The organism is Lysobacter niastensis (assembly GCF_015453285.1).
GTDB classification, from domain to species: Bacteria; Pseudomonadota; Gammaproteobacteria; order Xanthomonadales; family Xanthomonadaceae; genus Lysobacter_J; species Lysobacter_J niastensis.
The window spans coordinates 1-57,671 of record NZ_JADLZT010000002.1; the positions used below are offsets into that span (position 1 = coordinate 1).

Consider the following 57,671-nt stretch of genomic DNA (forward strand, 5'->3'; position numbering starts at 1 on the left):
CGGATAACGCGTTCCCTGGCGGTGCCGGAACCGGCACCGCCAGGGAACGCGTTATCCGTTGGCGCGCATCGCGCCGAACCGGCCGCCGTTGAAGTCGGCGACGGCCTGCGAGATCTCGGCCTGAGTGTTCATCACGAACGGGCCGTAACCGACCACAGGCTCGTCGATCGGCTCGCCGCTGAGCAGCAGGAAGGTCGCATCGCTGGACGCTTCCACCGCAACATCGCGGCCCTCACGGTCCAGCATCACCATCTGCGCCGGACCAACGGTGTCCGCACCGTTCACCCGGATCGAGCCTCGCAGGACGACCAGGGCCAGGGTGCGGCCTTCGGCGATCTCGAACGCGGCCGTGCCACCGGCGGTCATGCGCACATCCCAGACGTCCACCGGCGTGAACGTGCGCGCCGGACCGCGATGGCCGGCGTACTCGCCGGCGATCACGCGTACCCGGCCGGCGTCGTTCGCCAGCGGCACCGACGGAATCTGTGCATCGAGCAGCGTCTGGTAGCCAGGCTCGGCCATCTTGTCTCGCGCAGGCAGATTCACCCACAGCTGCACCATCTCCAGCGTGCCGCCGCTGCGGGTGAAGGCGTGCGAATGGAACTCCTCGTGGAGGATGCCGGACGCCGCCGTCATCCACTGCACGTCACCGGGACCGATGCTGCCACCGCTGCCAGTGGAGTCGCGGTGTTCGAGTTCGCCTTCGTAGACGATGGTGACGGTCTCGAAGCCGCGATGCGGATGCTGGCCGACGCCGCGCGGCTGGCTGGCCGGCTCGAAGCGCATCGGCCCTGCGTAGTCGAGCAGCAGGAACGGGCTGAGGTGCCGGCCGTGCGAGGTGTAGGAGAACATCGAGCGGGCCGGGAAACCATCGCCCACCCAATGCGGCTTGGGGGCACTGTAAACGCCGAGGATCTTCTTCATCGTCCAACTCCGCAGGCGCCCGGGCCGGGCCGCCTTTCATGGCTGGACACGTTATTTGCAGGACGATGGCTCCGGTAGACGGCGAAACTTATCCTCACAGTCCTATCTGGTGAACGCTGGCGGGCACGCACGATGCAGGACCTGAACGACCTCGGCTACTTCGTCCAGGTGGTCGAGCATGGCGGCTTCGCCCCCGCCGGCCGGGCACTGGGCATGCCCAAGTCCAAGCTGAGCCGCCGCATCGCCCTGCTCGAGGAGCGACTGGGCGTGCGGCTGATCCAGCGCTCCACGCGCCACTTCTCGGTTACCGACATCGGCCAGACGTACTACACGCATTGCAAAGCGATGCTGGTTGAAGCCGAGGCCGCGCAGGAAGCCATCGACGTCACCCGTTCGGAACCACGCGGTGTGGTGCGCATGTCCTGCCCGGTCGCGCTGCTGGACACGCGCGTCGGAGCGATGCTGGCCGACTTCATGGTCGAGCATCCGCGCGTGGAAGTGCACCTGGAATCGACCAACCGCCGCGTCGATGTCGTCGGCGAGGGCATCGACATCGCCATCCGCGTACGCCCCCCGCCGCTGGAAGACAGCGACCTGGTGATGCGCGTGCTGGCTGACCGCGGTCAGTGCCTGGTCGCGAGCCCATCGTTGCTTGCGCAGCACGGCGCCCCCGAAGTCCCGGCGGACCTGGCGCGCATGCCGAGCATGGACCTGGGCGTCCCGCAGAACGACCATGTATGGCATCTGCTAGGCCCTGGCGGCGCGCAGGCCAGCGTGCACCACACCCCGCGTCTGATCACGCGCGGCATGCTGATGCTGCGCACCGCCGCGGTCGCCGGCGTCGGCGTGGTGCAGTTGCCCACGATGGTCGTGACCGAACAGCTTGCGCGTGGCGAACTCGTCCACGTCGTCCCGCAGTGGGCGCCGCGGCGCGAGATCATCCACGCCGTGTTCGCTTCGCGCCGCGGTCAGTTGCCATCGGTGCGGACCCTGATTGAGTTCCTGGCAACGAAGTTCGCACTCATGCAAGAAGACTGATCCGCCTGTAGCAGATGCTCCTGCTGCGGTCGTGGGAAGGCGCGATCTGCGTGGTGCCAAAGTCCGCTATCAAACGGACACTCGGATCGGTGCCGCATCAACAGTGCCAGGACGAAGCCGGAACCGGTGATCGGTCCTCGGCAATCGCTGCGCACCTAGAGCGCTGCCGCGTGCGCCAATCCTGTCACCACGCCCAGCGACGCGTTGCCCTTGACCAGCTCCGCATCCGGGAACATCTCCCTGACGAGCCGCGGTACATAGGGCGAGCGCGACATGCCGCCGGTGAGATAGACCGTCTCCGGCGGCTGCGTCAGTTCGGCCCTGGTGCTCTCCATGAGTGTGCGCACATGGCGGAGGAACGGTGACGCCGCATCGCCGAGGCGTGCGGAGTCGAGGGGCCCGAGCAAGCCTGCCTCGATGAAGTCGAGCTCCAGCGTCACGGACTCGGCTTGGCTCAACTGGATCTTGGCGCGCTCAACGGCACGATTCAGGCGAACGGTGTGTCCCGGCGCCCTCAGCGCCTCCAGACGCTGGCCGTAGGGCGCTTCGACATGCGCGAACGAGGCCTCGCGGAACCGGGCCTGACGTTGCAGGTCCTGCACGGCGGATGCTTCGTAGAAACGGTGCACCGGCGTGTTGGTGACGCCTTTACCGAACAGCGGCATGACCGAGCGCATGCTCAGCTCGATGTCCACGTCGGTTCCGCCCACCGGCTCGCCCCATGAACCATGCACGACCGGTGCGTTTCCCGCACCGCCGACATCGGCAAGGGCGATGTCCGTCGTTCCACCGCCGATGTCGAGGATCAGCGTCCGGAGGGGGCGTTCGTTGCGCTGGTGATAACCGTATGCGGCCGCTGCCGGTTCTTCGAGGAACTCCACCTCGTCGAAGCCGGCGGCATACGCCGCGTCGGTCAGGATTTCGAGCGCCTGTACGCCGCCTGCCTCTTTCATCGAGCTTCGGAATCGCACGGGGCGACCCAGAAGGGCCGCCCTTACGTCGCGACCGAGTTGCGCGCTAGCCGTGAGCCGGATGTGCCGGAGCAACTGTGTGGCGATACCCAACAGTGTGTCGCGCGCATGCGCCTCCAGCCGGTAGCCCAGCATGGACTTCGGAGACACCACCAACTGGCCCGCGCTCCCCTCGATGAAGGCATCGACGGCCTCTTCGCCATACAGCGCATGCTGCAGGTCCACTCGCTCGAGCATGGCCTTGCGCATCTCCTGCGCCGCCCAGCGCCTACGCACGAGCGCGCGCGCGTCGCGTTCCAGCTCCGGCTCGCTTCGAATGCGCGGCGCGGGAATCATGCCAAGTTCGCGCGACCGCTGGGGCTCGGAGCGCTGCATCGCCTGCTCGCGGCGTGCGCGAAGGTCCGCATGCAGCCGGGTCTGGTCGCGGCGGAACTCTCCCGTCAACCTCCGGATCTCGTCGTGCAGGTCGTCGGTGAGTACGAAGTCGGACAGGTCCGGCAGCCGCTGCGGGAAGAAAACAGTGGTACGGAACTGCAGGTCATCGCCAAACCGGATCAGCTGCAATTCGCCATCGATGACAGCACCGGCGGCCGAATAGCTCGTGCCGAAGTCGATTCCGATGCGCATGCACTTCCCGAAAACCAATGGCGAGGCATGCCATTTTGCCGCGAACAGGGCCGCTTGGTGGCCGTTGGATCAATGGAGCCTGCGGTGTAGGTGCCGCACGCCAATCTGATTACCCCGATTAATGGTTTCGTGACAAGTTCGTCACGCCAGGCCGCGCCTTCGCCGGTCGTCGGTGGACCTCGCTGCTTCGACGGTAATGGCCGCTATCGACCCAAAGCGGACATGGCGCGGTGCAGTAGTGATGCCGGGAGAGACTATGTCGACCGCCTGGACGCATTGGAGGGGCTGAAGATCAGTCAGTGCCAAACGGCTCGCTTATTAAGACTACTGTTCACATTGGGTAATCGGTGACTTCGGATAAAGTTGTGATGGTCATCAAATGCTGCGAGTTCTCGTGGTGACTGATGGATTCAAGCTGCAACTCCCATCTAGTTGCCACACGTTCACAAGCCATCTACGTATTCCAACGTCAGCTGAATGCGGGTTCATGACTCCGGCACGAAGGCCGCTATATTTCCGATACCCCAGACGAAGGAGAAGAAAAATGTTCCTGACCAAGCAACATCTGGTGATAGCGCGCACGCTCGGCGTGGCGATCGTCGCCCTGAGTCTTGGCGCCTGCGCCACCTATGATGACGAGTTTGCAGGGATCAATTCACGCCTCGATCAACTCGACACGAAGGTGCAGAACGCCGCCCAGAGCGCCGAATCCGCCAATCAGGGTGCGCAGCAGGCCAACCAACGGCTTGATTCATTGGAAGGCCGCGTCCAGCAGCTCGAAGCGGCGCCGAGCCGCAAGCCGCGCGGTTAATCGCTCTCGCACAATTCGCGACGAACGGCTGAACCGGGACCCGGTGGCCTTTGCTGGCCACCGGTCTCCTTCACACCACCAGTCTTTGTTCTAAGGAATCGTCCCATCCGTACGTACACACACCCTGCGATCAGGGCCGTTCATTGTGCGCTGGCGCTGGCGCTGGCGTTCGCGAGCTTCGGCGTGGCCAGCGCCGAGGATGCCGCCGCGCAACCGGTCGCCGCCGTCGACCAGCTTCCGTCAGACCAGGAAGTGTCCAGCACGGTGATTGAGCTCGCTGGCTGGGTTGTCGCAACCAGGGACAGCGAAGGCTATCCGTTTGCGGTCATCGACAAGGCCGCCGCACAGATCCTGGTGTTCGGCGGTGACGGCCGCCTTCGCGGCGCGGCGCCTGGGCTCTTTGGCTCGGCGGTCGGCGATCATGCGGCCCCCGGCATCGCTGGTCTCGCGCTTCGCGAAATTCCGGGCCGGGATCGCACGACGCCTGCTGGCCGCTTTGTGGGCGGTTTCGGTCCTTCAGTCGACGCTGGGCGCGTGCTGTGGGTTGACTACGATTCCGCGGTCTCCATGCACCCTACCGCTACTGGCGTCCCGGCCGAGAGACGCCCCGAACGCCTCGCATCGCCTTCGCCGGACGACAACCGCATCACTCATGGCTGCATCAACGTCTCGCCCGAATTTTACGAGCAGATCATCCGTCCGACGTTCGAGCGGGGCGGGGTGTTTTACGTCTTGCCGGACACGGCGCCGCTAGCGGAGACCTTCCCGGAGTTCGTACAAAGTCGCGCGACTACGCAACGCAACGATAGAAGAGGCGCACGGGCCGCCCACCAGTAAAGGGCGCGCAGCGTGTTGCCTTTGGTGTGCGGGGCAGCGCAGCGAATGACGCGGCTCGCTCCTCCTGGTCGCAGCCGCTTCGCTGCTCGGCTCGATTCAGACGCTTGGCACCACAAGGCAGATCTTCCGGATAGCCCGCTTCCGACCTGATGATCCTTCATTGGAATCATCCAGCGCGGCTGATTCGCTTACTTTGGCAAGTAGTCGTTCGCCTCGACCAGATCGACATCAGGCGCCTCGATGACGCACTGGCGCAACAGATAGGCGTGCCCCTCACCGAAGAACACGACCGCGCGACCACCCGCGGGCAGGGACTGCAGCAGCCTGGCGCAGATCGTGAGATTGCGCGCATACCAGGCACCGGCAAGGCGCGCGCCTGGCTGCGTACCCCCTTCGCCATAACGCAGCATGTCCACATAGAACCCATGGTTCTCAAGTGCCCGCGATGGCGTGTTCATGTAGCGAAGGACCGATCCGAGACTGCCCGTGCGCACCCGTTCGCTAAGCGCCTGCACTTCCTTCCCCGCGCCGGCCAGTGCCGCGTCCAGTCGCGGCGCCATGCCATGGCTGTTTGCGTAAACCTTGACCGGCTCGAATGGAAAGTCGCCTTCGACGTCGATGCCGTGGACGCGCTCCAACTCACGCAGCGCTGCCAGCCGGAATCCCAACTGCACGACCTCGTTACGGGAGGGCGGAAGCGTGCCGGCTCGGAAGCTCGCGTAACGTTCGTCCGTCAGTGCCTCCGGCCATTCCACCATGACCACGGTCGGCGCGAACCGGGCGAGCGACTTGGCGATGCCGGCCAGTTCTGATTGACGCCTGTCAGTAAGCACGTCATCGACCTGGACGTTGAAGACGTCTCGTCCCGGATTGTCCAGGTGGAACGTACCGACGATCATGACTTTCGTCGCCGCCGGCTTCGAGGCCGCCTGCGCTGCCGCGTCGCCGCCGGCGATCAGCGCGCCAAGCAGTACAAAAACTGCTCTTGCGAACATGGGAGAACTCCTGCAGGTCAACGCTGCGTCATTGGACCGACTGCTTCTGGTCGCAGCGGATTGGCCATTTCGAGACGCCGGTCAAGCCGGCCTCTTCTCCGCCACCTTCGCATCGAAACGGCCGCGATCGATGACGTAGCGCTCGTGGCGGCCCCGCGAGATCACTTCGACGCCGTCATGCGCCTCGACGTCGAACGTCAGCTTGCGGCCTTCCACCGCCACCAGCTCGACGGTCGCGGTGACGGTCAGCCCCGGCGGCGTGGCGGCCAAGTGGCTGACGTCGATGTGGGTCCCAACGGTCTGTTCGCGCGGCCAGTCCAGGTGCGGATGGATTGCGAGGATGCACGCCCATTCCAGGAAGCCGACCAGGAAGCCGGTGGCGAACACCTCCGGCATCGCGGTGAACTCGTCCGACTCCGGATACAACGCCGGCACCGTCTTCGCCGCGGACACGACGAAGGTGTGCGTGTAGCGGACTCCGGCTTGCAGGGAATCCTTCATGGCAATTCCTTCAGAACGAAGCGGTACGCAACGCTGAGATGCCGCGACGATCGGCGATCGCCACGATCGCCACGAGAACGCCGATAGCTGCAGTGACCGATCCGTCGAGCGCCGCCATCGGGTGGACGGTGGCGACGGTGTTGAAGCCGGCATGGAACAGTGCGGGGATGACCGCGGTGCGGCCGCCGCGCAGGTACAGCCAGCAGATCAGGTAGTTGGCCAGCACGATCTGCAGCGAGAACTTCAGCACGAACGGCAGGCCTTCGACGAAGCCCGGCAGGTAGGGGCTGTTGTAGAGCTTGGGGTAGTGCCACACGCACCAGATCAGCCCCAATGCCGTGGCGCCCGTCCAGAAGCCGCGCCCAAGCATCTTCGGCAACGCATAGGCACGCCAGCCGAGCTCCTCGCCGAATGCGAACACCAGCCACACCACGTAGAACACCAGCGCCTGTGGGCCGAAATGCAGCTTCGGCATGGGTGCACCCGTTAACTGGCTCCACGCCCACGGTGACAGCAGCAGTGCGAATGGCAGCAGCAGCGCCGTCACAAAGGCCCATGCCGGCGCGCGCAGATGCAACGCCTGTCGCAGGAACGCCGCGATGCCGCCTTCGCGCCGCGACAGCGCAATGGCTACGGCGCCCGGCACCACGCCAATCAGCCAGCCCAGCGCCACCGGCAGGCCGAGCGGCGCCTTGGCCTGCACCTGCCAGGCGATCGGCACGGTGATCGCCCAGGCGATGGCGAACGTCCACGTCCAGAACGGCGTCAGGCTGCGTTGCGGTGTCGCGGGCATCGTCATCGTCGCCATCACGCCACCCGCTTGCGGTCGTTCGGCGTCGCGTGTGCGAAGGCACCGTCACCGTAGGAGCGCACCACCTCGGAGATGACGATGTGGTAGCCCTCGTACCAGCGCGAGTACTGTCGCTTGGCTTCCTGATGCGCGGGATGCACGGAGAAGGCCTTGAGCGCGTCGAGGCTCTTCCAGAAGTAGGTGGCATTGCGGCGCTTGCCGCCGGCCGACTGCCAGGACTCGGCGCCGATGAAGTCGGGCATCGAGCGCGCGACTTCGTCGATCAGTTGGTTGAGGCGATGGAACTCGAGGTCGTACTCGCCGGGCTCGTAGATGAAGGCAACGGAATACATGGAAGGACGATTCCCGAGGTCAGGACAGGATTGCGGCGGCCGCTCCGGCCTCGTCGGTGATGGCGAGCACGACGTTGCCGATGGCACTGCCGGACTCGACCGCCTCGTGGGCCTGCGCGATCTGATCCAGCGGCAGCCGCAGCGCGATGGCGTGCTTGAGCGCACCGGCCTCCAGCCAGCGGTGGAGGTGGTGGATGGCGATGGCGCGATCGGTACCGGACAGGTGGTAGACGATGAAGAACGACAAGCGCACGTTCTTCAGGATCGCCGGCACGAACGGCACGCGAATCTCCGGCGCGGCACTGCCGTAGACGACGATGCGGCCTTCCGGCGCCAGCATCGCGAAGTCCTGCTCGGCGTTCGCGGCGAAGTCGACTTCGATGATGCAGTCGACGCCGTGCCCCTGCGTTTCCTGGCTGACACGACCGACCAGGTCTTCCGTCTTGTAATCGATCGCGACATCGGCGCCGGCGTCGATCGCGCGCGCGGCCTTGTCGGCCGAGCTGACCGTGGCGATCACCTGGCTGGCGCCGGCCAGCTTCGCCATCTGCACGGCATAGTGCCCGACCGCGCCGGCACCGCCAGCCACGAGCACGCGCTTGCCGGCGACGCCACCGTCGACGCTGACGGCATGGCACGCGGTCAGCGCAGGAATGCCGAAGCACGCCGCGGCATCGAGCGCGACGCCTTCCGGCACCGCGACCGCCTGTGCAGCAGGCACCACGATCCATTCGGCTGCGGTGCCGTCGGCACGTCCCCACGCGGCGTTCCAGATCCACACGCGCTCGCCGATGCGCCTGGCGGGAACGCCCTCGCCTACTGCATCGATAATGCCGGCGCCGTCGCTGTGCGGCACGATCTGCGGGAACGGCAGCACGTTGGAGCGCGTTCCGGCGCGGGCCTTCACGTCGGACGGATTGACGCCCGACCAGACGACGCGGACGCGCACTTCACCGGCTTGCGGTTCCGGGCGCGGCCGCTCGGCGATGGACAGGACGTCGCGCGCGGGACCGGTGCGGGAATAGACAGCAGCTTTCATGGGAACACTCTTGGGGGAGAGGCGGAACAATCAGGACAGTGCATGCAGCGCGGCGCTGCGCGCATGCAGGCGGGTAGTGTCGAACAGTGGGACCGGCGAATCGCTTTCGCCGACCAGCAAGCCGATCTCGGTGCAGCCGAGGATGACCGCCTCGGCACCGCGCTCCACCAGCCGCGCTATCACGCCGCGGTAGATCTCGCGCGAAGGCTCCGCGATGACGCCCTGGCACAGCTCGTCGTAGATGATGCGATGCACGTCGTCGCGGTCGTCCTGCGGCGGCACCAGCACCTCGATGCCGTGGGTGGACTCCAGCCGGCTGCGGTAGAAGTCCTGCTCCATCGTGAAGCGCGTGCCGAGCAGTCCGACGCGACGGAAGCCCGCCTGCGTGATCGCCTCGGCGGTCGGGTCGGCGATGTGGAGCAGCGGGATGTTCACCGCCGCCTCGATTGCACCGGCGACCTTGTGCATGGTGTTGGTGCACACCACCAGGAAATCGGCACCGGCGGCGGCCAGCGACGCCGCGGCATCAGCGAGCATGTCGCCCGCCTCGTCCCAGCGGCCCGCGTGCTGCAGGCGCTCGATGTCGTGGAAGTCGACGCTGTACAGGATCAGCCGCGCCGAATGCAGGCCGCCAAGGCGCTCCTTCACCGCCAGGTTGATGTCGCGGTAATACGGCACCGTGGATTCCCAGCTCATGCCGCCGATCAGGCCAATGGTTTTCATGGGCGTCTTCATCGGGACTCCTGCCTCAGCGCCGCAGCGTGGGACCGGCGCGCAGCGCGGCGCGGTTAAGCGAATCCAGCTTCGCGACATTCGCCGGGGTCAGCGCCGCGCGCTTCGACAACGACGCGAGGTCGGCGTAGGGACCATGCGCACGCCGGTCCTCGACGATGCGCTGTGCGGTGGCCGCATCCAGACCCAGCGCCTGCAGCTGTTCGGGCTCGACCGTGTTGACATCGAACGCAAGGCCGCCGCCCTGGCTCTGGCCGGGCTTGGTCGGCGCGTCGCTGTAGAGCCAGATCGGTGCCGACAACGCACGGCCGAGCGTGGCGGGCGTGGTGGTTTCGGTCAGCTTGGCCATCGCCGCGCGCGCGGGCTTGAGGCCGCCGACGAATCCTTCCATGTCGCCGACGCTGCCGACCGCCGCCAGCGCTTCGCTCTGCCGCGCCATGGCGGGATCGACGGTGGCGCCATAGGTGGTTTCGATGAAGACGCGCTTGGCCTGCTCACCTTCCTGCGGGTATCGCATCGCGTACGACTGGATCAGCTCGACCAGCACCGGCGAGTCGTTCGTCAGGCCGCGCTTGTCCAGCGCCTTCAGTGCGTCGAACAGCTTGCCGTAGCGCTGCAGCAGCGCCTGCGTGGTGCCTTCGCCCGGCGCCAGCCAGCGATAGCAGACGGTGGAGATGACGCCTTCCGACGCCATCATCTGGTCGCCTGACTTCAGGTGACCCGGATCGAACAGCGGGCTGTGGTCGCGCGCGAGGATTGGATCCGCCTCGCCCGGCAGCGGCAGCTGGCGCTGCACGAAACTGTTGCGGCGCGTGCCCTCCAGCCGCCAGGTGCGGTCGGCGTGACTGGCCCAGTACGGCAGGAACGGCTTGCCGGTCAGTCCGTCGTCTTCCGCGCGCAACTGCTCGTTGCGGGTGAAACGCCGCGCCAGCGCCTGGAAGTGCATGGCGAAGCCTTCGTCGAACGCGGTGACGCGATCGGTCACTGCCAAGGCAGCATGCGGCGTACGCGAGTAACCTGCCGGCAGCGACGGCAACAGGCGACGCAGCAGCACGTGGCCCTGCTCGTGCGCGAAGATCTCCTCGAAGCCGCCGTTGGCGACGGTGTCCTCGTCGGTGACGAGGTCGACGTAATGATCGGCGACGTAGCGCGCCTGCCCGCCTTCCTGCAGCCAGAAGCCGAAGCGCGGGAAGCCACCGTCCTCCAGCGACAGGAACAGCCACGTCGGACGCATCGGTTTGCCGGAGGCGCGCTGCGCGGCCTCGTCCAGCGCCAGCACCGACGCCGTGAAGCCTTCGCGTGCTTCGTGCTGCAGTTGGTCGAACAGCTTGCCTTCGTTCACGCGCGTGACCACCGGCACCATCGCGCCGCCGTTCGGCGCCGCGCGCTCCTGCGGCTTGCCGTCGACGATGACGGGCGCGAGCACGCCCAGTTCCGCCGCGGCGCCTGCCAAGGGCAGGACCGCCGCAATCGACAGGGTCAGGGTAGCCAGAATTGATTTCATGCGTGCATCCAGGACAGGCGTGGTTGATGTGTGGTCGCGTCAGACCCAGACGTCGTTCTTCGCGGTCAGCTCGCCGCCGGCTTCGCCGGTGTTCACGACGCCACGGGGCTCCACCAGCATCACCCTGCACTCGTCCGCGGCCGAGGGCCGATGCTCCTTGCCCTTGGGCACGACGAACATCTCGCCGGATGCGAGTTCGACATGGCCGTCGCGGAAGTCGATCCGCATGCGGCCGTCGATGACGATGAACACCTCGTCGGTGTCGTCGTGGCAATGCCAGACGAAGTCGCCCTGGAACTTCACCAGCTTGAACTGGTAGTCGTTCATCTCGGCGACGACGCGCGGCGACCAATGTTCGTCGAAGCGGGAGAACTTTTCATCGAAACGGATGGGGAAATAATTCATCGTCGGGGTTCCGGTCATGGATACGCGTGCACGATCGCAACGCCGCCCGTTTCTCTGGCGGCCGGAGCGAGCGCACCGCGTGGTGCTGGGGACGAGCCGGTAGCGGCTTCGCGCAGGATCCGGCGGACCTCAAAGATCGCTTCCGGCGTCTGTTGCACACCATGGCCTGAAGTCACGATGAGTTCCGACATGGCGCCTTCCAGGTGCGAACTTGAATAGGGAACGAGCCCGTCGCTCGATGCTTCCAACGGCACCGACGGATCCTTGCGGCCGATGATGGAGTGATACGCGACGCCGTGCGCGATCTGCAGTGTTGCAGTGGTGCGCAGATAGCGGCCCTGGTCGCTCAGCGCTTCGACGCTGTCCATCTGCCGTTCGCGCAGCGCCTGCGCCTGCTGCGGTGCATCGCCCTGGATCGCATCGGCCACCGAGGCTATGGTCTGCAGCGCGGCTTTCGGCAGGCCGATCAGCCGCGACCCGGCGCGACCCAGCCAGCTGCTGGCTTTCGGCGAACCGCGGTGGGGGGCGGCCATCAGGATGATGCGATCGACCTCGGGCATCGGCGTCAGGGTCAGGTAAGGATCCAGCAGTGCCAGCCGCTGGCGCTGCGCTGCATCGACCGGGCCGTCCAGGAGCGCACGCCACAGGGCGTCGCCGGAATCGACGACCAGCAGCCGCGCGATCACGCCGCCCATGCTGTGACCGACCAGGGTGAGGTGATCGCTGGCCGTCGCCTCGCCCGGCGTTGCCACGGACGCCAATGCCGCGCGCAGCGCCCCGCGGATGCTGCGCAGGTTCTCTGCGATCGGCAGGTTGGTCGGGTAGAACACCTGCCAGAGCTGATAGCGGCGCCGTAGTTCCGCGTCGCCGAGGATGTCGTTGGCCACGTCCGCCCAGGTTTCCGGGCTGCTGCCCAGGCCATGCAGCAGCACGACGATGCGGCGATCGGGATCGAACGGCTGCATCGCGTACACACGCGGACCATCGAGCTGCGTCTCGCCCTGCACCAGTGCCCGGTCGCCCTGTCGCTTCAGGCGCGAGCGTGCGAGCCACAGCGCATAGGGGGCGGTGAAGTCGGCGGCGAGCGGCTCGTCGTGCGCTCCGATGCGTACTGTTTCGCTTGCGTACGGGTCGAGCACGTCGATGATCGCAGCACTCCCACGAATGACCTGACCCGGCGTGTCGCCCTCGAAGCGGACGACGGCGGTGGCCGGGACGTAGCGAGGCGTCAGAAGCGGCGTCGCCGCGTCGTCACCCGCCACGTCAGCGACCGCGACCAGCGCGGCGCCGAGTCCGTCGCGGCGATGCGCATGACGCAGGCCCTCGGTGCGCAGTCTCGTCGCATCGATCCATTCGGCGGGCCGTTGCCCGTCCGGCATGCGGATATCGATGCGTCCCTCGCGCACGCGCGGAGCGGTCTCGCCCGGATCGGAACCGTTCGCCAGGAAGGTCAGCGCCACGCATCCGGCGGCCTCGTTGTAGATATCGCGCAACCGCGCTGCATTGCGCGACGGCCGCGCGGCCGGCAGGCCCGTGGCGTAGGTGTAGCGCGCCGCCTCGACGCAGTGGGCGAGGGGTGGGACGGCGGCATGAGTCGCGGAGGTCGGTCCTGCCGCCGACAGGTGCAGCTCGGCCATCGCCAGCAGCCATGCCTCATCGTCCGGCGCCGCGATTGCCTGCATGTGCTGCAGGCAAGGCTCGGCATGTTGCAGGCAGTTCCCCGGGTCCAGGCCGGCCGATTGCAACGCGGACTGGACTGCATCGCTGTAACCGCTGTCGAGTACGGTGCCGTGCAGCGCCGCCTTCGTACCGCGGACTTCGGCATCGCGGACCTTGACCACGCTGCAGGCGACGGTGGTGCACGCCGCGACCAAGACAAGCAGCATGCGGGCTGCGTGCGTCAGCCACGCACGCGACGCGAAGGAATGGATCAGGAGCTTGTTCATCGCAATGTCCGGCGGATCCGGGCCCGCGACGCGGGCCCGGGGACCACATCGTCAACCCGCCATGGCAGACACTGCGGCCGGCTGGTTGGCGAAGCGCGGGAACAACGCCAGTGCGTTGTCTCGATCGATCGCCTGGCGCGTCGCGTCGTCGAGGACGCGGCTCGACATCAGCATCGAGTGTTCGCCGCTCACCACCTTCTCCGGCACCATCGGGTAGTCACTGCCGAACAGCACCTGGCTGGTGGGCACGAACTGCCGCAGCGCCGCCATCACCGTCTCGGACGTCGAGAGCGCAGTGTCGTAGTACAGCTTCTGCAGGTAGTGCATCGTGCCCAGCGGAATGTTGTCGCTGACACCGGCGATCTGCTCGCTGAACTTCAGGCGTTGCGCGATGTACGGGATCGTGCCGCCGGCATGCGAGACGATGTAGCGGATCGACGGATACCGGTGCAATGTGCCGCTCAGCATCAGGTTGGTCACTGCGCGGGTGGTGTCGAGCACGAACTCGACCATGCCCCACGGGATGGTGAGCTTGGGCACGATGGCGCCCGGCGGCGCGGTGCATGGATGGATCAACACGATCGCCTTGCGGCGTTCCAGCTCCTGGAACACCTCCTCGAAGGCCGGGTCGCCCGGGTACTGGTCGCCGAAGCTGGAGAACATGATCACACCGTCGAGCTTCAGCACGTCGAGCGCGTATTCGATTTCTTTCAACGTCGCCTTGGTGTCCGGCAATGGCAGCGTCGCGAACGCACCGAAGCGCACGGGGTCCTGCTGCACCATGCTGGCGGCGAACTCGTTGCCGTGCCGTGCCCATCGCGCGGCGAAAACCGTGTCGCCCCAATAGACCTGCGGCACGACGGAGGCGACGGCCTGGGCGATGCCGTTGCGATCCATCACCTCGCGTGCGATGTCGAGGTTCCAGTCGGGGATGGGCGGTCCGCCGGTCCAGTGGATGCCGAGCCGGTGCAGTTCGGCGAGGTACTCGGGCGGAATGAAGTGGTGATGGACGTCGATGCGTTGCGGACGATAAGACATGTCGGTGCTCCGGGGGATGCGGGGTTGATGAGTTACCAGCTGAAAGCGACGCCGACGGCGGGACCGTCGAAGCCGAGGTCTTCGATCTGACGGCTGCTTCCGAAGTCGTAGTCGAGGTGGCGCCAGACCAGGAAGGTTTCGCCCCAGCCGGCGCGATAGCCGATGCCGGTGGAGGCCTGCCAGGTGAGGTCGGATTCGCCGGTACCTACGTCGACGTACCAGGGAATGAACCACTGGTCGCGCGAACCGAAGCGGTGCTGGCCCTTGGCACCGATGACGCCGTCCCAGCCGTCGCGGCTGACCTTGACGCGGCCCTGCCCCTGCGGCGGCGGCAGCGGGCCCATCGGTGTTTCGAAGCGCCACTCCAGTTCGGTGGAGGCATCGAGCAGACGCGCGCCGCCGAACACGTCGACGGTGTCCGACGGCGTCGAGACAAAGCGGTAGTTCGCGGCAATGGTGAACGCCACGGCTTCGACATCGAGCGAGGCGTCGGCGGTCACGCCCGGCGGCAGCGGCACCGTGCCCTGGCCGATCGCCGGCGAGTTGGAGATCGAATCGCCGACGTCCATGTAGATCACGTCGGCAAACATGCCCCACTTGCCTTTCTGCGCTTCGAAACCGCCCATTGCGGCGATCTCGAGGTTGCTGATCAGGTCGTCGGCATCGACATCGATCTCGGCGCCGCCCGGCACCGGTGCACGCACCTGGCCGCTGATCTCGGGGAAGAAGCCGTACAGGTTGACGCGGTAGTGCCACTCATCGGCGTCGCCTGCGGCCGCGATGCCGGGCGCAATCAGGCAGGCGGCGAGCAGCGTGGTCGCCGCCGCGCGTCTGCTATGGATCGATCGGGTTTGGGGGAAGGTCACTGCTGGAACTCCATCGGGACTCGATCCCTATGGAGCACATCGCGTGCCAACTTTTTCCTTCACGCGATGGTGTGCGCAAACGCTTGATGCAGCATGCGTTTGCGCATCGGCCCGGCCAGGAGCGCGTCATCATCGCCGCGAAGGTGGTGGCTGGAAATCGCCAATGTTGGCGGTGTTCGCGCAGGGCAGCCGACGCGCGCGGATTCAGGCCTTCGTGTTCAGTCCGTACTTGTCGATGCGCGAACGCAGCTGCGCGCGCGTCAGCCCCAGGATGCGGGCGGCCTTGGACTTGTTGTCGCCGCAGCGCGCCAGCGCCTGCGCGATCATCTCGCGCTCGGTGTCGGGCAACGATTGCGGCGCCATCGGCTCCGCCTGCCCGGCCGGGATAGCCGACATCGTCAGCGGCAGGTGCTCGATGGTGATCAGCCCGCCTTCGCTGAGGATCACCGCACGCTCGATCACGTTGCGCAGCTCGCGCACGTTGCCGGGCCAGGCATAGCCACCCAGCCTCTGCTTCGCTTCCGCCGTGATGCCGGCCGCGGGCCGGCCGACGTGGCGACCCACTTCCTCGAGGAAGGCATCGACCATCAACGGAATGTCGTCGGCGCGCTCGCGCAGCGGCGGCAGTTCGATATCGAATACGGCCAGCCGGTAATAGAGATCCTCGCGAAAGGTGCCGCGCGCGATCGCCTGGCGCAGGTCGCGGTTGCTGGCGGCCAGAACGCGCACGTCGGCCCTCAGCGTGCGCGCACCGCCAAGGCGCTGGTACTCGCGCTCCTGCAGCACGCGCAGGAACTTGGCCTGCACTCCCGGGCTCATCTCGGTCACTTCGTCGAGGAACAGCACGCCTCCTGCGGCCTGCTCGATGCGACCTGGCCGCGTCGCCTGCGCGCCCGTGAACGCGCCTCGCTCGTGGCCGAACAACTCCGATTCCAGCAACTGTTCGGGAAGCGCCGCGCAGTTCAACGCAACGAACGGTCCGTCCTTGCGCGGCGAACCGCGATGGATGAAACGCGCGACCACTTCCTTGCCGCTGCCGGATTCGCCGGTCAACAGCACGGTGGTATCGGTCGCCGCAACCTTGGCAGCCTGCGCGAGCACGTCGCGCCAGCGGCGGGAGATGCCGAGAACCTGGTGCGGGCTCAGCGACTGCAGTTCCTGCGCCAGCGCCTGCACGCGCTGTTCGAGCCGTTCGGCGCGCTCATGTGCAGCGACCGTGCGGCGGGTTTCCTCGGCCAGCGTCGCGGCCAAGCGCTCGTGCGCGAGCGCCAGCGCCGCCATCTCGGCGATCACCACCAGCGCACCGCCATGCGCTTTGGTGAAGCATTCCGGCGTGCGTGAAGCCAGCGGGATCGAGCCCAGCCGTTCGCCGGAATGTCCCAGCGGAACGCGCAACACCGACCGGTAGCCCCATTCGATGGCGATACGGTCGACCGGATAGGCGGCGTCGAGCTGGTTCGGCACGTCGCCGAGCAGCACCATGAACTCGTCGGCATTGGGCCAGAACGCCGGGGAGAAACCGGCGCGGGGATACACCTGGCCTTCGAGCGCCTTGACCGCGGGCTCGCCGGCCGCGGCGACCGCGCGCACCTGGCCGCCTTCCTCCAGCCGCACGATGCCCATTGCGTCGAACGGCACGATGGTGTGGCAGGCATCGGCGACGCGATCCCAGACATCGCGCACTTCCAGCGATTCGGCGATCGCGCGCGCAACCGCCGCTAGCGCGGCATGCAGATCGCCTGGCCGGGTTGCGGACATGGGCGGATTGTATTCCTGCACGTTGCAGGTCTGCGTGCCGCGCGGGGATCAGCCCGCGCCGCGGGCGCAGCCTTCCGGCTTGAAGACGCGCTGCGTCGACGCCGGATACTTTTCCAGCAGGTGGGCGGCGCGCGTCGGACGCGCACGCATGTCGCCGCCGCAGTTCGGGCAACGCCCGCCGAGCTTGCCCGCGCACTGCGTGCAGAACGTGCACTCGAACGAGCAGATCAGCGCGTCGGCGGAATCCGGCGCAAGGTTGCGGTCGCAGCATTCGCAGTTGGGGCGCATCTGGAGCATGGGGGAGTGTCTCCTATCGGGGTGGGTACGGCGGGAGCGACATTCTCCCTGCGCGACAACTGGCAGACAGTGCCTGGAGTCATTGCCCTTCCGGGCGATATCACGGCCAATTAACGGCAGCGCGGCCATTTTCGTGGCGTCACGTCCCGTGGCGTCGCGGTTTCATGAAACGGCCGCGACCTCCGAACAGAAGAGCACGCCCGCCGCGCTGCTCCGGACCACTGCGCTTAATTAATTATTTCTGGAGAGCCGCGATGAGCAGCAAGCCCACCATCGTCCTCGTGCACGGCTTCTGGGGAGGCGCCGCGCACTGGAGCAAGGTCATCGTGGCGCTGTCGAAGCAGGGCTTCGACTCGCTGCGCGCGGTCGAGCTGCCGTTGACGTCGCTCGCCGACGATGCCGAGCGCACGCGCAAGATGGTCGCGCAGGTCAGCGGCCCGGTGCTGCTCGTCGGGCACTCTTACGGTGGCGCAGTCATCACCGAATGCGGCGACCAGCCCAACGTGACCGGACTCGTGTACATCGCGGCATTCGCCCCCGACAGCGGCGAGAGTCCCGGTAGCATCACGCAGCAGCATCCGCCGGTCGCCGTCCCCAACCTGGAGCCCGACAGCGACGGCTACCTGTGGATCAAGCGCGACAAGTTCCATGAGAGCTTCTGCCAGGACCTCACTCAGGACGAGGCGCTGGTGATGGCGGTGGGGCAGAAGGCGCCACTGGCCAGCACGTTCGGCAACACGATCAGCTCACCCGCGTGGAAGAAGAAGCCCTCCTGGTATCAGATCTCCAGCGAGGACCGGATGATCGCGCCGGAGAACCAGAAGCGCATGTCCGACCGCCTCGGCGCGAAGACGATCATCACGCTCGCCGCGAGCCATGCGTCGCTGGCATCGCAACCGGCGGAAGTGACGGCGTTGATCGCGGAAGCGGCGGCCGCCAGGTAGTTCGACGAGGAGATCGCCATGTCCACGCAGACGGCCGGGCGGCACGACCACGCACATTCGTCGGTGTTCTCCCGGCGACCGGTGCTGACCGGCGTCGCGGTCGGCATCGGCTCGTTGCTGCCGCACGCGTTTCTACCGCCCGATGCATCGCTTGCGTTCGCGGCCATACTGATCGCACTGATCGCCGGCATCTACTTCGGCTTCGCCGTCGTCAACGGGTCCGGTGCCCAGCAGATGATCGAGTTCAATGTCAGCGCGCTGTTCGCCGTGGCCGGCCTGCTGGGCCTGCTGTACTGGCCGGTGCTGGTGGCGATCGCCTACTTCGCGCACGCCGCGTGGGACTTCGCTCACCACAACCGCGTGCGCCGGGCGCTGGTCGAAATTCCTCAGTGGTACGTGCCGTGGTGCGTGGTGATCGACGTGATCGTCGGTGCCGGCCTGCTCGTCATCTGGCACCGGCACGGCCTGCTTTGAGTTGGACGGAACTGCCCGCGCTCAGAATCTGAAGGCGTAGCCGAACTGCGGACCGTTCAGCGTCAGGTCGAGCGAGGAGTCCCCCATCGGCAGCTCGACTTCCATGTAGCGGTAGCCGAACACCCACGAGCCGTTACCCATTCGATACGAGGCATTGATCGAAGCACTCCAGCTGCCGTCGGAATCGCCGGTGGAGCCATCGCCACGCAAGGTGAGTCCCCAGCGGTCGGATAATTTGGCGGTGTAACGCGCACCAAGCATGAAGTCGTAGTAGCTGTCGTCGTGGTCACGGAACACGACGGGCAATGCATCGTTGACCGGATCGAACTCCGTTGACGCGCTGACGTCGAAATAGCGCAGGCCGCCGAAGACATCGAAGCCCTGGAACCGCTCCTCTCCCAGCGGCAGCACCGCCGCCAGCTCGATGATGGTGCTGTCCAGGTCGCCTTCCGTGCGTACGCGTGGGTAGTGATGGCTGTCCCCCAGGGCCAGGTAGATCACGTCGCCGAACATGCCGAAGCGGTCGCCCTGGCCTTCGACATGTCCAAGCAAGGCGACCTCGAGCTTGTCGATCCAGTCGACGAACGCCTGGTCGTTCTCGACCGGCGGCTGGCTCTCGTTCAAGTCGGCCTTGATGGAAGGCGCCCACAGGTACGGCGCGACCATCCAGTCCCACCCTTCTTCGGCGTGCAGCGTGGCGGGGATCGAGGCGGCCAATGCCAGCAGGCCGATGGCGAACGGACGACGGGTGGTCATGGCAATCCATCCTGCAAATCCGGCGAACCCGGCATCCTCCGGCGCTCCCGCGTGCAGGCCGCGTGAAACTCCCGTGGCATCGCAGCGGGCGGGCTTTCACCGGCTGATTTCACCCCCCGGGCCATCGGATTCATCGCCGCATTCCCGCATCCGTCGCAATCCGGGTCGACTCCGCCGCGCAGGTCGCTATGCTCCGTCGCAATCCACACAGACCCGGAACGCATCGTGTTCAAGAGCCTCGCCTTCGTCCTGCGCATCTCCATCGCCTGGATGCTGGCCATCTTCCTGCTGGCGGCGATCTGGTCCGAGCTGCCGCTGCTCGGCCGGCTGGACTGGCCGGTCGCCGTGGCGGGCATGGTGACGATGGCGCTGGTCGTGGCTGGTGCGCTCTCGCACCTGGGCCGGGTCAGGCTGATCGCAGGGCACATCGACAAGGACGCGATCGACAACCGCCAGCGCCGGCTGGTCGAAGTTCCGTTCGAAGCGGGCGAGGCGTTCGACCTGATCGACGCCGCCATTCGCGAACTGCCGCGCATCGAGCAGGTCGAGAGCGCGCGCGACAGCCTGCAGGTGCGCGCCAAGGTCAGCCGTCCCGACACCTATGGCGAGCATCCGCTCGGGCGCTGGAACCCGCTGCGGTGGTTCGGCAACCCGCGCAACCAGATCCTAGCAACGGTCACCCCGGGCCACGACAGCAGCAGCCTCACCCTGATCTGCGAGCCGGAAAGCCCGGCCTGGAGCGACTGGTTCCTGGTCGACGACGGCACCAATTTCGAGAACGCCGAGGCAATTACACGCGCCATCTCCCGCCGCGTCGCCGAGCGCCGTCGCAACGAGAAGGCCGAGGCCGTGCAGACCGCCACCGAGAAGGAACTCACCGTCGCCAAGCTCAGCCTGCTGCACGCGCAGGTCGAGCCGCACTTCCTCTACAACACGCTGGCCAGCGCACAGCTGCTGACGCGCAGCGATCCGCCGCGCGCCGAGGAGATGCTCGGCCACCTGATCCAGTACCTGCGCCGTTCGCTGCCAAGCACCGACAACGAGATGTCGACGCTGGGCGCCGAACTCGAACGCGCGCTCGCCTACCTGGAGATCCTCAGGATCCGCATGGGGTCGCGCCTGTCCGTGCAGGTCGACGTGCCCGAGAACCTGCGCGCCACGCCCCTGCCGCCGATGGTGCTGCAGACGCTGGTCGAGAACGCCATCAAGCACGGGCTGGAGCCGCGCACCGGCGGCGGCACGGTGTGGATCCGCGCGCGCCGCAGCGACGATGTCGTGGCGGTCACCGTGGCCGACGACGGCGACGGCTTCAACGCGAAGAGCAGCGGCACCGGCATCGGCCTGAAGAACGTGCGCGAACGGCTGCGTCTGCTTTACGGCTCCAAGGCTGCGCTATCCGTGGTCGCGAACTTCCCCGCCGGCGTCGCCGCGACGCTCACCGTGCCGCCGAGCCTCGAAGAGGACACCCGCCATGTCTGAAGCGGCCTGCACCTGCGTCGTCGCCGAAGACGAAGCCCTGCTGCGCCAGGCGCTCATCGACCAGCTCCGCGCTGCATGGCCGGAGTTGCAGATCGTCGCCGAATGCGAGGACGGCGCCAGCGCACTGGAAGCGCTGGCCGAACACCAGCCCCAGGTCGCATTCCTCGACATTCGCATGCCCGGACTCACCGGACTGGAAGTCGCCGCGGCAGCGGCCGAAGCCACGCCCAGCACGCAGATCGTGTTCGTGACCGCGTACGACCAGTACGCCATCGATGCCTTCGAACGCGGCGCCGTCGATTACCTGCTCAAGCCGATCGCACCGCAGCGTTTGGCCGCCACCGTGCAACGCCTGAAGGCGCGCACCGGCAACAACGATGCCGCGGCACTGGCCGCTTTGCTTGAGAAGCTGGGCGCTCGCCCCTCGCAAGCCGCGGCGTCGCCGCCTCCGCTCACCTGGATCACCGCCAGCGCGGGCCGCGAGACCCGCCTCATCCTGGTCGACGAAGTCGCCTACTTCCGCGCCGACAACAAGTACACGACGGTGGTGACCGCGGAAGGCGAAGCGCTGCTGCGCACGCCGATCCGCGAGCTGCTGTCGATGCTCGACCCGGCCACGTTCAAGCAGATCCACCGCTCGACGATCGTCAACCTCAAGGCGATCGCCGGCATCGTCCGCGACGACTCCGGCCGCGGCACCGTGCGCCTCAAATCCCGGCCAGAAACCCTGACCGTCAGCGCGCCGTTCATGACGCTGTTCCGGCACATGTGATCGCGTTGCCCTGACCCACAGCGCAGCGCCATCCACCTTCGAGGTGAACCATGAAGATCATCGCCGCCCTGTTCTACTTCGCGCTGTCGTTGTTCGGCTGCGATGTCGGCCGCAGCACGTTCGTCGACCGCATCAGCACCGAAGGCGCAGCCGATTTCCTCTACAGCAAGACGACGGTCGAAGGCGGCGTCGCCCGCTTCGAATGCCTACGCAGCGCGAGCGGGGAGTGCCACTACACGGTGTTTCCGCGCGAGTGCGCATCGGCAGCAAGCTCCAAAGGCAAGCGAAGCGTCCTCTGCCAGAACGAGCCTGTCGAGCGCTTCGCCGTCGCGAACGGCGACAGCCTGCAGATCCGCGGCCTGCGCGACTTCCGTCTGTGCGTCAGCACCGAAAGCAAGACGCCGGGACCAGAGTGCGAGATGCCCAGGCCGATGGAGGCACCACTACATGCCTTTGCTCGACCGTTGGCATGGTCTTCCCTGTAGGTTCGAACTCGCGTCGGCGCAGGTTCGCGGGCTCAGGTTCGCGGGCTCAGGTTCGCGGCAATGTCGGCTTTATGGTGGGCCCACCAGCAATCGAATACCGAGCGTAGGCCATTGATTTTACGAATCAATAAGCAATTGCTCATGCAATGCTGACTCTCAATCTGACTCACATTTTGGAGCGTCAGCCCTAGCTGCCAAACTTGATCCTACCGCGTCGAGCCTAAGTCGCTCGTGCGCCAGTTGGGCGACCGCGACTCGTACCGGCGTCGCGAGTCACAGTCGGCGCAACGTTCTTGCCGAGCGGTGTGGCCCGACCTTGCGTCCCCAGTCGTGGGCCTTGGTCGGCCCATGAGCTAGGGACCTGGTGGCGGAACCGGCTGGGTTCCAGCATCGCCGGAAGCCAGCTCACGGCAGCCATAATTCGCACATAGGCACTTGAGCGGGAAACATCGATGGGGAACAAAAACGGCGCCGAGGGCGGATCGCTTCAGGATCTCTTGAACAGCGGCGAGCCGATCACGCACTTTTTCTACGAGTACCGAGGCGAACGCGCAGTTGAGCCTTTGTTGCTGATCGAAAATGGGATCACGCTCTGGCACGAGCACATCTACACCAATGAGGTGCACGACAACAGCTACCTCTGGGAGCTAGCCGGGTCGATAGTGGAGGATCGCGGCGACACTCCAATGTACTCCTGGGTGGAGTGGGTGCGATACCGAATCACCACAGGCGCATTTGTCCCTGCACAGTGGGGTAACCAGCGACCCTACCCGTACAAAGGACTGTTGATTTCGGCAATCTATCTTCAAGAGGCCAGACGCCTATGCGCAGGAGGCCAGCCGGATAGGGCGTGGCACATCATTGTGCTCGCCTATTACCACCTAGGCTTGAACACAATGTCGTCGACGGCTCAAAACACGTCCAGGGCGGCGCACGTAATGCACGCTGGAAGGACTGAGAAAATCAGAGCGCTTGTCCTTGGCGCGCTGGACAAGATCAAAAGAGACGGATCTGCGCGCAGCATGGAAAGTGCGAAGGATCAGGTTGTCGAACTGATTCGCACGAAGCGGGACCAGGACCCGGTAAAGCACTGGTTGAACGAGTTCGACACCATTGTCCCCGAGAGCACCAAAGGCCGGACATCGGCGAAGCGGAAGAATGACGTCCTCGTGCGCATACGGAACATGCTCGATAACTGGTCCTTGCCGAGCGGCCCCTACCCCGAATTAGCGGAAGCGTTTTCGCATTTCAGTAAGAGAAAGGACCGGAAAACTACCCCGACTAAAAATGACAGAACGACCGGCGAAGGTGTTCCGATCGACGAGTCTGAGTACTACCTGAGACTCATTAGTTTCGTGGAGGACGGGGAGGTACTGACCGTCAAGCTCTCCAGAAACGACGAACCCACGTAGCTCTTCGTTCCCCGTGGGTCAAGGCATTTGAGGGAGGAGGCGCCCCGCGCCTCCGGTCGGGGTTCATTCCCCGTCTGCATGCAGACAGTAGTGTCAAGATTGCTGGCCCCGGAAAGACTTCTTCGCACTGCAGCGCACTACCGCGTCGCAGCGTCAAACCTAAGAAGGAGTCTGAAATGTTGAATCGTCACACCAAGCTTGTCCCCCGCAACGGCGACCGCGGGGCGAACAAATCCTCCGGTCATGCGAACGTCGGCGTGAGCTTCGCGCCCCATGGCAACAGCCCCTACGGCCTAGAGCCCGGTTTTGAGTTCCTGCGTTCGTTGATCGAAGCCCGTGTCATCCAGCGGCTCGAGGAGATCTTCGAGCAAGTGCGTCAGCTCGAGGTAGTCGGGGACTACAAGGCCAATCGCCGTGCCATTCGCCTCCGGGAAGTTCTCAGCATCCTGGGCATCAGCAAGAGCACCCTGTACTCCCGCCTCAATCCCGCATCGCCCAGTTTTGATCCCGAAATGCCGAAACCCTTCAAGCTCGGCAGCCAGGCGAGCGAACGTGCCCCCTCCGTCTGGTGGGAGAGCGACGTGATTGCCTACCTGGAAGTCTGCGCCCAGATGCGCTCCTCCTTCTAATCAAGGAAACCCAACATGAAAATTGACAACACCCTCGCCGCCAAGTGCGGCGAGGCGAGGGAAACTCGTGCCGAAAAGGCCATCCGACTGCTCATGTCGCTGGGTGGCGACCCAAAACACCACAAGCTGAAGGAATTTGAGAAGTTCTATCCCGCCGTCCTTCACGCGATGTCCCGGAAGGTGCCACGAAAGACGATCCTGAAGCACTTGAGCGAAGGTGGCTTGAAACTCTACCCCGCTCTTTTCGAGGAGTTTCTGAGTTCGATGGCTAAGACCTACGAGGACCGGGGCGACGTCGTCACGTGCAACCAATGCGGGCAGGCAATCCAGCCCCCTCCTCAGCTCGTTCCCAGCCCGGGTGACAACCAGGCGACGCAGAATCCCGCTGACGAAATCGAGGCGGACGCAAGGGAGGTGACGGCATGAATCCGTTCCAAGCGACCGTCCATTACCAGTACCAGCCCTTCCAACTCGAATCCCTGCCCGTCCGGATCGGTGCCCTGCCTACGAAGCTCTTTCAGGAGGCGGTTGCAGAGTTCGTGATGGCGAGGGGATGTCGCCCGGAGTTCGGCTACCTGAGCGCCCTTGCCGCAATCGCGATCTCCATGCAGAACCTTTGCGATGTGGAGACGCCCAATGGTCATCGCTTTCCTACGTCACTGATGCTGGTTGGCATTGGAGGAGCGACGGCTGGCAAATCCGCTGCTGGAAACTACTTCCTCCAGTCCATCGAGAATTTCGAAGCTGCAAACGGTCATCGACTGCCAGGCGCTGGTTTCCTTTACAAGAACACCACCGGGCCGGCCCTCTTCGCTGGGCTCCACGAACTTCCGTCGGCGGGTCTCGTTTCCTACGAAGGCAGTGAAATCCTGAACGGTATCGTCCGCAAGGAAGCATCCAACCTGAATGCACTTTGGTCGGGGGAGTCCATCAAGATCCATCGAAAGACCGCGAAGAGCTTCGCGCTGAACAATGCCCGGTTGACCATGCTGGCGCTCGTGCACCCGGGACGGCTGCAGAAGTTCCTTTCCACGGCTGGGGAGGAGCTCAGGGATGTGGGCTTTTTGGCCAGACTGATGGTGGTGGAGGCCGACGACAGCTCCATGCCTTCACCAGAGGAGGCAATTCCAGAGCCTTGCCGGGAAGCTTTTGGACACCGGGTCCAGGAGCTCTTGGAACAGAATTTGGGCGCCGCCTCTGACTCGCAGTTTGAGCGGAAGGTAATGCGGTTCAACGAGTCTGCCGGTCGGCTTTGGCTGAAGTACGCTGCGCAGCTCAATGCTGACGGACGTCTTGGCGGCCGATTCGAACTGGCACCAGAACATGCGGGACGCCTGCCCCAGAATGTCGCCCGCGTTGCTGCGCTGCTTCACTACTTTGAGGGTGAAGAAGGAGACATCAACGAGAGCTCCCTCTACGCCGCCATCGCCCTGTGCGAGGCAGCGTCTCGAGACTTCGTGCGTCGGTTTGTCTCACAGATCAGTGAAGAACTGGATGCAACCTTCCTCAACGACTGGATCACGCACCATCGGCGACAAAACGGCCCTATTCCGCGGCGTTTCATGCCGCGAGCAGAGCTAAGGCGATGCGCACCAAATCGAATGCGAGACAATGCGATCCTGAACCCTCTGATTGACATCCTGATCGGCTGGGGCCAGCTGGGACAGTTCAAGAAGAATGGAACTTGGTACCTCGACCTCATGCCTTGGCAGGGCTCTTGGCCTGGGGCGGAGCCTTTCAAGCAAGGTCAGACTAGCCCGTAGATGCTGCTGAGACGCTCCATCCTGCTACGACGTAGCAGGATGGAGCCCATTTTCCCTCCGCGACACGCGCTCAGGTGTCTCACGGCCCTGGGTGGCGACCTGATGCAACCGCGCCTTCAGCACCGAGCGCCCACTACCCCTTCGCGCTGCGTGATGCCTAGTTAAACCGCGGTTGGTCCGCCTTCATCGCCGTCTGCTCTGCGTCGCAAGGCGGTGTACTTCCTTTTCTCTCCGGCGGACATGTCATTGATCCGCGCAGGCCCCAAATGGCGCTCAGCCCGACGCGCCACGCCTTGTTCCTTGAGCGTCCGATGATCCACCCGCGTTGAACAGCCCTTCCTCGCCAAGTACTCGTTCTGCAGGTCAGCAACTGCCTTGCGCTTCGCGATCAGGTCCTCTCGGAGCTGCGCTCGGCTTCTACCGGCATTGTCCTTCCTGCATCCGCCCGTCGCGGGGTTTTTAGGGTTGTAGCGCGAGAACATCCTCTCCGCGGGACGATCAACTTCATCTGGCAAACGATCCGAGTACATCAGGTGAAGATGTGGATTGTCCTGCCCCTCCAAGGATGATGTCGGCGCATGCACCGCGTACTGGTAAGGCTTGTTGCCAACCAGCTCTATTACCATCCTCGCCACCAGGGAACGGAGTTCTTCGGTTCCAAGTTCCCGTGGTAGAGCGATGACCAGCTCCCGGTACGCAGCTCCATTGGATCGTTCGAATTGATCTGCCGCCTTCCAAAGCAAACCTGGCTGATCGCTCGTCCACGGCGGCAGATTACCGTGTCCGGTGAAGAGGAGATCCCCTCGCTTGGAGTGCCACCCCTGCCTCGCGATGTACGCAGCGTGGTCTGCGGCAGCTCCTTTGTGCCCACTCTTAATTTCGCAGTGAAACGTAGCCATTTGTCACGACCTATTGAGAAAAATGAAAAGCCGACGAAGTCGCCCTCGTCGGCTTGCTTACGGATGACAGATTTGACTTCGTTGCCGTTGCGAAAACAGAAACGGTAAGTGCGCGTAGGCTTTTCCCCCACTTCTCGAACTATTCCATCACTGCTGTTGCGTATGGCTCCTGGTAAAGCGCGTTGCCTCTGTCATCTCATACATGAGGCCATCTCGTGTAAGAATTTACTCGCTTGGCGACTACTCACGCCCTGCTGTAACAGCACCCAAGTACGCAGATGCTCCAGATTCGAACCTACGCAGTCGCCATTGTCGCTTCCCTCGACCCTGTCGAGCCTTCGGCCAGCTGAGCGTCCGAAAAGTCCTTTACCCAGCAGAGCGTGTTCACCAAGGCCATCTGTTCCGGCGTGTTGCAGCGAATCGACATCAGGTGCGGACTGGCGACAACCAACGCTAGACACTTGGCACGCGATATCGCGACGTTCAGTCGATTCTTGCTGTAGAGAAACTCGATGTCTCGTGGCAGCTCGTCTCCTGACGACGTCGCCATGCTGACGATGACTACTGGCGCCTCCTGCCCTTGGAACTTGTCCACAGTCCCAACGCGCGCGCCTTCGGGAAGTGCGTGCTTCAGGAGGTTCACCTGTAGGTTGTACGGGCTGACCACCAGAATATCGGCGATGACGAGGGCACGACGCTCCCCATCCTTTTCCACGAACTCCTGCTTGAGCAGACTGGCATAGAGGGCGCAGACCGCTGAAGCTTCTTCTTCGCTACTCTGGCTTCTTCCGGAGTGCTCCACTGGAACGTAGCGAATCCCGGCCGATGCCAGCGCTGCGTGCGAGTCCGCGGCCAGCACCAGGTTCCGCCGCTCCGCACCACCGGCGGATCGCAGTCGCCCGTCATACACCGCATCGGAAATGAACTGGCACACGGCCGGGTGCATGCGCCAGGACTGTGAGAGGAAGACCCCCTCAGCTGGCGGAATCGTAGCCCGACCGTCGAGGAGGTACTCGAGGATGGATTCGCCTGACCGCCCGGGGTGGACGCCCTGGATGGGTTGGCTCAGCTGCATTTGATCGCCGAGCAGGACGATGTTGCGCGCACTGACTCCCATCGCCACCAGGTTTCCCAAGGACACCTGGCCTGCTTCGTCAATGAACAGGTAGTCCAGCTGGATGTCTTCAGGCAGGCCAGCGAAAGCCCAGGCTGTGCCCGCGAATAGGCGGTGCGTTGCGGGATCGTAGTCATCCAACCTGTCGCTGTTGTCGAACACGCTGGAGTCAAAGTGGGAGTCTGGATTGCTCGAGCTGGTCTTCTTGAATCCTCGAAGCGCTATGCCCTTGGCGCAAGCAACATCGACCACGCCATCGAGCAGATTGTGGATGGCTTTGTGGCTATTCGACGCGACACCGACGGAATGGCCGCGCCGGAGCAGGTCGGCGATCACATGGGAGCCCGTGTAGGTCTTTCCCGCGCCCGGTGGCCCTTGGATCACCAAGTGTGACTGCTGCATTCCCGCGACAACTCGAATAACGTCACTCGCTTCGAAGTCATTGGAGACTAGCGGGGAACCAGCCTCAACCCCCTCGATGACTGGTAGTCCCTTGGCAAGAATCCTCTTGACCGCCGAGAATCGGCCATCGTTCGCGAGCAGACTGTCGGCGAATAGCTCAACACGCGCACGCAAGGTCTTGTCATCCACAGGCGGCTTCGGGCCGATGCTCAACGTTGCGGGCAGCGGATCCGACCTTTTGCCGACCTTGATGCGGACAACCCGTTCCTTGTCGTCGACGGATAGCAGAGTAACCTGCTTGCCGGTGTCGATCCTCGTTCCCTGCGATCCAGTGCGATGCTTGGTCTCCTGCTCAGGATAGACGAAGGTGTAGACCAGCGATTGTTTTTCCGGATAGGGCTTGCACTCGGGATGCAGGGTCATCCCGCCAATGCACTCCCCGTCTTCGATGAGCTCATGCAGGTCCATCTGCTGGCAGTCAAACACCTTCCACCACTGCGGCTTCTGCTCGCGCCGGTGAAAATCGAGAAGCTGCGACGCCAGGAGCCTTACCACAGCATCCGTCTCCGCCAGATTTTCCACGTTGTCCAGCGCCAAACGCATCCGCGCGAGACGGTCCTCGACACTTTCTCTCTGATCTTCGCCCTGGGGCTCCGGCGCCATGGAAGATGATGTGCTTCGCCATGACGTCTCTGCGGGCCGCAACGAGAGCAACCAGGCATGGAGACCCGCGGTTGACTCGACGTCATCTCGGTTGTAGGCCTCGATCTGCGAGAGCAACACCGGATCGGCGGTCTGGCGCCATTGCTCATAGACGACAATGCTCGCGCCCGCGTTCTGGACTTCGCCTTGCCGTGGTGGTCGGTAGAAGTGCTCGATGTTCTTGATCGAGTAGCCCGGCTCTGACACGCGCATGCTTTCGCGGACTACCTTGTAGAGGTCGACGAGCCGTCCTTGCCTGAAGATGTCGTCAACCTGGCGTTCGCGGGTGCCATGGAGTGACATCAGCTTGCCAAGCGCCGTTTTCTCGTACGCGGCGTAATGATAGATGTGAGCGTCTGGATGCTTGCCCAGGTGATGGACGACGAAGTCGATGAAAGCTTCAAAGGCGACCTTCTCCTGTTCGCGGCTGTGCGCCCAGAACGGGACGAACTCCAGGTGTTCGCCCTTCCGATAACCAACGCCGAACAGGTACTCGAGGCCGCCTTTCTCCAGCGGATCGCCCTCCATATCGAAGTAGAGATCGCCTTCATCGGGCGGAGGAAGACGCTGGAAGCCGCGCCCGTCCCCCTCCGCAATCGGCAGGAGCTCCACCACCTTCTTCCCGGATATGCGTTCCTGCCACTGCAGCCTGGCCTGATGCCGCAGGACACCCAGCGTCTCGGCAGCGAGCTTGGGCACATGCGCGTTGTCACCCAGGTTTGCCAGCGCCTCCAGAGTGTTAACGCCAGCAGCGTTCAGCTTCTTGATCTGCGTCTGCCGGATGTTGGCGACCCGACTCAAGTGATCATCGCGCTCCCAAACCTGATCACAATGGTCTGCCCACGGACACTGCGCACACTTTGCGCAGGGCTCCGGGTAGGTTGCGCCCGTGTCGCGTTGTTGCGCTTCCAGAAATCGGTTGCGAAGCGTTTCGTAATAGCGGAGGTACTCGGCGGCACGATAGGTCAACCTGGCCTCATCGCCCAGCACGACGTGCATCGCCTCGGGCATGCGCCCCTGCCACTTTGCGAGGATCGCGGAGTAGAACGCGAGTTGGATGAGGTATTTGGCCTTGGGGCTTCTGGAAAGCTTGGTGTCGACCACTTCGTAGCTGAAGTCGCCCAGATCGGACGGCAGGTCTACGCGCTCCAGGAAATCGGCATAGCCGGCGAAAGCGCCGTCACGCAGCGCGGCCTGGTAGACGACATCTGGACCGGAAGCGAGCGCTTCCCGGGTCGCCGCGACTTGATCGTCGAGCCCTTCGCCTCGGCCGCTGACATCGACGACTGTTTTCCCTCCATCCTGGAGCGAGGCGTAGTACAGCTGCTCGTGCCGGATTCCGTGCTCCTGGATCAGGCGCATCGTCGGATCGTCGGCGGTCCGCTCGAGCGGGGTCTCCAGGTTGATGCGATCCAGTGAAGTCAGGTGCTCGCATTCAAGGAAGTTGACCACGTCGGTAGCGGAATAAATGACCTCGTCACCCAGCTTGCGCACGCGCTCTCCCTAATGAATCACCGTCCGTCCCGACCCACTCGTTCTCCAAACACGGTTGGCTTTTGCCGCAGGTTCCTCACGGTGTTGCTAAACGCCGCGTGAGGGGCGCCAGCTGCCATGACCGCTAACGACTACGCTAAGCCGAGCCGCCCAGCGGCTTCGGCTTGAATGAATCGCTATTCACCGGCCTCGAATTCCGCGCTCTTGAATTTCAGCGTGTTGCAGTTCTCCTTTACCGCACGCTGCAGCCCGTCGTCGAAGCCGGAGGCCGACTCAGCCTGAATTTCGATAGCGATCTTCACCTTCGCGCCGGGGCGCATGGTGAACTGCTGGACGACCTCGTCGACCAGGTCGGCGAACTGCTTCTTGGCCAGGAACGGGTCGAGCTCGATGCTGCCGTAGAACTGCTTCTTGGCCGTCTGACTCGCCGCTCCCGTCCCGGCCGTGTAGCCGCCCTTGGCCGAGTCTTCGACGCGTGAGTTGGTGCCACCACTCGCGGGCAAGCTCGTCGTCGCTGCACCGCCTCCAGCCTCGGCGTCCTTGGCACGAGAGGCTTCCTCGGCCGCGCGCAGCTGTTCCATGTAGGCCGCAGCGGCGAACGGTTCGATCAGCAGCAGCGACGAGTCCATGATCGGCGACGTGCGCTTGCCATAGCTGAACCCGATGTAGCGGCCATCCTCCTTGCCCTGCGCAAAGCCGAAGAAGTCGCGGCTTTCCGCCCCCGCGGCCATCGCCATCTGAAAGACTGTGCTGTCCTTCAGACGAGGCAAGTAGAGCTGCTGGCAGCTCTGCTGCCACACGTTCAGGGCGCTGACCTCCTTCGCATCATCCTTCCAGAACCAGTCCTTCAGCACCTTGGCCAGGTGGATCGGCGCCCACTCGGTAATGAGCAGCTCGTTCTCCTTGAGCACGCGCTCAACCTCCTGCGACCAGTTCTGCGCGCCGGGGTTGAGCTGGAAATGCTCCCACACCACGTCCGACAAACCCTTCCCAGGCCGAGCCTCCTGCACCGGGGCCAACAGCCACTTGTAAGTCTCTCGGATCATCCGCCGCACCGTCTCCTCGGCCTGCTCCAGGCTGGCCGTCGCCTGCTTGGCCATCAGGTTATCGAGGACGATGCGGTTGTCCTTGTAGTCGGCAACGATGCTGCGCCACGCCAGGTACGAACGCACGTGGTCCTTCAGCCGGCTGACGCTGTCGTAGTCCGCGGCCACGTAGATCAAGCGGTTCTGTTTGAAACGGGGCTGGTCACCGCGCTTCCGCAGGATCTCGGTCGCACGATCGATGGCCAGGCTCTGGCCGCTCTTGCTGTAGGCGGCGTCGGGCGGGAGTACCACCAGGCGCAAGGCCCAGTCGTCGGGCACATCGCCGCTGCCGGTGAAGATGTGGATGCCGCCGAAGATCCCGCTGGCAAAGCTGCGTTGCACGCGCTCGCGGACGGTGGGGAACACGTCCTCCTTGTCCTGGAAGCGCCGTTTGCGCTCCTCCATCTCACGCCGAAGGTTCGGGCGCGTGTCCAGCCAGAAGCGGTTGTTGGCGTGGTTCAGGTAATGCAGCCGGTCGCCGAGGCGGCGCAGCGCATCTTTGTACAGGTTGACCTGCTGGCCGGGTTGGGCTACCCCGAGCAGTACGCGCTCCAGTTCCAGGCCTCGCACCAGCTGGTTCGAGGTGCTGGGCGCGCTGCCCAGGAAGATGGCGCGGGCGGTGCGGCGGCAGGCCTGCACGCTGCCGAACCGGGTGTCCTTGTTCTCGATCTCCCAGGTCTCGGAACGCTCGCCGTCCACGTCGCGCTCGATCACCGGGTCCCAGCCCTGAGGCAGGTAGTAGATCGCCTCGTTGCGCGTGTCGGCGTCCATCAGCGGCACGCTGCCGGGCATGATGAGCGGCTCGTTATTGCCGTCCCTCCACAGCCGGTGGATCACCTTGGCCATCAGCTTCAGCACACCGCGGGTGCGCTGGAAGTTGTCCAGCGTGGACCAGTCCTCGTACAGTCGGTCAAACACCTCGGGGTGAATCGGGTAAGCGTGCAGCAGGCGCTCCAGGTACTTGCTGTCCTGCGTTTCCGGCGGAAAGTCGTCGCGGTTCGTGGTGTAGTAGTCGGCGAAGGCGCGGCACGCCGCCTCCATCGCGAGCTTGTCGTTGATGCGAGTGAACAACCGCCGGCGCACGATCTCGAAGGCCTCTTCGGTGGCCACCGGCTTCCACAGCGCCTGCACACGGCCGAAGTAGTGCTCCAGCGCGCGCAGCGCCTTGACGCCTTGCTGGCTGCCGGCCTCGCGATCCGAGAACGGCAGTGAGGCCAACAGCACCGCCGTCGGTACCGCCTTCAGTGCCTCGGTCAGCGCCTGCACGAAGGAGAGCTGGGTGTCGTAGGTGCCGCCCGAAAGCGTTTTGCCTTCTTCGAACTGCGACACGTAGCGCACCAGCTCGTCCATCAAGATCACGCAGGGCGCGCTGGCAGCCAGCATATCGGCCAGCTCCTTCTTGCCAGGTGCGGTACCCGTCTGGTCCGCGTCCTTCACGTGCTCGTAGCCGGCCTCGCCACCCAATTGCCAGGCCAGCTCCCCCCAGAGCGTGTGCACCGTGCAGCCGGCATGGGCCCGCGGCTTGCTCGCCAGGCTCAACATGTCGACGCCGTCGAGAACGGCGATGCGGGCCTTGGGCAGCTCAGTCACACCGGCCGAGTCGAGAATGGGCGACACGCCCTGCAGTTCGCTCGCCGACGCCGCGCCCTTAGCCAGGTGGTAGACCGCCAGCATTGTGTGCGTCTTGCCGCCACCGAAGGCCGTCTGCAGCTGGATCACCGGGTCGCCACCCTTGCCGGCCAGCCGCTTGACCACCGAGTCCAGCAGCAGCCGCATGCCTTCGGTGATGAAGGTGCGCTGGAAAAATAGCGTCGGGCTCTGATATTCCTCATTGGCCGTGCCCGCATGCACGCGCGACAGGTCCGCCGCGAACTCCGCTTGCTGGAACTTGCCCTCCCGCACATCCGAATGCGGCTCCGCGATCTCGCGCCAGGGTTTCATGTTCATGTTCTTTCCCGATCAGATGTCAAGTTGAGTCTGCAAGCCGATGACACCGGCTTCGCTGGCGGCTTGCTCGATGGCGCTCCAGGCGGTCACTAGCTCGTTGTACGCGCGCGCCTCCTCGGCCCAACCCTTTCGCTCGCACAGCGTGTAGAGGCGGTAGGCCAGCGCGCGCACCGGCTCCGCACGGGCCGGCATGCGGGCCAGCAGCACACCGGCGCCCGACTCGCCGTCTTGGTTCAGTACGCGGATCAGGTGGTGCAGCGCTTCCCACACGGGCAGACGGGTGTCGGTTTCGGGCGACCAGTCGCGCGGCAGCTCGGCCCAGCGCAGTAGGCGCAGTTCACCCTTGCTTGAGGCGACAACGCCGGTTGCCTGCAAGCCCGAGACGCTGGTGCCCTTGGCGCGCGCGAGCACGTCCGCCTCGCCGAACTTGCCTACGGCCCAGCCCTGCTGCTCAAACCAGTGCAGGCAGAACTGCGTGTCATGGTCGAAGTCGTCTTCGGCCAAGAAGCGGTTGATCAACTGCAGGGCAGTTCTTACATGCATCGGCGTGCCGTCCGCCTCCAGCACTGCGGCATATCGGCTGAAGATCGCCATGCCGGGCCCAATGATCGCTTGAGATAGATCGACCGGCGCAACGGGAGAATTGACTCCCCCGCGAGTCATCTCGTCCAGCGCCTCGGGTAGCACGGCATTCAGTTCACGGATGAACTCTCGACGGCTCACTGTGGCCGCATCGGCAGGTCTGTGGCGGCAGACGAGAACGATGCTGGAGGCTAATGCGTTGGTACCGGAGCCGATCATTCGATTGCCCATCTCGGTGCGCATCGGCCATGTGCCGGTCAGTGCGAAGCCGGCCTTGAGAACGGCCGCAAGAAACGTTTCCCATCCGGTGCTAGAGGTGCCGGACTCGCTCTTGGTTTCAGACTGCTTGAACGCGTAATAGATGGTGACCGGAAAGGCCAAATGAGCATGCTTTGCCAGATTGCGCAATGCTTCTGTCATGCCGTCAAGAAAAAACTGCTCAGCCGAATTTTTTCCTCCGTGGCGATAAGGCGTGGCAACAAGCTCCTCAGCCTTGGGCACTGCAACCGTTGCGAATAGGCCCGGATAGATTGGCTTTAGCGATCGGCGCAGCCAAACGTAGAAGAAATCGGACAAGTCGGCGTAACCGATGTTGTCGTAGTACGGGGGGTCCGTTGATACCAACTTTCCTTGACTAATTCCCTGGCGCTGGGCGTCAAACTGACTAGCCGAACCACAAACGGCTTTTGTCGGGAAGTAGTCAAGCGGTGTGGTCAGCGTCTTCAGAACAGTGTCCATACTCCCCACGGATTCACTGAAGAAATTGACCTCCGCATAATCCCAGGTCATTGGCAGCGCTTGGCGACCAAAAGTCACCCTGACTGTTGCGACCCGGGCAGAACGACCAGACGCAGTCTTGTTCGATGCCGGCCCCGAATCCCAAGTACAAATCGTTGAGCCCTTGTCGGCAAGCTTCCCCAAGAAAAAGCTCAAGTAAACGCCGACAGCCTGAGCATAGGCAGTAGCTCCCGAACCTCCCTGGTCCAACGTTCGTCCATCGTCAGGCATTCCCCTGGCAATGGCATCCGCTTTTGCCTTGGCGATGGCCTCCCCTACGAGATCGCTAAAAGTGTTCAGCGCCACCAGCTGGCGAGGTGTGAACAAATCACCCCACTTCTCCAAACCGTAGCTCAGCGTCCAAAAGTTGCGTGGGTCGTCTGGCAGCGCCGTCTCTGGGCGCCATGTCGGCTCAGCACTTCGGGCAATGGCTTCATGCTCTTCGGATGGCTCCAGATAGATTCGACCTCGCGAGCCTTCAGCGACGATGGCCATCAGCCGCGCACCCAGTCGCCCAGCCAAGCCCTCTGCCTTGATGTATCCAGGTTCGATAGGTGATTCGGATAGCAGGCAACGGAAGTTTGCGCCTCGTGCAAGCTTAGTGCCGTTCTCCGCACTCGCCGGCGGCTCACCGACCCGCACGGTGAAACGGTATTGGTCGCCCTCGACCACAGGCTGCACGTATGCTTCGTTATCCTTCATCTTCGAAAGGATGAAGCTGGAGGCCAGCGGCACCTCTACATTGCAGTAGACCGGATTGGGACTCTTGACGGTGCGAGCCCACAACCAGGCAACTACGGTGAGCTTTTGGCCCAATAGCGGCGCGAGCTCGGGTCGCTCGACGATCATCTGGGTGGTGACTTCGATCTGCGGGTACAAGTGACCGATCCGCTGCTCGGCCTCGGCACGCATCCAGGAGCCGTAGCGGCGCACGTCTTCGGCCATTCCACGGGCACCTGACCAGTCTTCGAACACGTCCCTGGTGGCCTTCTTGCGACTGGCCTTTTCAACTGCCACCTCTGGCCCGACTGGGGCGCGACCGGTGAAGCGCGGAGGGATCTCAATCATCGCCTTGTTGATCATGACTGCCACCGGATTGAGGTCAGAGGCATGGCTCTCAAGCCCCAACCGCTGCGCCTCAAGAGGCAGCGCGCCGCCGCCAGCGAACGGGTCATGGAAGCCGGGCATCTGATCCGGATTGAACAGCTCTGTGGCCTGCGGGTGACCCTTGTTCAGTTCACAAACCTCGCGCCATGAACGACGAATTTCTGCGCGGGCACGCTCCAGCACTTCCTCATTGTTGGTGTTTTCCCAACGCACCAGGTCCTCGATGATCTTGAAAAGCCGCTCCCGCTCCAGTTGCGCCTTCTCCTTATTGACGCCATAGCGAAAGCCCCCGCCTTGCTGATAACCAGGGTCGTTGACCATCTGCGCAAAAATGACCGCTCGCGCCGCCGCCAGCGGCCGTCGTGCCCACCACAGGTGCAGCGTGGAAGGGTGACCGTGTCGGATCGACTTCTCGCGTGCGGCAGCAACGTTAATGGCGTCGAGCGGCAGCGCGACCTCGATCAGTTTCTTTGGCGTCTTGATAGTGGTCATTCGTTGGTCTTCTTTCATGCAGGCTGCTGCGCACGGGCGAGCAACTGATCGAGATCGAGGTTGATACTGGTCACGGCCCAGTCGGGCTCCTGGGTGAAGGGTTGCCGCACATAGAACGGCCCTTCATGCTGTTCACCGTCGACCATCACGATGGCCAGGATGAACTTGTCGGACTGGTTGAGGCCGTAGAGGATCTCGTTGCGGGTGACGGTGATCGTGGTCTGGCCCTTGGCGCGGCCCTTCACTTCGATGTGGCGTGAGGGCGGCAACCGGCCGTCCAGGGCCTTGGGCAGGCTGGTGACGTCCCAGCCGCACTTCTCGGCCGATACGTCGATGACGTCGTGACCGAGTGCTCGCTCGGCGTCCATCACGGCGCGCATCGCGATCTGCTCGACGCGGGCCCGTGCGGCGGCATCGGCCGTCCAGCCCGGCTGGCCCTTGCGCTGCAGTAGCAGGCCGGCGGGGATGACGAGCGAGCCCCCCAGCACCACCGGTGTGGCGGAGATAACGTGGCGCATGGCCAGCAGCTCCTTTTCGCGCGTCTCGCGGCGGGCGGTTAGGTCGTCGATGGTGCGGCGCACGTTCTCCAGCGTCAGGCGCACGTCCTTACCGGCCGCGATGTCGTCCTGAAGCTTGATGTAGCGGTCGGACCAAAAGTTGATCTCCTTGACCAGGCGCTCGTGCACGGCAGCCAGCGTCTTGTCGACGGTCTTCTCGCGGCGGGCACGCACCTCGTCGAAGTGCTCGGGCACGAGGTGCGCGGAGGCGTGAGCCAGCGCCACCTGCTCCAGGTCCTTGGCGATCCAGGGTGCGGCGAGCACATCCTCGATCAGCGCCATGTCGGCCGGGACCATGGGCGAGAGATCCAGGTGTGGCGCCCAGCCGGCGTTGATCGCGTCGCCCTTGGGGTCGATCTCGACGAACTGCATGCGGCGTGAGACCACATGCGCGGGGTCGGCACCTTCCTTCACCGAGTGGTCGATGATGAACATCACCTTCGGCGTCAGACCGATGTCGCTCGGGTCCACCAGTACCGCGCCTTGCTTGAGCTTGTTGCGGTGGGTTTCCAGCACCAGGTCGGTCACCGACTGCATCAGCGGGTGGGCGGGGTGCAGCAGGCTGGCCATCGGCGCGCCGACGCGGTCAGTCAGACGCACGAACTGCTTCTCGAAGCAAACACGCTCGTAGCGACGCAGTACCGGGTCGGCGTTGCGACGGTCGCGGCCGGTGATCTGGCGGTCGCGCTCGCGGATGAGCGCCGGAACGTTGGTGATCTCGTAGCGCCCAGGTTCGCGCGGGCGCAGCTCGCCGCCGAGCTGCTGGAAGGCCTGACTGAAGAACGAGCGAATGAAGAAGGGCTGCAGCTTGCGCGCCTCGGCCTTCTCCATCTCCTCCTTGATGGCGAATAGGCGCTTCTCGTCCATCACCTCTTCGCACAGCGCGTTGCGCTTGATGATGTCTTCGAGATGGTGGGTGTCCAGCGCGCCTTCCACCTTGCGCAGCAGCCGGGCGCGCACCTCGGGGTCGGAGCCATAGCGGATGGCCTCAATCAGCAGGTCCTTGAGGCTGCGGTCTTCGAAGACTTCGCCCAGGATGTCGAACACGCGACCGCCCAGCGCCTTGCGCTCGATCTCAAGCTTCTCGAACAGGCGCTGGAAGACATCGCCCTCGCGGGTCTCGGCGGCCACCATGTTCCACAGGTGGCAGACCTCAGTCTGACCGATGCGGTGGATGCGACCGAAGCGCTGTTCCAGCCGGTTCGGGTTCCACGGCAGGTCGTAATTGACCATCAGGTTGGCGTTCTGCAGGTTCACGCCTTCGCCGGCCGCGTCAGTGGCGAGGAGCACGCGCACCGCGGGGTCGTTGCGGAACATCTCCTGCACCTTGCGGCGCTCTTCGCGCTTGACGCCGCCGTGGATCATGACCACGGCCTCTGCGCTGCCGATCAAGCCGCGGATGTTGGTGGCCAGGTAGTTCAGCGTGTCGCGGTGCTCGGTGAAGATGATCAGCTTGCGCTGCCGGCCCACCTCGTCGTGCATCTCGGGCGTGTCTTGTAGCAGGCGGGACAACTCGTCCCACTTGCGGTCCTGGCCGGAATGAACGACCTGGCGTGCCTGCTCCTCCAGGGCTTCGAGGATGATGATCTCGGCCTCGAGCTCCTGGATGGTCTGCGCGGCGGTGGCCTGGTCGACGACGGCCTCTTCGAACTCCTCGTAGTCTTCGGGCGACAGCGCGTCGGCCGATTCCCAAATGTCCTCGGGCGCGCCGTTGATGCCCGTGCCGGCCAGCGTCTCGGCCAGCGACCTGCCGCGCTGGCCCAGCTTCTCTTCCTCGACGCGGCGCTTGAGCTTGTTGCGACGACGCTTGAGCGACTGGTAGATCGCCTCCGGGCTGGACGCCAGCCGGCGTTGCAGCGAGGTCAGGGCGAAACCGACAGTGCCCTTGCGTCCACCGTCCGCCAGCTGATCGGCCTTGGCGAACTCCGTCTTCACGTAGTCGGTTACGGCGGCGTACAGCGCGGCTTCGAGGTCGGAAAGCTTGTAGTTGACCGTGTAGGCCCGGCGCTCCGGGAACAGCGGGGTGCCGTCGAACTTGAGCAGGTCTTCCTTGACCATGCGGCGCATCAGATCGGTGACGTCGACCTCGTGCGCGCCGTCGCGGAACTTGCCGTAGAAGCGGTCGGAATCCAGCAGCGACATGAACAGCTGGAAGTCCTCAGCCTTGCCGTTGTGCGGCGTGGCCGTCATCAGCAGGAAGTGCCGCGTGATCGAGCCCAGCAACTCGCCGAGCTGGAAGCGCTTGGTTTTGTTGACCTTGTTGCCGAAGTAGTTGGCCGAGAGCTTGTGCGCTTCGTCGACGACCACCAGGTCCCAGTGCGACAGGCGCAGTTTTTCCTGCAGGTCTTCGGCGCGGGCGAGCTGGTCAACGCGGGCGACCAGAAGGTCGATGTCGTCGAAGGGGTTGCCGCTGCGGGACTGCTCGACCTGCTCGCGCGAGAACAGCGAGAAGGTCAGGCCGAACTTCTCAAACATTTCGTCCTGCCACTGCTCGACCAGGCTGCCGGGGGCGACGATCAGCACGCGCTTGGCATCGGCGCGCATCAGCAGCTCGCGGATGAACAAGCCGGCCATGATGGTCTTGCCGGCACCCGGGTCGTCGGCCAGTACGTAGCGCAGCGGCTGGCGCGGCAGCATCGACTCGTAGACCGCCGTGATCTGGTGCGGCAGCGGCTCCACGTTCGACGTGTGCACCGCCATCATCGGGTCGAACAGGTGGGCGAGGTTGATGCGATAGGCCTCGGCGGCGAGCTTGAATTCCTCGCCGGGGGCGTCGAAGGCCCAAGGGCGCCCGGCCTCCGCCAGCGACAGCTTGGCCTCGTCGGTGCGGAACAGCATCCGCTCCAGTAGCTTGCCGTCGGCGGTCTTGTAGTAGGCGGTCAGGGCGTTGTCACCGACCGGCTCGGTAGTGACGATGCGCACCACCTGCCCGGGCTCCAAGCCTGAGATGGCCGCGTTCTTCTGGATCTGTTCGAGTTTCAGCACGGTGTCGCCCCTTGTTCTCGTTGCTGCCTGCCCTCAGGGCTTGCGCCGGCTGTAGGGCGACTGGTTCGTGGGCTTGAGGGAGACGTTGTTCTCGCCGGCCTTGCCCCGCACGGAATCCTCGGTCCGACCCAACTTCAGGCCGATGACTCGGGTGGGCGTGTTCTCTCTTGCGAGCTGCTTGAGCTGCGCGACGTCAGTAGACGTCCATTGCTTGCCGTGGTTGGCGGGAGGCTTAGCCATGTTGGGGCTCCTTAACGGTCGTGACGGTCGGCGGGATTGCAGGTGCAGGTGATCGGCATCGCGGTCACCATTCCTTGCTCGGTTCGCCGTAACCCGGTGCGAGCACCAGGTTGGTGACGCCGTACAGCGCCTGGCGATTGCGCAGCCATAGGTGGTGCTCACCGCCCTTGAGGCTGTGGTCTTCGGTGCAGTCAACGTTCCAGCGGCGCAGCAGGTAACCGGTCATCGCCGCGCGGGCCCGGACCTTGAGCGCACCCCCGTCCATGCCGTACTCGGCCTCGATGGTGTCGGGGTGCTGCACGTTGGCCGGGTGCGGTACGAGCTCGAGCTCGGTGATCCGGTTCCACTGGATGTCCTGATCGGGCCTCTCGTGGTCGGCCACAGCGCCGGGGACGATGCGGGCATCGGCGAGGCGACCCAGCGCGAAATCGCGGAACTCGCCGCTACGCCGGTCGAAGGCGCGGACGTGCCAACGCACGCCGCCGTCGGCCAGCGCAAACGGCACGATCTCGCGGGTCGTCAGCCCGCTGGACAGCGCGCGGTAGGCAACCTCAACGGCGGCGCCTTGATGGATGGCGCGCGTCAGGACGGACAGGATCTCCAGATCGATATTGCCGGGCAGGCTGGTACCTTCGTGCGCCACAGCACCCTTCCAGCGGATGGGCTCGCCGTCGCCATAGCCCTGGGACAGCCAGGTCAGGACGCGTTCGGCGGAGAAGTCGAAGATGGGGCGGAACCAGGAGGCGCGGACGTAGACCTTGCCTTTGGTGTCGTACTCCATGTTGCGCGGGGCCATCTCCTTGTACTGGGCGATGTCCCGCGTGGCGGCCGCCGCCTGGATGCCGAAGCGCGTGACCAGGTCCTGCCGGCGAAACTCGTCGATGAAGCGCAAACGCAGCTCGATGAACGCGAGTCGGTCGCGCTGCGCCTGGGTCAACTTTGCGAGTCGATCTGTCGACATGCCTGCACCGTAGCTTCAATCGCTTTCGGCGGAGCATACTGGAACCATAAGCGAACTCAATACGGTATTCTTTTGATGATGATCCAGACTCTTTTTGATGATCACTGCATTCGAATGGCCTTTCTGGCTACGAGCCCGGGCGGCTTCGAGCACGGCCGTCGGTGCAAGGCAAAAAAATGGTCCCCAGCCGGAGAGGGAGCCTTTGGCTCCCCTTCCGGCCCTAATAGCGCAGCCGTCGCCCTGACACGGCTGCGCTGGTCTTCGCCGTCACGCCCATCCGAGCTCGGCCATTGCTAGGGTCTTGGAGCCCCCAACGATGATGTGATCCAGCAGACGCACGTCGACAAGGGCCAAGGCTTGCTTCAGGCGGATGGTCACCGCTCGATCGGCTGCGGACGGCTCTACGTCACCTGATGGATGGTTGTGCGCAACGATTACCGCGGCGGCACTAAGCATGAGCGCCTGCCTCACCAGCTCACGGGGGTGAACTTCGGCACCGTCGATGGTGCCCTGGAAGAGCTCGACACACTCGATCAACCGGTGCTGGGTATCGAGGAAAACCGCAGCGAACACTTCCCGCTCCAGACCCGTCAGCTTGTCCCGAAAGTAATCGCAAGCCACCGACGGATTCTTGAACGAAGCCCCGCGCTGCATGCGAAGGTCGGCCACCTGGCGTGCGGCCGCCACAATCTGCTCTGCCGTTGCCGGCCGATATTGGGAGCGACGGCCACGGACGTATAGCGGGCATTCGATGCTCGGGCGCGTCGCCATGGATCGCGCCCCTTCGACACCAAGAAGGGCGCCGCAGCGCCCCTTGTCTACTTTGCTCATGGCCCTTCCCCGACAAGATTCGCCGATTGCCCATCATCCGGGCCGTTACCCGCGTCGGCCGGTGCCTCGCCGCCCTTCTTGTCGTCTTGACTGTCCTTCGGCTTGATGACGACCGCCGTCTTCGGACGGTCAATAAGCTTCACTACCCCATACAGCGCCAAGCCGTACACCACCGCACCACCGATCAAACGAAACATTGCAATCACCTCGTTGTTGGTTAGCCAGTGCCCATGCGGGCAACCTTGTCCTGCAACCGGCCGCTGAGGCCGACGGACGCATCCTTCGTAGCCGGTTCCGGGCCCCTTGCCGGCACTTCCGGATAGAACTCCTCCACCACCGCTGGCACGTCCTCCTCCATCTCCTCAAAAGCCCCGTTGGCGAATCCACGCCGGGCCGCTTCGTCCAAGGCCGCTTGATCGAATCCGCTGTCCTTGCGCTCATCGTCGTTCGCCCGCGCCTGGGCGATGGCCTACTCCAGCGTTCGACCAGAGCGCACCACCAGATCGACATAAAAGATCGGCGTGCGGTGGCTCATGGTTGTGCTCTTGCCGCGCAGTTTCAGTTCGAGCGGCATGCAAGCCAGCCGCCCGCCCGAAACGGCACTGAAGTACTGCAGCCGGGCCGCCAACGTGCGGATGGTGTTGAACGACGTTGTTCGCAGCACGAAGCTGCCTAAGGCGTCTTCTTCTCCGTCCCCGATCACCACATTGAACCTGGCGTAGGCCTTGCACTCACCATCCGCGAACGGGCACACATCGGGCCCGACGCAGGGCAAGGTCTCGATGCCGTCCGCGCCGCCCGCGCGCCGACAGGTCTCCCCGTTACCCACGCACACCGGTCGACCGGTGCTGCGATCGAACAGGGTGTAGTCGGCACGCAGGTTGAGGACCGGGTCGTTGAACAGCAGCCGTACCGGGATCGACCGGAGCTTGCCCCCGCCATCCCGGCGCAAGAGCTCGTCTAGGGGATGCAACACCCAACCGTCCCGGTTCTGCACCTGGCTGGTCAGGGTGAATTGATCGTCCTTCTCCGGCAGCCGCTTGCCGTTGCGTTCCACCACGCGGCCTATCGAGATCCGCCCGACCACGGGCGGTGTTATCGCCAAACCTTTCAGCATGTGGATCTTCCTAAGGTCAGGCGGCTTCGCCCACGATCACGAACCGGCGTGAGCCGGGTCGGGGAACCGTGTAGCGGGCCGCGATATCGGGGTGGTCTTGGGCCAGTCGCCGGGCATCCAGCTGCGTGCCGTCCCTGGTGCGCTTGAAAGTCACCTCGCCGGTGCCAAACACCGCCCGGGAGGCGTCACCCATGGCTTCCTGCAACACCTGCTTGAGAGCCTCGGCCTGCCGGCCCTTGGCGTCGAGCTCATTCCGGAGCGCGCGCAGGTCGGCGAGCACCTCGGACAAGTGCTGGTTCTCCGAGAAATCCAGGGTGTCGCCACCGCCCGGGTACAACTGGCGGAGGGCCCGGGCCGAAGACTCGCTTCCATCCGCCGCCGGCGGCGTATCGGACTCCACGTGCTCCCAGAAGCGAGCCTCCAGCACAATCAGTCGGGCGATGACGTTCTCGTCCCGGGGAATGCGGAAGATCTCCAGTTGCTGGCCGCACAGCAGGACGGCCACATCCGCGGCCGCCTTGCCGGTCACCGCCAGCTGGTGCTGGACCTGGATCTGCACGTATTCCGGCACGCCGTCCCGCCACAGCCGGGAGCCGAACTCACCGGCCGTTTTGCACTCCAGGATCTGGACCTCGGGACTGCCGATCACTTCCCGATCGATGTTGGCCAACATGAAGGGAAACGCCGGGTGCTGCAGGACGGCATTGACCTTACGGACGCGGCGATCGGTCTTCTGCTGGTAGGCAATCGCGACGTAGGGCTCCAGCAGCGTGCCCCAGTACCGCGGATCGTCGAAGCCGGCATGCTCCCCATTGGTCGATGCGCGCCCGGTTTTCTCCATCCACAGCTCCAGCGGGCTCATATACGGATTGAGGCCCACTGCCGCGGCAGCATCCGAACTACCGATGCCACTCTTGCGGACTTCCAACCAGGCGCCCCGGTCCAGCCCCTTGGTCTCGACCAGGCGCAGGGCGGCCGTCTGCTGTTCTTTCATGGTTCCTCCAGAAATGAAGAAGCCCGGCCGAGTGGCCGGGCTTTATGGCGTTGCGTCAGGTTTTCAGAGCGCTATGCGGTCGCCGACGTCATGCTGCCGACCACGATGGCACGCAGAATCCGCTCGGCATCCGCCGAGCTACCGTCCAGTTGCAGGTGTTTACCGAATGAGTAGCCGAACGGCTCGGCCACCTCGTAGCACCAGACACCTGGGAAGATTCCCTCGTACTCCTGCCAAACCCCATCCAGCAGGCCGGCCTGGTCAATGCACGCTTGTACATAGTCCAGCTCTCCCTCGAACCCGGGAATGGCGGTGTATCCACCGGGTGAATCCTTGAGCGCCTGCTTGGCACCGATGGCGATGTAGGCGATATCCAGAGCGTCAATGGGCATGACCTTGCATGGTCACGCGACCAGCTTCATCACTTCATCCCATGCCCGCTGTTTGATCTGGGCTCCCTGGCCGAACCATGCCGCGTCCCGGCGATGATCGTCGCTGCGCGCGCGGCGATGGTGGTCAACGTACTCAGTGATGCCGTTGAGCAAGCCCCAGGCCGTGCCGCGACTGGACGCCATGAGTGCGCCTCGGCCGCCACCTTCGTACAGGGACCTGACATTGGCCAGCGCCTGCTCGTTGACAACGGGGTGTTTGCCTTCCGGGCCGGCGTAAATCAGCACCCGGCGCAGCAACCCCTCGGCCGAGTCCGGATCCACCGGACGCTCGCACAGCGCCTTCATCCGCGCGACGAACGCGTCCCACGAGGATACGGTGATGCCCAGTTGGCGCTTCACCACATCCGGATCGAACTGGCTGCGATGGGGCACTTTGATGGCGCCGCTCGCGTCGCCCAGAGCGATCTGCAAGGTGTTGTTGCAGACCACCCGGACCGAAGTGAACTGGGCCGTGGTTGCGAGCGTGCCGTCACAAGCAGTGGCCAGCAGCAGGTACCCATCCACCTTGTCCCGCCCCCTGAGCGTCGTGCTCTGTCCGGTTCGTGCCAACGCCCAGAACTTCCGACCTGCTCGCAGCACGCCCGCCGTCTCCAGCTCGAACCCGCTGCAGGCCGTCAGATCCCGATAGAACTCGAGAATCTCGCCCGGCTGGACCACCTGGAAGCGCTTGCTGACCACGGCCAGCGGCGCCTTGGTATCGGATCGGTACAGGACCTTCTGCTCCGGAAACGCATTGATGGCCCCGACGCTGTTGCTCCCGGTGATGTATCGGACCTCGGATTCCTCGATCTGCCAGTCCATACCCGCCTGCTGTTTCCAGGTTTCGATGGGCTGCTGCGGGACCAGCTTGCTGCCTAGGCCATGCCATGGCCGCTCGCCCACATAGGCCATTGTTTCGACCAAGTGCATTGTCTTTTCCTCGATTGTTGGAGGCATAAACACACAAGGCCCGGACATGCCGGGCCTTGTGCAGAAAGCCAGTGGTGGATTGATCTAGGGAATTCTCGGGTTGCCGCAAGCAGCGCACTTGACGATGCTTAGCAACACAGCAGCGGCCACGACGAGAACGCAGTAGACGGCGTCGGCCCTACAACTCATGTCTCTCTCACCCGTATGAAGCGCGTCATTGCGGAGCGCACTCACGCGAAGCAGAACCTCTCCGACTTCATATTGGTGTTATAGGTCCAAAATTCGTTTGATTCGGAGCGCGGTCGGTGGTCCGACTACCTGCGCCCGACATCTGCCCCGCAGAATGTGAAGTCTTAACGCGTTGACATCAGCTTGCGTGGACTACAGCAACCGCACAAACGTCAGCACGCGGTCGGGCGGGTAGGCACGACAGTGTTCGACCGCAAGACGACGCTGTGCGCCGCCGAACCAAACGTCTCCCGGCACCTGATGCGAGCGCACGCCGGCGGCACTGGAATGAACCATGTCGAAGGCCGCGGAACGATGATCCACCTCTATCGGGGGACGCCCGCCATCGTCCACGGAAGGCGCCTTAAAGGCGAACGGTCGACCGCTTCGCGTGTGACACACGAGCCAGCCAGGCCAGATATCGAGGGTGATCATGCGCAAGGCCGTTGCCAGCAGGCTCGTCTGGAACTGCGCTGACAACGCATCCACCATGGTCCACGGCGGCTTGCCCTTAAGGCCCGCCGCGGCCGGTACAAACAGGTAGCGCGGCATCAAGAGCGCCGCTGCGTACTGATCAGCATCTAGCTCGAGGCCGCGCGCCTCGGCCACAGATCCTTCAATCTCCTCGGCGCGGCAGAGCATCAATCGCCCCCGGTGCAATTGCCAATGACCCAGTTCGTGCGCCAAAGAGAAGCGGCGACGCGCCGGACTTTGCGCGGAGTTAACAGTCAGAACGCCGCGGTCGCCCTTACCCACAATGCGCGCATCGCAGCCAGCCAGGGGGGCGTAGCGCACGGCCAAGCCGCAGCTCCACGCAATTGTTTCCAACTCAATGCCCGCTGCGGAGTCAACTCCCAGAGAGCGCAGTAACGTCTCTGGCGTCTTCAATCTTTTAGCTTCGCGGCAATGGCGTCCAGATCGTGTCCGAGTGACTGGAATTCGCTAAGGATCGAGAGCACTTCTTCGTCCGGAAGTGATTTTCCACTGCGAAAAGCCAACGAGAACTTCTCTTTAGATGCGGCGTCGCCTTGCACAATCTGATCCAAGATCGCGCGCGCCTTGCGAGTGACCACATCTGACAACTTGGCTAGAGCCACTTGGGACTTTGAAGACTCCATTTCCGCGCGAGCCTGCAAGAACCGTAACCGGCCCGCCCGTTGCCGAGCTGCGGCAAGTACGGCATTTCGATCGATGGCGACCGGCTCGGCATCGGCCGGCAAGTCGTCGGTATCCGAATGTAGGTAGTCCAGCAGGCGCTGGTACCTCTGCGACGGGCGTTCACTGCTGCTCATGTCAGTTCTCCCGTTTGGCCAGCAAGCGTTGGATGCGCTTGCGTGCTGCGATGATTTCGTTGGAGGTCAGTCCCGTCACGATCTCCAATTCCTCTCCTGCATACCCAAGCATGGCGGCGTGCATCAGATCCCTCGCGCCCTGATCGTGCGCTAGGAAGGCGTCCACTTCGTCGAGCGAGGTCTGCAATCGGACTTCGTAGTCGGGTTCGGTCTCTGCCATCTCACCGTCGCCATCCTCCAGGATCAGGTGGTCCACGGCGTCGTGCCACTGCGCTTCCGGGTTCCGCTTCCGGGCCTTGCGCCAAGCGTGCAGCACGCTCTTCATCGTGCTGACCAGCTGGCTGCGTAACGGCAGGTCGTCGCGCCAAGCCCGGTCGCCGGCCAAGGTTCTGCCAAGGGCTTCGTTAAGCAGGTCATCGGCGGAGATGGTGTCGCCCAGGCACAGACGCCCGGCGCAGGCTCGCAGGTAGCGCAGGTCCTGCTCGGTGATGGCCTCCAGGGCATCGGCTTGGTCGACGCCCCCCGGGGGCACGTTCTGGACAGCACTGGAATCCGGCAATCGACCCTCCTTACCCGGTTGGGCTCCGCAGCGCGGCCATTTCGGACGCCGTGTCCTAAACCAGCCCTTCGTGGAGCCCTACGTAATAACGGCCGTCGCGGACGTCTCAAGCCGTGAGAGCGGCACCGTCTATACCGGATCAGGCGGGGAGCCGCCCCGGATGGACACCACCAATAGGAGTAAGGGTAATGGATCGGCTGGACTGGATGTATTTGCGGGCATTGGCGCCGTCGGGGCTGGTCCTGGCGTTCGCGTTCGTGCTGGCGTGGGTGCTCAAGGACGCCAGCGCTTCGCCCCACTTGGCGGGATGGGCGGCCGTCCCGTCGTGGGTGTTCCTCGGCGGCATGGTCATCGCAACCGGGTTGGCGATCGAGCCGCTCTACCGGTTCTGGCAGTGGCAGCGAGGTGAGGGCCTTGTGTGCCCGAATTGCGGCGGCCCGCTGGGCGGCCGGATCGACGGGCGTTACGGGCCGTACTACAAGTGCCTCTGCTGCAGCGGAAATATCGCTGCCCGGCGCGTGGAGTAATGCCCATGGCCCAGACCCGCGTCTCGTCCAAGGCAGCAGCGAATGCCCCCGCCGCCCCGGCTCGCGTCCCCCGTAGCCGCACGCATGACCGCACAAAGACGGTGGGCCCGAAGCGGCAATCCACGCCCGACCCGATCAAGTTGCTGGTTTGGATCCGCGCCGGCGGCCACTGCGAACTCTGCGGGCGGGACCTGACTCAGGACCCGCGGTTGCGGGGCTCGTTCCACCGTTGGGGCGAGGTCGCCCATGTGCTGCCGGCCGGCGTGCGCGGCCCGCGTGCTCCGGCGGACTACTCCGAGGCAGATGCCAAGGCGCACACGGCTGAGCCTGACAACTTGCTGCTGGCCTGCCCGACCTGTCACACCCTGATCGACGAGGACCCCGAACTGCACCCCGAGCCACTGCTGACGGCCCGTCACCAGGCGCACGTGCAGCGCATTCGTTGGGCTGCCAGCCACGCGGATGGACAGCAAGCGGTCGGCCTGGTGTTCCTCAGTCAGCACTTCCACACTGCCAACAATATCTCCGAGCGCGAGCTGGTGCCGGCGATGCTCGCTGACGGCCTGCTGCCGGTCCAGATGACCGAACGCATCGTGCTGCCGCCCCCCAAGTCCACTGGCCGGGACGCGGCGTACTGGGAACATGTACAGGACGTCGTCGATACCGCACTGACGGCCGCGCGCCGCCGCGGCGCTTCGCGGCAGGGCGACCCGCCGATCCTTGCTGTCGCCGGGGTGGCGGACATGCCGGCACTGATGCTCCTCGGCCGCCGCTTGGGTGATCGCTCGGATCGCCGGCTGTTCTCGTATTCCCGGCTAACCGGCTTGCAGTGGCCGGGCCCGGATGATCCGCCGCCCGCATTTAACTTTACGCCCCCGCCGCCTGGGGACGCGCCGATCGCGCTGGTGCTGTCGCTCTCGGCGACGATTCCGACGGCCGACGTGCTCGACGCCGTGCCGGGCGCGCGCTTGGCGGTGCTGACGGTACCGGAGCCGAACGTGGGCCTCGTGCGCAACCGCGGCACGATCGACGCCTTCCGCGCCTACCTGCAGGCGCGCACAAGCGAACTTGAGGCCGCCACGCCGCTGCCGCTGCACGTCTTCCCTGCGCTGCCCGCCGCGCTCGCCATCGAGTACGGCGCCGTACTGTCGATGCACCACCGCCACCCGCACGTCATCTACGACCGCGGCAATGGCAATCGCTTTGTCCCCACGCTGACGTTGACCTGAGGAGCCCGACACCGTGACCACGCATGACCCGTCGCAACTGGAGAGCTGGGAGGTCCTGCTCTTCCGGGCCGCTCAAGAAATGTCGCTGTCCGAGCCGCAGTACGTGACGATCGAGGATCGTTACGGGCAGATTGAGAAGATCCTCAATACGCCGGACGAGCCGTTGCTCGCCGACGCACACGTCTTCGTGCAGGGGTCAGTCGGTTTGCGCACCACGACGTGCCCGCCGCCCGACGCCCCCAAGAAACTGGCCACGATCGACGCCGATGCGATCGTCTGGCTCCCCAACGCTGCCCATGCAACCGGCCTGGAGGTCTTGCAGGCGCTTGAGCGGCGACTGACCGCCGGGACCCGCGTGACGGCCAAGGTCGAACAGCTGCGACGCGGCGTGCGCATCGTCTATGCGGACGAGAGGCCGGGATTCCACATCGACGTGACTCCCGCGCGTAACGCGCACCGCAATGTCGACACGCACGGCCATGGCCAGTTGCTGGTGGCCGACCGCCATGCGGGCTGGAAGGACAGCAGCCCACGCCCGTACTCGCTCTGGCTGCAAGAAGTCAGCGACGAAGTGATTACCGTTGCCCGCCCGGAGTTGCTGCGGAAACAACACATGGTTGTGGCCAAGGCGAGCCAGGAGGACATGCCAGACTACGACGACTACATCGACGCCAACCCGCTACGCGCCGCGATCAAGCTGCTCAAGCGCAATCGCGACCTGTGGGCCATGCGCGAGAATCGAATCGACGACCGGCCGATTTCGGCCGTCATTACCACGCTCGCCACCAAGGCCTACGAGTCGGTGGTGGCGCGGTCACGCAACGCCCCCATGCAGCCAATTGAGGCGCTTCTCGCCCTAGTCGATGCCATGCCGCAATTCATCCGGGGCAGTCGCGGTACTTATCAGGTTTTGAACCCGAGGAATCTGGACGAAAACTTCGCCGAGAAGTGGAACCGTCCCAATGGCGAAGGCGATGCATACGCGGCCGCGTTCTACGCCTGGCACGCGGCGGCGAAGGCCGATATCCGCCTGGGCCTGCAGGACTTGGGCTCAGCCGATGCATTCGAGACCCGAATGAATGAGCGCTTCGGCGTCCCGCGCACGCTGATTAAGGGCGTGCTCGAAACCTTGCCGGGCACGCTACCTGGCCGGGCCTTGGGCACGACGCAGCGCTCGCTTACCCTCGCCAAATTGCTTGGCGCGGGCGCTACCACCACCGGCGTGTCGACGGCCACGGCGCAATCGGTGGGTCGCCTTGGCTGACGGCACCGCCAGCAACACAGCGCTCGACCGGGGCATCGAGCGGCTGTTCGCACTTCTGGATCCCGATCGCGAGGGCTTGCTCTCGCGCCGGGCGACACTGCGCGGCGAAGTCGCGCGCTTCCGCCTCGCCTTGCCCGCCGACTACTTGGGGCAAGATCGGGCTGTTGACGTTAGCTTTCCTATCGGGTTCCCGGACGCCGACCTCGCCTTCCGTGTGATGCCCTCGCCCGACCTGGAATGGCCCCACGTCCTGGGCGACATGGCATGCCTGTTCGGCGTCGGCGAGGGGCCGGCCTCGCGCGAGCCTGAAGCACTGGTTGAAGAGTGCGTGGCGCGCTTCTCGCGCGTTGTGAAACTGGCAATGCCGAGCACGCCGGAAGCCGAGCGCCAGGCGGAATTCCAGCGCGAGCTCGCCACATACTGGGGCCGGGCGATGAGGCCTGATTCGCGCGCAGCGCACCTGCCCTCGCGCCCCGAGCACAGCACGGCGCTATGGGCGTTCGCGGATTCGGGCCGCCGCAGCACGATGCCGGCGACGCTGTTGTCTTGCGATCAAGATCAGTTGGCGCGCAGTCTCGAGTTGCGCACGGGCCGCCGCGAGCGCATGCGTGCACCGGCCGCTGCCGGGTTCTACGCGAAGCTCACGCATTGGCCCTCGCCCCGCCCCCCGACCGCCGCGTCGGTGTTGAAAGCCGTGGCGCAATGGCTGTCAGCGGCGGACGCTGAGCAACTACGCTCATGGGCCACGCGTACCGCGGGCCTGCCCGTGCGCTGGCTGTTGCTTGAGCTGCCAGACACCACGCCCACGCAGGTACTCGGAATCGTTCTGCGCGCGGGTGACGTCAACGCCCAACACCATCCCGCGTACGGGCGCCGTGCGGGCCGTCGCCTTCCAAGCGCGGTGGCACGAGGCGCCTCGGCACAGCTGGGCCTGTGCGCGGTGGATGTGGTGGCGGAAGATGAAATCTTCTCTCGCAACCCGGAGCCGGGCTTGGCCCGCCTGCGCGCGGCGAACGTTCTGATGATCGGCGTCGGATCGCTGGGCAGCCCGATCGCGCGGCACCTGCTGCGTGCAGGCGTGGGTCGGCTGACGCTGGTCGACCCTAAGCGGATGCGTGTGAGCAATCTGGGGCGCCATGAGCTCGGCGCCCAGGCGGTCGGCCAGTTCAAGGCACACGCCTTGGCCGCGGAGCTGCAGAAGGACTTCGTCACGGCACGCGTGACTTCCATCGCGGCATCGCTACAGGAGGCCATGCAGGATCCACAACTATTCGACAAGGTCGACATCGTGTTGGTGACCACCGGGGAGTTGGACTCCGAGGCGGTGCTGTGGGAATACAAGCGCCGCAAGTCGGCTGCTTGGATCATGGTGCAGGCCTGGGCGGAACCGGGCGGTGGCGTCGGCCATGCGCTGGTCGCGCCACCGGGATCATTCGATGCCCAGCCACTGTTCGAGATGGATGGTACGTTCCGCTTCCAGTACACACTGTGGCCCAATCGCGGCATGGTGCCGCTGCCAGCCTGCGGCGTTGGCTACGTGCCTGCGGGGCCATTGGCCATGGGCGTGAATGCTTCATTGGTGGCGAACGCTGTAGTTCGCGCGCTTGTTGAGCCTCCTACTGAACCTGCGTGGCACACCACGGTCAGTGAAGTGGAGCGCATCACGTCTATGGGCGGCACTTATATCGGTCCTGCTCCGCCCGTAGGCTACACGCAATGGACGCAGGTCCAGCCTTGGCCGGGATCATAGTGTCAGCCTGGCGTTGGTGGTGGCCCAGCCTGGACGTCACCCTCGATGTGAGTCCTGAAGTCGTGCGGGTGCTGACCGGGCACCGACAAGGGCCGCTGGACAGCGAATGCGGCGGCCAACTGTTCGCTGATCCGCGTGGAACGGGCGCGCCGGTGCTTGCTGTCGCCACACTGCCGCACCCACGTGACCGCGCCGGCCATACTTGGCTCGAACTTGACCCGATGCGCTGCGAAACCGAGGCAGCGCATTGGCAGTCCCGAGGATTGCTGCGCGTCGGCGTCTGGCACACGCATGCAGAGGCGTATCCGAAGTTGTCCAACCAAGACCTACGGAGCTTTCGGGCCTATTCGCGTGCCAACCAGTTTTTTCCCGTCGCGGTCATCGTCGGCCAGGCTGCCGCGCCTGACGGAGTTCGCGCTTGGTCGATTCGTGAGCACGAATCGCCGCAAGCCCAATCGCCAGACAGCTGCCCCGTGGGCTCTAGCGGCAGCAACCTTCCCTTAGACTGATGCGGTCTGCGAGCCTGACCTTCCTGAAACATGAGGACCCCTGTGGGAACAACTGCTGCGGAGACCACAAACTTCTTTTGGCACTGCCAGGTAGCAGTGAAACTGATTGACGAGCTGCCGGATACCACGGCGACAAAAGGACACGCTTTGCGGGCTGTGCGCATGGCGACCATCTGCGCGACAGGCAAGAACGGTGTGCAGTACGCGAGCGACAAAGCGCGAACGAAACGCGAGGCTCAGGGGAAGCCATGGGGGAAGTGCGGCCTCATCAAGGAGCATGTCATTCCGGCCAACTTAGTTCGTACGCTCGTGCTGGACGAGCTGAGGGCCACGCGAGACCAGGAGCTGGTAGCATTTTCACTGGTTGACTCGAACAAGAACGCGAACTGGCTCACTCCTGAAGTGATCGCACACTTTCGGCAACATCCACGGGCTTGGCAGGCCGCCCAGGTTATCCGTGACTGGACGCTGCTCGCATGGGTTACGCACGAGGAACACAAAGAACTTGAAAGGCAAGGACTCGGCGAGTGCATGCCAAGAGATTGGACACCTGAGCAGCATCGGTTTGCGCGGTATACAGCCTGCAACATTGCGGTGTCGCGGATCTGAAGATGGCTCGAATGGCATCTAGCGACCTATTCTGTAGTCAATGACATCAATGAACGATCTACGAGATAGCGAGATGATGTTTCGCTTCCGTCATTTTCGGTTTTCCGAGAACGAGGAGCACAAGCGAGAACCGGAGCGAATCCTTTGCGACTCTCAACTCTGGTGTGGAAATCCAAGGGCATTCAATGATCCGTTCGACTGCAGGCCAAACTTGGTCATGTCGAACATATCTGTCGCCGAAGCCGTCCAGCGCACTGAGGCTATGATTCAACGACGCGGGCTCTCCGCAAACCATCCTCACGCCGTGACCGCGAGAAACGCGGCTAGAGATGGAAAGTTCGGTTCGGCGGAAATGTACGAGGCCCTTCGCCTCGGCATGCAGGCAGCCATTGATCACTCGAGTGTTTGCTGCTTCAACAGAGTGTGGGATGACCCGCGCATGTGGGCACAGTATGCCGACGATCACAAGGGCTATTGCCTGGCGTTCGAGCTTGATGGCGATTGGCCTGAAGACGCCGTGCCTATGCCGGTCAAGTACTCCGAGGAACGTCCAGAGATCGACTTAGCCGTCGATACGATGGAGGACCGGGACGCCGCATGGCACTACGTAGAAGGGTCGATCTTCACGAAATCGAGCCATTGGCGGGGTGAACAAGAGGTTCGTGTATTTCGACACGAAACCCCTCCCGGCCTGCTAGCGTTTCCACCATCCGCACTGAAAGCAGTCTATCTCGGGTTGCAAATCACCCCGGAGAATAGGGAGCGTCTCATCGCCGCGATAGAGCAGCGAGAGCAAAGGATTCCAGCGTACCAATTGCATCTGCACGCAAGGCGTTACGCGTTCGAGCTTGAGCAGATCAACTGACCGGTTGAGGCAAGTCCGATTGGACGCCGGCATGGCCGGCGTCCTTGTGTTCCAAGGGACCGCTGTCAGATGCAGTCACGCAGAGCGTTGATTCGAGCAAAGAATTGCGTGGCCGTCTGGCGTGCGGACCTATCGGCGTTAGCCGGGAGGGGGTCCAAGTAGATCCCTTCGTCGCCACCGACGTAGGCTGGCCCGCCGATATCATCATCGTAGAGCGTGCTATCTTCGTTGATGGCCTCGAAGCGGTCCTGGCTGAGGTCACGCCCAAGCAGGCGGGAGAGGTACATCCACACCCAGGCTTGGTCGGCTGGCTCGCCATGGTCGAGAATCAACTCGCGCATGGCGCCAATGTCGCCTTCCTGTGCGGCGATTGTGAGCCAATAGCGAACCCGCTCGTCGTCCCCGTGCTCCGCGGCGACGGCAACCAATCTCATTGGGTCCATAGTCGGCGATGGTGTCAGCTCGAGAATCGCCGGGTCGCCATAGCGTTCGGCGGTCTCCATCAACGCGCGGATATCACCGCTTCGAGCCGCGGCGAGCAAATGATGGCGGTGTTTATGTTCCAATCGCAGCAGGCTTGTTTCGATTTCCGCAAAGCCCACGAAGGGGCTCGTCCATGTGCCCTCGCGTTTTACCTGGGACCGCAGGCGTTCTTCTTCGTCGCCAAACAGCGCCACCTCTGACTCAAGCAGCTTCGCTATCGCGAGGTGTGCGGCTGGAACTCCGCGCCTCGCGGCAGCCTCCAGTCCGTACAGCAACTCACGGTGGTGTTCGAAGTAGAAGGCCACGCCGGCGTGCGCAGGCTCGACTATGTGCGCCCAGACCCACTCACTCGCGTCGGTGCCGCCCCCATCCCAATCGAACGCGTCAATCAGCGCATCGAATCGAATCAGTGCATGGCCGGCCTCGAGCTGAAACTTAGGTAGAGCATCGACGATCAGCCTGCCTTCGTCAGCTGGGATGCCCAGCGCCGCGCAGCGCGCTTCCAAGGCGCCGTCATCAGGCTTGATGCCGGTAAGGCTGAACGGCAATTCGCACCAAGTGGCGTCGAATTGGAACGCGGCATAGGTGGAATATCCCACCGCGGCAGCTAGCAGCTCATGGATGTAGCTGCGCTTGAGTGACGTAACGCCACGTGCCCGCAGGAACGCATGTGCACGGTAGGCTTGTTCTTTGATGATCATGACTCGCCCTCGATGGCCCAGCCAATCCGGGTCAGGCGCACACGTTTAAATCCCCGGCAGCCGGGCCAGAAGTCGAATCGATCTAGGGATCAGGCCTGTTTTTGCTCGTGTGCAAGCAGGGCGGGCGCCTGGATCAGTCTATTCCCTGTGGAGGGCGACAGTCCACCTTTCGGCCAGAAGCGGAGGCTCTGCCGCCTCCACGCATCATGACAACGCACCAAAGCGCTAACCGCGGCGATGACCTTCGGGACACTCCGGAAACCAGTATGCGACCGGTCGACCACTAGGCAGGAACACGTTGCTCTCCCGCGAGATCCAGTCTACCCACCCAGGCGAGTGCTCGTGGTACGCCTTCGCGGCGTAGGCGCCAAGCGCTGCGTCGCGCTCATGATCTGTCCTGAAAGGATGTTTCGATACGAAGGCATCCGCCTCCGGCCATACCCGCAGGAGCGCCTTGGGATGGGCCTCCGTCACGCGCGTCGACGGCCAGCGTTGGGCAATCGCAACCGCTGCCAATATCCCTTGCACTAGGCAGGCCCCACGCAGCGAGTTCACGTGATTGACAGTCCCGCTGCTTCCCCCAGCGGAGGCTACAGCGGCCCGGATTCTACGATCGGATACTCGATCGCCGTCGTAGGTCCAATACAGCGGCGCATCAATTCCCACAGACACAGGCGATCCGTCAACACATGACGCAATCAAGTTCAGGCAGGTGTCTGCACCAGTGCAGGTGCCCGAATCGAGATGAACGCCGGCATCGCGGACCGTAATGACGCACCAGCCCATTGCCGACTCACCGCCGGGATCGATGCCAACGAACTGGATCATAGTGACTTACCTTGTCTACGGCGGCTCCCACCAATCATCGACACCACGTTGTTATTGAGCCTCAGACCGTCCAAGTAATTCGCCCACGCCTGCATCATCTTCTTGCGTTCGGTCAGATGCGCGGTTCGGTTGTACGCGCGCCCAAGCGGATCACGCACCGCATGAGCCAACTGATGCTCGATGAAGTCCGGCCGAAAACCCAGCACTTCATCCAGGACCGTCCGCGCCATAGCCCGAAACCCGTGCCCGGTGATGGTGTCGCCATTAAACCCAAGGTAGCGCAACGCGGCGTTGATGGTGTTTTCGCTCATGGGCCGCTTTGCACTCCGGACCCCGGGGAAGACGAATTCGCTCCGCCTCGTGAGCGGGCGCAGATCCTCCAGAATTTCTACGGCTTGGGATGACAGCGGCACGATGTGCGGCGTCCCGGTCTTGCTGGCAGTGAAGCGCCACTCCATCGCGTCTAGATTGATGTCATTCCAACGCGCCTTCCGTAATTCACCTGGCCGCACGAACAGCATGGGCGCCAGCTTCAAAGCCGCCACGGTCACCGGCGACCCCTGGTAGGAGTACATGGCCCGGAGCAGGTCACCGATCTTCGCGGGGTCGGTCACGCTGGCAAAGTGCTTGACTTGCGGTTGCTCAAGCGCCCCCGCGAGATCGTTGGCAGGGTTGCTCTCCGCCCGACCCGTTGCGATGGCGTACCGAAAGACACGCCCGGCGAACGATCGAGCCCGATGGGCCGTTTCGACCACGCCCCGCCTTTCCAATTTCCGCAGTGATGCCAGGAGCAGCGGTGCGGTCACCTCAGTGATCGGCATTCCACTGATTACCGCCATGTCCTTCTCAATCAGCCGGCGCTCTCGCTTCACCGACCCAGGACTAAGCCCTTCCTTCGCACGCTTGGCCAGGAGCTCGGCTGCGATGGCGCCGAACGTAGTCTCCGCCTGCTCGACCTTCGCGGCCCGCTCGATCCTGGCGGCGTTCGCGGGATTTCCTCCGCCCTTTACTAAGGCACGCAGGCGGTCTCGCTC

General features: G+C 64.2%; 53 protein-coding genes and 1 pseudogene (1 of these 54 running past the window's edge). 19 read left to right on the plus strand and 35 right to left on the minus strand.

The features are described 5' to 3' along the window. Positions 1-51: 51 nt before the first annotated feature. Complete coding sequence (locus tag IU514_RS02725; RefSeq protein WP_194929558.1) at positions 52-924, minus strand: pirin family protein; 873 nt, start codon at positions 922-924, stop codon at positions 52-54. A 132-nt stretch (positions 925-1,056) separates the two neighbouring features. On the opposite strand from IU514_RS02725, the gene IU514_RS02730 reads away from it, so the two are divergent. Then, positions 1,057-1,962, plus strand: coding sequence for a LysR family transcriptional regulator (locus IU514_RS02730; RefSeq protein ID WP_194929559.1), 906 nt, complete (start codon positions 1,057-1,059; stop codon positions 1,960-1,962). 155 nt (positions 1,963-2,117) lie between these two features. Here IU514_RS02730 and IU514_RS02735 read toward each other — a convergent pair whose 3' ends face one another. Beyond that, complete coding sequence (locus IU514_RS02735) at positions 2,118-3,560, minus strand: Hsp70 family protein (protein ID WP_194929560.1); 1,443 nt, start codon at positions 3,558-3,560, stop codon at positions 2,118-2,120. Between the two features lie 544 nt (positions 3,561-4,104). On the opposite strand from IU514_RS02735, the gene IU514_RS02740 reads away from it, so the two are divergent. Next, positions 4,105-4,371 carry a hypothetical protein gene (locus IU514_RS02740; RefSeq protein WP_194929561.1) on the plus strand — a complete coding sequence of 89 codons (267 nt, stop codon included), beginning with the start codon at positions 4,105-4,107 and terminating at the stop codon, positions 4,369-4,371. A gap of 156 nt (positions 4,372-4,527) precedes the next feature. Continuing rightward, positions 4,528-5,208 carry a L,D-transpeptidase gene (locus tag IU514_RS02745; protein WP_194929969.1) on the plus strand — a complete coding sequence of 227 codons (681 nt, stop codon included), beginning with the start codon at positions 4,528-4,530 and terminating at the stop codon, positions 5,206-5,208. Between the two features lie 188 nt (positions 5,209-5,396). Here IU514_RS02745 and IU514_RS02750 read toward each other — a convergent pair whose 3' ends face one another. The 13 genes from IU514_RS02750 to IU514_RS02810 form a co-directional block, all read right to left on the minus strand. After that, positions 5,397-6,107, minus strand: coding sequence for a DUF5694 domain-containing protein (locus IU514_RS02750; protein WP_194929562.1), 711 nt, complete (start codon positions 6,105-6,107; stop codon positions 5,397-5,399). A gap of 177 nt (positions 6,108-6,284) precedes the next feature. Beyond that, a complete protein-coding gene (locus IU514_RS02755) occupies positions 6,285-6,704 on the minus strand; it encodes a thioesterase family protein (protein ID WP_194929563.1) in 420 nt (139 codons plus the stop codon). A 10-nt stretch (positions 6,705-6,714) separates the two neighbouring features. Continuing rightward, entirely contained in the window at positions 6,715-7,512 is a 798-nt protein-coding gene (locus IU514_RS02760; protein WP_194929564.1) for a CPBP family glutamic-type intramembrane protease, read from the minus strand. Continuing rightward, entirely contained in the window at positions 7,512-7,847 is a 336-nt protein-coding gene (locus IU514_RS02765; RefSeq protein WP_194929565.1) for an antibiotic biosynthesis monooxygenase family protein, read from the minus strand. Before IU514_RS02765 ends, IU514_RS02760 begins: the two co-directional genes overlap by 1 nt. A gap of 19 nt (positions 7,848-7,866) precedes the next feature. Beyond that, positions 7,867-8,886 carry an NADPH:quinone reductase gene (locus IU514_RS02770; RefSeq protein ID WP_194929566.1) on the minus strand — a complete coding sequence of 340 codons (1,020 nt, stop codon included), beginning with the start codon at positions 8,884-8,886 and terminating at the stop codon, positions 7,867-7,869. Positions 8,887-8,916: 30 nt separating this feature from the next. Further along, positions 8,917-9,621: an aspartate/glutamate racemase family protein gene (locus tag IU514_RS02775; protein ID WP_228760458.1), complete on the minus strand. Its 705-nt coding sequence runs from the start codon at positions 9,619-9,621 to the stop codon at positions 8,917-8,919. A gap of 13 nt (positions 9,622-9,634) precedes the next feature. Then, on the minus strand, positions 9,635-11,122 hold the full coding sequence (locus tag IU514_RS02780) for a ComEA family DNA-binding protein (RefSeq protein WP_194929567.1): 1,488 nt from the start codon (positions 11,120-11,122) through the stop codon (positions 9,635-9,637). A 39-nt stretch (positions 11,123-11,161) separates the two neighbouring features. After that, complete coding sequence (locus tag IU514_RS02785) at positions 11,162-11,527, minus strand: cupin domain-containing protein (protein WP_194929568.1); 366 nt, start codon at positions 11,525-11,527, stop codon at positions 11,162-11,164. A 14-nt stretch (positions 11,528-11,541) separates the two neighbouring features. Further along, positions 11,542-13,473 carry an esterase/lipase family protein gene (locus IU514_RS02790; protein ID WP_194929569.1) on the minus strand — a complete coding sequence of 644 codons (1,932 nt, stop codon included), beginning with the start codon at positions 13,471-13,473 and terminating at the stop codon, positions 11,542-11,544. Between the two features lie 51 nt (positions 13,474-13,524). Next, entirely contained in the window at positions 13,525-14,511 is a 987-nt protein-coding gene (locus IU514_RS02795; protein ID WP_194929570.1) for an amidohydrolase family protein, read from the minus strand. A gap of 32 nt (positions 14,512-14,543) precedes the next feature. Beyond that, entirely contained in the window at positions 14,544-15,377 is an 834-nt protein-coding gene (locus IU514_RS02800) for a hypothetical protein (RefSeq protein ID WP_194929571.1), read from the minus strand. A gap of 204 nt (positions 15,378-15,581) precedes the next feature. Beyond that, positions 15,582-17,135 (minus strand): sigma-54-dependent Fis family transcriptional regulator, encoded by a 1,554-nt coding sequence (locus IU514_RS02805; protein ID WP_194929572.1) that lies wholly within the window; start codon positions 17,133-17,135, stop codon positions 15,582-15,584. Positions 17,136-17,183: 48 nt separating this feature from the next. Then, positions 17,184-17,432, minus strand: a complete 249-nt coding sequence (locus tag IU514_RS02810) for a DUF1272 domain-containing protein (RefSeq protein WP_194929573.1) — start codon at positions 17,430-17,432, stop codon at positions 17,184-17,186. A gap of 254 nt (positions 17,433-17,686) precedes the next feature. On the opposite strand from IU514_RS02810, the gene IU514_RS02815 reads away from it, so the two are divergent. Continuing rightward, entirely contained in the window at positions 17,687-18,376 is a 690-nt protein-coding gene (locus tag IU514_RS02815) for an alpha/beta hydrolase (RefSeq protein ID WP_194929574.1), read from the plus strand. Positions 18,377-18,394: 18 nt separating this feature from the next. Beyond that, positions 18,395-18,850 (plus strand): DUF6010 family protein, encoded by a 456-nt coding sequence (locus tag IU514_RS02820; RefSeq protein WP_194929575.1) that lies wholly within the window; start codon positions 18,395-18,397, stop codon positions 18,848-18,850. Between the two features lie 21 nt (positions 18,851-18,871). Here IU514_RS02820 and IU514_RS02825 read toward each other — a convergent pair whose 3' ends face one another. After that, entirely contained in the window at positions 18,872-19,606 is a 735-nt protein-coding gene (locus IU514_RS02825) for a hypothetical protein (protein WP_194929576.1), read from the minus strand. Positions 19,607-19,831: 225 nt separating this feature from the next. Between IU514_RS02825 and IU514_RS02830 the strand changes: the two genes are divergently transcribed. The 7 genes from IU514_RS02830 (at position 19,832) to IU514_RS02860 (ending at position 26,146) form a co-directional block, all read left to right on the plus strand. Beyond that, complete coding sequence (locus IU514_RS02830; protein WP_324187770.1) at positions 19,832-21,085, plus strand: sensor histidine kinase; 1,254 nt, start codon at positions 19,832-19,834, stop codon at positions 21,083-21,085. Further along, positions 21,078-21,857, plus strand: a complete 780-nt coding sequence (locus tag IU514_RS02835; protein WP_194929577.1) for a LytR/AlgR family response regulator transcription factor — start codon at positions 21,078-21,080, stop codon at positions 21,855-21,857. Before IU514_RS02830 ends, IU514_RS02835 begins: the two co-directional genes overlap by 8 nt. 50 nt (positions 21,858-21,907) lie before the next feature. Then, positions 21,908-22,342: a hypothetical protein gene (locus IU514_RS02840; RefSeq protein ID WP_194929578.1), complete on the plus strand. Its 435-nt coding sequence runs from the start codon at positions 21,908-21,910 to the stop codon at positions 22,340-22,342. Positions 22,343-22,794: 452 nt separating this feature from the next. After that, positions 22,795-23,754 (plus strand): hypothetical protein, encoded by a 960-nt coding sequence (locus tag IU514_RS02845; RefSeq protein ID WP_194929579.1) that lies wholly within the window; start codon positions 22,795-22,797, stop codon positions 23,752-23,754. Between the two features lie 176 nt (positions 23,755-23,930). Next, complete coding sequence (locus IU514_RS02850) at positions 23,931-24,383, plus strand: helix-turn-helix transcriptional regulator (RefSeq protein WP_194929580.1); 453 nt, start codon at positions 23,931-23,933, stop codon at positions 24,381-24,383. Positions 24,384-24,398: 15 nt separating this feature from the next. Then, complete coding sequence (locus IU514_RS02855) at positions 24,399-24,809, plus strand: hypothetical protein (protein WP_194929581.1); 411 nt, start codon at positions 24,399-24,401, stop codon at positions 24,807-24,809. Continuing rightward, the gene (locus tag IU514_RS02860; protein WP_194929582.1) at positions 24,806-26,146 is read left to right on the plus strand and encodes a DUF3987 domain-containing protein; all 1,341 of its coding nucleotides are present in this window, start codon (positions 24,806-24,808) and stop codon (positions 26,144-26,146) included. Before IU514_RS02855 ends, IU514_RS02860 begins: the two co-directional genes overlap by 4 nt. A 161-nt stretch (positions 26,147-26,307) precedes the next feature. Here IU514_RS02860 and IU514_RS02865 read toward each other — a convergent pair whose 3' ends face one another. The 16 genes and pseudogenes from IU514_RS02865 to IU514_RS02940 all read right to left on the minus strand — a co-directional run bounded on the left by IU514_RS02865 (position 26,308) and on the right by IU514_RS02940 (position 47,872). Further along, a complete protein-coding gene (locus IU514_RS02865; protein ID WP_194929583.1) occupies positions 26,308-27,045 on the minus strand; it encodes a MobA/MobL family protein in 738 nt (245 codons plus the stop codon). Positions 27,046-27,340: 295 nt separating this feature from the next. Then, positions 27,341-30,757 (minus strand): TM0106 family RecB-like putative nuclease, encoded by a 3,417-nt coding sequence (locus IU514_RS02870; protein ID WP_194929584.1) that lies wholly within the window; start codon positions 30,755-30,757, stop codon positions 27,341-27,343. Between the two features lie 176 nt (positions 30,758-30,933). Beyond that, the gene (locus IU514_RS02875; RefSeq protein WP_194929585.1) at positions 30,934-33,789 is read right to left on the minus strand and encodes an ATP-binding protein; all 2,856 of its coding nucleotides are present in this window, start codon (positions 33,787-33,789) and stop codon (positions 30,934-30,936) included. A 12-nt stretch (positions 33,790-33,801) separates the two neighbouring features. Then, positions 33,802-36,747 carry a DUF1156 domain-containing protein gene (locus IU514_RS02880; RefSeq protein ID WP_194929586.1) on the minus strand — a complete coding sequence of 982 codons (2,946 nt, stop codon included), beginning with the start codon at positions 36,745-36,747 and terminating at the stop codon, positions 33,802-33,804. Positions 36,748-36,761: 14 nt separating this feature from the next. Beyond that, positions 36,762-40,289, minus strand: coding sequence for a helicase-related protein (locus IU514_RS02885; RefSeq protein WP_194929587.1), 3,528 nt, complete (start codon positions 40,287-40,289; stop codon positions 36,762-36,764). 33 nt (positions 40,290-40,322) lie between these two features. Beyond that, the gene (locus IU514_RS02890; protein WP_194929588.1) at positions 40,323-40,529 is read right to left on the minus strand and encodes a hypothetical protein; all 207 of its coding nucleotides are present in this window, start codon (positions 40,527-40,529) and stop codon (positions 40,323-40,325) included. Between the two features lie 64 nt (positions 40,530-40,593). Beyond that, positions 40,594-41,490, minus strand: coding sequence for a BrxR family transcriptional regulator (locus tag IU514_RS02895; protein ID WP_194929589.1), 897 nt, complete (start codon positions 41,488-41,490; stop codon positions 40,594-40,596). Positions 41,491-41,757: 267 nt separating this feature from the next. Beyond that, positions 41,758-42,321, minus strand: coding sequence for a RadC family protein (radC, locus tag IU514_RS02900; RefSeq protein WP_425491997.1), 564 nt, complete (start codon positions 42,319-42,321; stop codon positions 41,758-41,760). Further along, complete coding sequence (locus tag IU514_RS02905) at positions 42,318-42,518, minus strand: hypothetical protein (RefSeq protein ID WP_194929590.1); 201 nt, start codon at positions 42,516-42,518, stop codon at positions 42,318-42,320. The genes radC and IU514_RS02905 overlap by 4 nt, the downstream gene beginning before the upstream one ends. Before the next feature lie 20 nt (positions 42,519-42,538). Further along, a pseudogene (locus IU514_RS02910) lies at positions 42,539-43,438 on the minus strand (recombination directionality factor). A gap of 16 nt (positions 43,439-43,454) precedes the next feature. Next, complete coding sequence (locus tag IU514_RS02915; RefSeq protein ID WP_194929591.1) at positions 43,455-44,432, minus strand: YqaJ viral recombinase family nuclease; 978 nt, start codon at positions 44,430-44,432, stop codon at positions 43,455-43,457. A gap of 71 nt (positions 44,433-44,503) precedes the next feature. Next, positions 44,504-44,824, minus strand: a complete 321-nt coding sequence (locus IU514_RS02920) for a hypothetical protein (protein WP_194929592.1) — start codon at positions 44,822-44,824, stop codon at positions 44,504-44,506. 12 nt (positions 44,825-44,836) lie between these two features. After that, complete coding sequence (locus IU514_RS02925) at positions 44,837-45,793, minus strand: DUF932 domain-containing protein (RefSeq protein ID WP_194929593.1); 957 nt, start codon at positions 45,791-45,793, stop codon at positions 44,837-44,839. 381 nt (positions 45,794-46,174) lie between these two features. Continuing rightward, positions 46,175-46,816, minus strand: coding sequence for an ImmA/IrrE family metallo-endopeptidase (locus IU514_RS02930; protein ID WP_324187781.1), 642 nt, complete (start codon positions 46,814-46,816; stop codon positions 46,175-46,177). Between the two features lie 89 nt (positions 46,817-46,905). Further along, complete coding sequence (locus tag IU514_RS02935; protein ID WP_194929595.1) at positions 46,906-47,313, minus strand: hypothetical protein; 408 nt, start codon at positions 47,311-47,313, stop codon at positions 46,906-46,908. Between the two features lies 1 nt (position 47,314). Then, positions 47,315-47,872, minus strand: a complete 558-nt coding sequence (locus IU514_RS02940; protein WP_194929596.1) for a hypothetical protein — start codon at positions 47,870-47,872, stop codon at positions 47,315-47,317. A gap of 188 nt (positions 47,873-48,060) precedes the next feature. Here IU514_RS02940 and IU514_RS02945 point away from each other — a divergent pair, with 188 nt between their 5' ends. From IU514_RS02945 to IU514_RS02975, 7 genes are all read left to right on the plus strand, one after another. Next, positions 48,061-48,399, plus strand: a complete 339-nt coding sequence (locus tag IU514_RS02945) for a hypothetical protein (RefSeq protein WP_194929597.1) — start codon at positions 48,061-48,063, stop codon at positions 48,397-48,399. A 5-nt stretch (positions 48,400-48,404) separates the two neighbouring features. Further along, complete coding sequence (locus tag IU514_RS02950; protein WP_194929598.1) at positions 48,405-49,628, plus strand: HNH endonuclease; 1,224 nt, start codon at positions 48,405-48,407, stop codon at positions 49,626-49,628. Between the two features lie 13 nt (positions 49,629-49,641). Next, on the plus strand, positions 49,642-50,892 hold the full coding sequence (locus tag IU514_RS02955; protein WP_324187771.1) for a nucleotidyltransferase domain-containing protein: 1,251 nt from the start codon (positions 49,642-49,644) through the stop codon (positions 50,890-50,892). After that, positions 50,885-52,642, plus strand: coding sequence for a ThiF family adenylyltransferase (locus IU514_RS02960; protein WP_194929599.1), 1,758 nt, complete (start codon positions 50,885-50,887; stop codon positions 52,640-52,642). Before IU514_RS02955 ends, IU514_RS02960 begins: the two co-directional genes overlap by 8 nt. Further along, on the plus strand, positions 52,609-53,151 hold the full coding sequence (locus IU514_RS19190; protein ID WP_386760305.1) for a Mov34/MPN/PAD-1 family protein: 543 nt from the start codon (positions 52,609-52,611) through the stop codon (positions 53,149-53,151). The genes IU514_RS02960 and IU514_RS19190 overlap by 34 nt, the downstream gene beginning before the upstream one ends. 96 nt (positions 53,152-53,247) lie before the next feature. Then, positions 53,248-53,760, plus strand: a complete 513-nt coding sequence (locus IU514_RS02970; RefSeq protein ID WP_194929601.1) for a hypothetical protein — start codon at positions 53,248-53,250, stop codon at positions 53,758-53,760. A 73-nt stretch (positions 53,761-53,833) separates the two neighbouring features. Further along, positions 53,834-54,625 carry a DUF2971 domain-containing protein gene (locus tag IU514_RS02975; protein ID WP_194929602.1) on the plus strand — a complete coding sequence of 264 codons (792 nt, stop codon included), beginning with the start codon at positions 53,834-53,836 and terminating at the stop codon, positions 54,623-54,625. A 65-nt stretch (positions 54,626-54,690) separates the two neighbouring features. Here IU514_RS02975 and IU514_RS02980 read toward each other — a convergent pair whose 3' ends face one another. From IU514_RS02980 to IU514_RS02990, 3 genes are all read right to left on the minus strand, one after another. Then, positions 54,691-55,809, minus strand: coding sequence for a hypothetical protein (locus IU514_RS02980; protein ID WP_194929603.1), 1,119 nt, complete (start codon positions 55,807-55,809; stop codon positions 54,691-54,693). Positions 55,810-56,034: 225 nt separating this feature from the next. After that, positions 56,035-56,637: a DUF429 domain-containing protein gene (locus tag IU514_RS19195; RefSeq protein WP_194929604.1), complete on the minus strand. Its 603-nt coding sequence runs from the start codon at positions 56,635-56,637 to the stop codon at positions 56,035-56,037. Beyond that, positions 56,634-57,671: the 3' portion of a tyrosine-type recombinase/integrase gene (locus tag IU514_RS02990; protein WP_194929605.1), read on the minus strand. Its footprint extends 195 nt past the window's final position; only the last 1,038 of its 1,233 coding nucleotides appear in the window; its start codon lies off the right edge, out of view — the gene reads right to left on this strand; its stop codon occupies positions 56,634-56,636. The genes IU514_RS19195 and IU514_RS02990 overlap by 4 nt, the downstream gene beginning before the upstream one ends.

Bases quoted from the DNA above. Each gene is read 5' to 3' on its own strand.
- IU514_RS02950 (WP_194929598.1), top strand. From the start codon at position 48,405: ATGGCCCAGACCCGCGTCTCGTCCAAGGCAGCAGCGAATGCCCCCGCC.
- IU514_RS02765 (WP_194929565.1), bottom strand. From the start codon at position 7,847: ATGTATTCCGTTGCCTTCATCTACGAGCCCGGCGAGTACGACCTCGAG.
- IU514_RS02915 (WP_194929591.1), bottom strand. From the start codon at position 44,432: ATGAAAGAACAGCAGACGGCCGCCCTGCGCCTGGTCGAGACCAAGGGG.
- IU514_RS02890 (WP_194929588.1), bottom strand. From the start codon at position 40,529: ATGGCTAAGCCTCCCGCCAACCACGGCAAGCAATGGACGTCTACTGAC.
- IU514_RS02750 (WP_194929562.1), bottom strand. From the start codon at position 6,107: ATGATCGTCGGTACGTTCCACCTGGACAATCCGGGACGAGACGTCTTC.
- IU514_RS02735 (WP_194929560.1), bottom strand. From the start codon at position 3,560: ATGCGCATCGGAATCGACTTCGGCACGAGCTATTCGGCCGCCGGTGCT.
- IU514_RS02785 (WP_194929568.1), bottom strand. From the start codon at position 11,527: ATGAATTATTTCCCCATCCGTTTCGATGAAAAGTTCTCCCGCTTCGAC.
- IU514_RS02875 (WP_194929585.1), bottom strand. From the start codon at position 33,789: ATGAACATGAAACCCTGGCGCGAGATCGCGGAGCCGCATTCGGATGTG.
- IU514_RS02920 (WP_194929592.1), bottom strand. From the start codon at position 44,824: ATGCCCATTGACGCTCTGGATATCGCCTACATCGCCATCGGTGCCAAG.
- IU514_RS02935 (WP_194929595.1), bottom strand. From the start codon at position 47,313: ATGAGCAGCAGTGAACGCCCGTCGCAGAGGTACCAGCGCCTGCTGGAC.
- IU514_RS02845 (WP_194929579.1), top strand. From the start codon at position 22,795: ATGGGGAACAAAAACGGCGCCGAGGGCGGATCGCTTCAGGATCTCTTG.
- IU514_RS02820 (WP_194929575.1), top strand. From the start codon at position 18,395: ATGTCCACGCAGACGGCCGGGCGGCACGACCACGCACATTCGTCGGTG.
- IU514_RS02775 (WP_228760458.1), bottom strand. From the start codon at position 9,621: ATGAAGACGCCCATGAAAACCATTGGCCTGATCGGCGGCATGAGCTGG.
- IU514_RS19190 (WP_386760305.1), top strand. From the start codon at position 52,609: ATGGACGCAGGTCCAGCCTTGGCCGGGATCATAGTGTCAGCCTGGCGT.
- IU514_RS02725 (WP_194929558.1), bottom strand. From the start codon at position 924: ATGAAGAAGATCCTCGGCGTTTACAGTGCCCCCAAGCCGCATTGGGTG.
- IU514_RS02815 (WP_194929574.1), top strand. From the start codon at position 17,687: ATGAGCAGCAAGCCCACCATCGTCCTCGTGCACGGCTTCTGGGGAGGC.
- radC (WP_425491997.1), bottom strand. From the start codon at position 42,321: ATGAGCAAAGTAGACAAGGGGCGCTGCGGCGCCCTTCTTGGTGTCGAA.
- IU514_RS02770 (WP_194929566.1), bottom strand. From the start codon at position 8,886: ATGAAAGCTGCTGTCTATTCCCGCACCGGTCCCGCGCGCGACGTCCTG.
- IU514_RS02795 (WP_194929570.1), bottom strand. From the start codon at position 14,511: ATGTCTTATCGTCCGCAACGCATCGACGTCCATCACCACTTCATTCCG.
- IU514_RS02850 (WP_194929580.1), top strand. From the start codon at position 23,931: ATGTTGAATCGTCACACCAAGCTTGTCCCCCGCAACGGCGACCGCGGG.
- IU514_RS02865 (WP_194929583.1), bottom strand. From the start codon at position 27,045: ATGGCTACGTTTCACTGCGAAATTAAGAGTGGGCACAAAGGAGCTGCC.
- IU514_RS02880 (WP_194929586.1), bottom strand. From the start codon at position 36,747: ATGACCACTATCAAGACGCCAAAGAAACTGATCGAGGTCGCGCTGCCG.
- IU514_RS02740 (WP_194929561.1), top strand. From the start codon at position 4,105: ATGTTCCTGACCAAGCAACATCTGGTGATAGCGCGCACGCTCGGCGTG.
- IU514_RS02825 (WP_194929576.1), bottom strand. From the start codon at position 19,606: ATGACCACCCGTCGTCCGTTCGCCATCGGCCTGCTGGCATTGGCCGCC.
- IU514_RS02790 (WP_194929569.1), bottom strand. From the start codon at position 13,473: ATGAACAAGCTCCTGATCCATTCCTTCGCGTCGCGTGCGTGGCTGACG.
- IU514_RS02840 (WP_194929578.1), top strand. From the start codon at position 21,908: ATGAAGATCATCGCCGCCCTGTTCTACTTCGCGCTGTCGTTGTTCGGC.
- IU514_RS02760 (WP_194929564.1), bottom strand. From the start codon at position 7,512: ATGGCGACGATGACGATGCCCGCGACACCGCAACGCAGCCTGACGCCG.
- IU514_RS02980 (WP_194929603.1), bottom strand. From the start codon at position 55,809: ATGATCATCAAAGAACAAGCCTACCGTGCACATGCGTTCCTGCGGGCA.
- IU514_RS02945 (WP_194929597.1), top strand. From the start codon at position 48,061: ATGGATCGGCTGGACTGGATGTATTTGCGGGCATTGGCGCCGTCGGGG.
- IU514_RS02860 (WP_194929582.1), top strand. From the start codon at position 24,806: ATGAATCCGTTCCAAGCGACCGTCCATTACCAGTACCAGCCCTTCCAA.
- IU514_RS02755 (WP_194929563.1), bottom strand. From the start codon at position 6,704: ATGAAGGATTCCCTGCAAGCCGGAGTCCGCTACACGCACACCTTCGTC.
- IU514_RS02855 (WP_194929581.1), top strand. From the start codon at position 24,399: ATGAAAATTGACAACACCCTCGCCGCCAAGTGCGGCGAGGCGAGGGAA.
- IU514_RS02895 (WP_194929589.1), bottom strand. From the start codon at position 41,490: ATGTCGACAGATCGACTCGCAAAGTTGACCCAGGCGCAGCGCGACCGA.
- IU514_RS02810 (WP_194929573.1), bottom strand. From the start codon at position 17,432: ATGCTCCAGATGCGCCCCAACTGCGAATGCTGCGACCGCAACCTTGCG.
- IU514_RS02925 (WP_194929593.1), bottom strand. From the start codon at position 45,793: ATGCACTTGGTCGAAACAATGGCCTATGTGGGCGAGCGGCCATGGCAT.
- IU514_RS02905 (WP_194929590.1), bottom strand. From the start codon at position 42,518: ATGTTTCGTTTGATCGGTGGTGCGGTGGTGTACGGCTTGGCGCTGTAT.
- IU514_RS19195 (WP_194929604.1), bottom strand. From the start codon at position 56,637: ATGATCCAGTTCGTTGGCATCGATCCCGGCGGTGAGTCGGCAATGGGC.
- IU514_RS02780 (WP_194929567.1), bottom strand. From the start codon at position 11,122: ATGAAATCAATTCTGGCTACCCTGACCCTGTCGATTGCGGCGGTCCTG.
- IU514_RS02805 (WP_194929572.1), bottom strand. From the start codon at position 17,135: ATGTCCGCAACCCGGCCAGGCGATCTGCATGCCGCGCTAGCGGCGGTT.
- IU514_RS02730 (WP_194929559.1), top strand. From the start codon at position 1,057: ATGCAGGACCTGAACGACCTCGGCTACTTCGTCCAGGTGGTCGAGCAT.
- IU514_RS02835 (WP_194929577.1), top strand. From the start codon at position 21,078: ATGTCTGAAGCGGCCTGCACCTGCGTCGTCGCCGAAGACGAAGCCCTG.
- IU514_RS02975 (WP_194929602.1), top strand. From the start codon at position 53,834: ATGATGTTTCGCTTCCGTCATTTTCGGTTTTCCGAGAACGAGGAGCAC.